At 55.2% G+C, this 57,671-nt stretch carries 46 protein-coding genes, 2 tRNA genes and 1 riboswitch (2 of these 49 only partly in view); of the genes, 37 read left to right on the forward strand and 11 right to left on the reverse strand.

Annotated features, from left to right (window positions below):
* The 3 genes from CJP46_RS10525 to CJP46_RS10535 all read left to right on the forward strand — a co-directional run.
* Positions 1-1,658 carry the 3' portion of a putative bifunctional diguanylate cyclase/phosphodiesterase gene (locus CJP46_RS10525; RefSeq protein WP_094595557.1) on the forward strand. The gene continues 445 nt to the left of window position 1, outside the view, so the window shows 1,658 of its 2,103 coding nt (coding positions 446-2,103); its start codon lies beyond the left edge, outside the window; it ends in the stop codon at positions 1,656-1,658.
* A gap of 74 nt (positions 1,659-1,732) precedes the next feature.
* Positions 1,733-1,806: transfer RNA gene (locus CJP46_RS10530), tRNA-Pro, on the forward strand.
* A gap of 65 nt (positions 1,807-1,871) precedes the next feature.
* A tRNA-Gly gene (locus tag CJP46_RS10535) sits at positions 1,872-1,945 on the forward strand.
* A 167-nt stretch (positions 1,946-2,112) separates the two neighbouring features.
* On the opposite strand, the gene CJP46_RS10540 is transcribed toward CJP46_RS10535, so the two are convergent.
* Positions 2,113-3,276 (reverse strand): ROK family protein, encoded by a 1,164-nt coding sequence (locus tag CJP46_RS10540; protein WP_094595558.1) that lies wholly within the window; start codon positions 3,274-3,276, stop codon positions 2,113-2,115.
* Between the two features lie 188 nt (positions 3,277-3,464).
* Here CJP46_RS10540 and xylA point away from each other — a divergent pair, with 188 nt between their 5' ends.
* The 4 genes from xylA (at position 3,465) to CJP46_RS10560 (ending at position 11,294) form a co-directional block, all read left to right on the forward strand.
* A complete protein-coding gene (gene xylA, locus CJP46_RS10545) occupies positions 3,465-4,781 on the forward strand; it encodes a xylose isomerase (protein ID WP_094595559.1) in 1,317 nt (438 codons plus the stop codon).
* Between the two features lie 140 nt (positions 4,782-4,921).
* On the forward strand, positions 4,922-6,418 hold the full coding sequence (gene xylB / locus CJP46_RS10550; RefSeq protein WP_094595560.1) for a xylulokinase: 1,497 nt from the start codon (positions 4,922-4,924) through the stop codon (positions 6,416-6,418).
* Positions 6,419-6,758: 340 nt separating this feature from the next.
* Positions 6,759-9,146, forward strand: a complete 2,388-nt coding sequence (locus CJP46_RS10555; RefSeq protein WP_256992292.1) for a glycoside hydrolase family 95 protein — start codon at positions 6,759-6,761, stop codon at positions 9,144-9,146.
* 114 nt (positions 9,147-9,260) lie between these two features.
* The gene (locus tag CJP46_RS10560; RefSeq protein WP_094595562.1) at positions 9,261-11,294 is read left to right on the forward strand and encodes a beta-galactosidase; all 2,034 of its coding nucleotides are present in this window, start codon (positions 9,261-9,263) and stop codon (positions 11,292-11,294) included.
* A 106-nt stretch (positions 11,295-11,400) separates the two neighbouring features.
* On the opposite strand, the gene CJP46_RS10565 is transcribed toward CJP46_RS10560, so the two are convergent.
* Genes CJP46_RS10565 through CJP46_RS10575 form a run of 3 tightly spaced genes read right to left on the reverse strand, consistent with a single transcriptional unit; the run spans position 11,401 to position 13,802 of the window.
* Positions 11,401-12,072, reverse strand: coding sequence for a response regulator (locus CJP46_RS10565; protein WP_094595563.1), 672 nt, complete (start codon positions 12,070-12,072; stop codon positions 11,401-11,403).
* 21 nt (positions 12,073-12,093) lie between these two features.
* Complete coding sequence (locus CJP46_RS10570) at positions 12,094-13,302, reverse strand: sensor histidine kinase (RefSeq protein ID WP_094595564.1); 1,209 nt, start codon at positions 13,300-13,302, stop codon at positions 12,094-12,096.
* 47 nt (positions 13,303-13,349) lie between these two features.
* Positions 13,350-13,802: a CcdC protein domain-containing protein gene (locus tag CJP46_RS10575; RefSeq protein WP_179281122.1), complete on the reverse strand. Its 453-nt coding sequence runs from the start codon at positions 13,800-13,802 to the stop codon at positions 13,350-13,352.
* 605 nt (positions 13,803-14,407) lie between these two features.
* Here CJP46_RS10575 and abc-f point away from each other — a divergent pair.
* The 4 genes from abc-f (at position 14,408) to CJP46_RS36510 (ending at position 24,216) form a co-directional block, all read left to right on the forward strand.
* Entirely contained in the window at positions 14,408-16,249 is a 1,842-nt protein-coding gene (gene abc-f, locus CJP46_RS10580) for a ribosomal protection-like ABC-F family protein (RefSeq protein WP_094595566.1), read from the forward strand.
* A gap of 600 nt (positions 16,250-16,849) precedes the next feature.
* Positions 16,850-17,884, forward strand: a complete 1,035-nt coding sequence (gene pheS / locus CJP46_RS10585; protein WP_094595567.1) for a phenylalanine--tRNA ligase subunit alpha — start codon at positions 16,850-16,852, stop codon at positions 17,882-17,884.
* Between the two features lie 42 nt (positions 17,885-17,926).
* Entirely contained in the window at positions 17,927-20,377 is a 2,451-nt protein-coding gene (gene pheT, locus CJP46_RS10590) for a phenylalanine--tRNA ligase subunit beta (RefSeq protein ID WP_094595568.1), read from the forward strand.
* A gap of 113 nt (positions 20,378-20,490) precedes the next feature.
* Complete coding sequence (locus tag CJP46_RS36510; protein WP_094595569.1) at positions 20,491-24,216, forward strand: hypothetical protein; 3,726 nt, start codon at positions 20,491-20,493, stop codon at positions 24,214-24,216.
* A gap of 128 nt (positions 24,217-24,344) precedes the next feature.
* Here the strand turns inward: CJP46_RS36510 and CJP46_RS10600 are convergent, their stop codons facing one another.
* On the reverse strand, positions 24,345-24,734 hold the full coding sequence (locus CJP46_RS10600; RefSeq protein WP_094595570.1) for a cupredoxin domain-containing protein: 390 nt from the start codon (positions 24,732-24,734) through the stop codon (positions 24,345-24,347).
* 253 nt (positions 24,735-24,987) lie between these two features.
* Between CJP46_RS10600 and CJP46_RS10605 the strand changes: the two genes are divergently transcribed.
* Positions 24,988-26,106 carry a GGDEF domain-containing protein gene (locus CJP46_RS10605; RefSeq protein ID WP_094595571.1) on the forward strand — a complete coding sequence of 373 codons (1,119 nt, stop codon included), beginning with the start codon at positions 24,988-24,990 and terminating at the stop codon, positions 26,104-26,106.
* 50 nt (positions 26,107-26,156) lie between these two features.
* On the opposite strand, the gene CJP46_RS10610 is transcribed toward CJP46_RS10605, so the two are convergent.
* Positions 26,157-26,510 carry a phage holin family protein gene (locus CJP46_RS10610; protein ID WP_094595572.1) on the reverse strand — a complete coding sequence of 118 codons (354 nt, stop codon included), beginning with the start codon at positions 26,508-26,510 and terminating at the stop codon, positions 26,157-26,159.
* 159 nt (positions 26,511-26,669) lie between these two features.
* Between CJP46_RS10610 and CJP46_RS10615 the strand changes: the two genes are divergently transcribed.
* The 4 genes from CJP46_RS10615 (at position 26,670) to CJP46_RS10630 (ending at position 31,474) form a co-directional block, all read left to right on the forward strand.
* Positions 26,670-29,036 (forward strand): endonuclease MutS2, encoded by a 2,367-nt coding sequence (locus CJP46_RS10615; protein WP_094595573.1) that lies wholly within the window; start codon positions 26,670-26,672, stop codon positions 29,034-29,036.
* Between the two features lie 38 nt (positions 29,037-29,074).
* Positions 29,075-29,503, forward strand: a complete 429-nt coding sequence (locus CJP46_RS10620) for a DUF350 domain-containing protein (RefSeq protein ID WP_094595574.1) — start codon at positions 29,075-29,077, stop codon at positions 29,501-29,503.
* 103 nt (positions 29,504-29,606) lie between these two features.
* Positions 29,607-30,182 (forward strand): hypothetical protein, encoded by a 576-nt coding sequence (locus CJP46_RS10625; protein ID WP_094595575.1) that lies wholly within the window; start codon positions 29,607-29,609, stop codon positions 30,180-30,182.
* A 77-nt stretch (positions 30,183-30,259) separates the two neighbouring features.
* A complete protein-coding gene (locus CJP46_RS10630; RefSeq protein WP_094596131.1) occupies positions 30,260-31,474 on the forward strand; it encodes an MFS transporter in 1,215 nt (404 codons plus the stop codon).
* A gap of 72 nt (positions 31,475-31,546) precedes the next feature.
* Here the strand turns inward: CJP46_RS10630 and CJP46_RS10635 are convergent, their stop codons facing one another.
* Positions 31,547-32,788, reverse strand: a complete 1,242-nt coding sequence (locus CJP46_RS10635) for an NAD(P)/FAD-dependent oxidoreductase (protein WP_094595576.1) — start codon at positions 32,786-32,788, stop codon at positions 31,547-31,549.
* A 171-nt stretch (positions 32,789-32,959) separates the two neighbouring features.
* On the opposite strand from CJP46_RS10635, the gene CJP46_RS10640 reads away from it, so the two are divergent.
* From CJP46_RS10640 to CJP46_RS10680, 9 genes are all read left to right on the forward strand, one after another.
* A complete protein-coding gene (locus CJP46_RS10640; protein WP_094595577.1) occupies positions 32,960-33,196 on the forward strand; it encodes a hypothetical protein in 237 nt (78 codons plus the stop codon).
* Positions 33,197-33,216: 20 nt separating this feature from the next.
* A complete protein-coding gene (locus CJP46_RS10645; RefSeq protein WP_094595578.1) occupies positions 33,217-33,609 on the forward strand; it encodes a spore coat protein in 393 nt (130 codons plus the stop codon).
* 248 nt (positions 33,610-33,857) lie between these two features.
* Entirely contained in the window at positions 33,858-34,358 is a 501-nt protein-coding gene (locus tag CJP46_RS10650) for an Lrp/AsnC family transcriptional regulator (RefSeq protein WP_094595579.1), read from the forward strand.
* 13 nt (positions 34,359-34,371) lie between these two features.
* A complete protein-coding gene (locus CJP46_RS10655) occupies positions 34,372-35,583 on the forward strand; it encodes an aminotransferase class I/II-fold pyridoxal phosphate-dependent enzyme (protein WP_094595580.1) in 1,212 nt (403 codons plus the stop codon).
* Positions 35,584-35,697: 114 nt separating this feature from the next.
* Positions 35,698-35,961, forward strand: a complete 264-nt coding sequence (locus CJP46_RS10660; RefSeq protein WP_076170672.1) for an aspartyl-phosphate phosphatase Spo0E family protein — start codon at positions 35,698-35,700, stop codon at positions 35,959-35,961.
* A gap of 93 nt (positions 35,962-36,054) precedes the next feature.
* The gene (locus CJP46_RS10665; protein WP_094595581.1) at positions 36,055-36,597 is read left to right on the forward strand and encodes a hypothetical protein; all 543 of its coding nucleotides are present in this window, start codon (positions 36,055-36,057) and stop codon (positions 36,595-36,597) included.
* A 77-nt stretch (positions 36,598-36,674) separates the two neighbouring features.
* Entirely contained in the window at positions 36,675-37,244 is a 570-nt protein-coding gene (locus tag CJP46_RS10670) for a cob(I)yrinic acid a,c-diamide adenosyltransferase (RefSeq protein ID WP_094595582.1), read from the forward strand.
* Positions 37,241-38,266 (forward strand): RluA family pseudouridine synthase, encoded by a 1,026-nt coding sequence (locus tag CJP46_RS10675; RefSeq protein ID WP_094595583.1) that lies wholly within the window; start codon positions 37,241-37,243, stop codon positions 38,264-38,266. Before CJP46_RS10670 ends, CJP46_RS10675 begins: the two co-directional genes overlap by 4 nt.
* Positions 38,267-38,268: 2 nt before the next feature.
* On the forward strand, positions 38,269-38,628 hold the full coding sequence (locus tag CJP46_RS10680; RefSeq protein ID WP_094595584.1) for an arsenate reductase family protein: 360 nt from the start codon (positions 38,269-38,271) through the stop codon (positions 38,626-38,628).
* A 63-nt stretch (positions 38,629-38,691) separates the two neighbouring features.
* Here the strand turns inward: CJP46_RS10680 and CJP46_RS10685 are convergent, their stop codons facing one another.
* Entirely contained in the window at positions 38,692-39,534 is an 843-nt protein-coding gene (locus tag CJP46_RS10685) for a Gfo/Idh/MocA family oxidoreductase (RefSeq protein WP_094595585.1), read from the reverse strand.
* A gap of 22 nt (positions 39,535-39,556) precedes the next feature.
* The gene (locus CJP46_RS10690; protein ID WP_094595586.1) at positions 39,557-40,621 is read right to left on the reverse strand and encodes a Gfo/Idh/MocA family protein; all 1,065 of its coding nucleotides are present in this window, start codon (positions 40,619-40,621) and stop codon (positions 39,557-39,559) included.
* 314 nt (positions 40,622-40,935) lie between these two features.
* Between CJP46_RS10690 and CJP46_RS10695 the strand changes: the two genes are divergently transcribed.
* From CJP46_RS10695 to CJP46_RS10705, 3 genes are all read left to right on the forward strand, one after another.
* Positions 40,936-41,796: a 5'-3' exonuclease gene (locus CJP46_RS10695; protein WP_094596132.1), complete on the forward strand. Its 861-nt coding sequence runs from the start codon at positions 40,936-40,938 to the stop codon at positions 41,794-41,796.
* A gap of 170 nt (positions 41,797-41,966) precedes the next feature.
* Positions 41,967-42,848 carry an ROK family protein gene (locus CJP46_RS10700; RefSeq protein ID WP_094595587.1) on the forward strand — a complete coding sequence of 294 codons (882 nt, stop codon included), beginning with the start codon at positions 41,967-41,969 and terminating at the stop codon, positions 42,846-42,848.
* Between the two features lie 204 nt (positions 42,849-43,052).
* Entirely contained in the window at positions 43,053-43,733 is a 681-nt protein-coding gene (locus CJP46_RS10705) for a copper amine oxidase N-terminal domain-containing protein (protein ID WP_256992294.1), read from the forward strand.
* 106 nt (positions 43,734-43,839) lie between these two features.
* Here the strand turns inward: CJP46_RS10705 and CJP46_RS10710 are convergent, their stop codons facing one another.
* Positions 43,840-44,634, reverse strand: a complete 795-nt coding sequence (locus CJP46_RS10710; RefSeq protein WP_094595588.1) for an SDR family NAD(P)-dependent oxidoreductase — start codon at positions 44,632-44,634, stop codon at positions 43,840-43,842.
* 157 nt (positions 44,635-44,791) lie between these two features.
* On the opposite strand from CJP46_RS10710, the gene CJP46_RS10715 reads away from it, so the two are divergent.
* Both CJP46_RS10715 and CJP46_RS10720 read left to right on the forward strand, forming a co-directional pair.
* Positions 44,792-45,625 (forward strand): helix-turn-helix transcriptional regulator, encoded by an 834-nt coding sequence (locus tag CJP46_RS10715; RefSeq protein WP_094595589.1) that lies wholly within the window; start codon positions 44,792-44,794, stop codon positions 45,623-45,625.
* Positions 45,626-45,796: 171 nt separating this feature from the next.
* Positions 45,797-46,804 carry an HRDC domain-containing protein gene (locus CJP46_RS10720; protein WP_094596134.1) on the forward strand — a complete coding sequence of 336 codons (1,008 nt, stop codon included), beginning with the start codon at positions 45,797-45,799 and terminating at the stop codon, positions 46,802-46,804.
* A gap of 124 nt (positions 46,805-46,928) precedes the next feature.
* Here CJP46_RS10720 and corA read toward each other — a convergent pair whose 3' ends face one another.
* Positions 46,929-47,864, reverse strand: a complete 936-nt coding sequence (corA, locus tag CJP46_RS10725; protein ID WP_076170651.1) for a magnesium/cobalt transporter CorA — start codon at positions 47,862-47,864, stop codon at positions 46,929-46,931.
* A gap of 460 nt (positions 47,865-48,324) precedes the next feature.
* Positions 48,325-48,450, forward strand: a riboswitch (SAM riboswitch).
* A gap of 124 nt (positions 48,451-48,574) precedes the next feature.
* On the opposite strand from corA, the gene metA reads away from it, so the two are divergent.
* From metA to CJP46_RS37380, 7 genes are all read left to right on the forward strand, one after another.
* On the forward strand, positions 48,575-49,510 hold the full coding sequence (gene metA / locus CJP46_RS10730; RefSeq protein ID WP_094595590.1) for a homoserine O-acetyltransferase MetA: 936 nt from the start codon (positions 48,575-48,577) through the stop codon (positions 49,508-49,510).
* 24 nt (positions 49,511-49,534) lie between these two features.
* Positions 49,535-50,719, forward strand: coding sequence for a PLP-dependent transferase (locus CJP46_RS10735; protein WP_094595591.1), 1,185 nt, complete (start codon positions 49,535-49,537; stop codon positions 50,717-50,719).
* Positions 50,716-51,897, forward strand: a complete 1,182-nt coding sequence (locus CJP46_RS10740; RefSeq protein ID WP_094595592.1) for a trans-sulfuration enzyme family protein — start codon at positions 50,716-50,718, stop codon at positions 51,895-51,897. Before CJP46_RS10735 ends, CJP46_RS10740 begins: the two co-directional genes overlap by 4 nt.
* Positions 51,898-52,076: 179 nt before the next feature.
* The gene (mqnC, locus tag CJP46_RS10745) at positions 52,077-53,210 is read left to right on the forward strand and encodes a cyclic dehypoxanthinyl futalosine synthase (RefSeq protein WP_094595593.1); all 1,134 of its coding nucleotides are present in this window, start codon (positions 52,077-52,079) and stop codon (positions 53,208-53,210) included.
* Positions 53,211-53,500: 290 nt separating this feature from the next.
* Positions 53,501-54,400, forward strand: coding sequence for a putative sporulation protein YtxC (locus tag CJP46_RS10750; protein WP_094595594.1), 900 nt, complete (start codon positions 53,501-53,503; stop codon positions 54,398-54,400).
* Between the two features lie 407 nt (positions 54,401-54,807).
* The gene (thrS, locus tag CJP46_RS10755) at positions 54,808-56,748 is read left to right on the forward strand and encodes a threonine--tRNA ligase (RefSeq protein WP_094596135.1); all 1,941 of its coding nucleotides are present in this window, start codon (positions 54,808-54,810) and stop codon (positions 56,746-56,748) included.
* Between the two features lie 395 nt (positions 56,749-57,143).
* Positions 57,144-57,671 carry the 5' portion of a 3D domain-containing protein gene (locus CJP46_RS37380; protein ID WP_094596136.1) on the forward strand. 18 nt of this gene lie beyond the right edge of the window, so only the first 528 of its 546 coding nucleotides appear in the window; its start codon is at positions 57,144-57,146; its stop codon lies beyond the right edge, outside the window.

Genomic DNA, 57,671 nt, shown 5'->3' on the forward strand with positions numbered 1-57,671 from the left:
CATCGGTCGTGATCGTATTGGGTGTGATTGCCTTTTTCCTGTGGCATCAGAAGCTTCCTTTGCTGATGAACCACGGCAGCATTAATTGGCTGAAGAAATATTTGGACCTGGTGATTATTGCCGTCTGTCTGATTGGAATCGGGTCGATCATGTACCGTGGCAGAAAGGACCGGGCACCGTCGCTGCTCATTATTATCCGGGCGCTGATCTACTCCGCTCTTGGACAGGGGCTGATGATGACAGCGGATCATACATATCAGTGGAATTACTTGCTAGGCACCCTATCCGGCGGTGTGGCTTATTATCTGATGCTCAAGGGGGTCTACCGCCTGACGATCGAGGATCCTTTCCGGGAACAGCAGCGGGTGGAGGCGCGGATGAACTATTTGGCGTTCCACGATGATTTGACTGGACTTCCAAACAAACGCCGGTTGACCCAGCGTATCTCCAGCATCATCAAGAATGCCGGGCATGAAATGACCGGGGTCGTCGTTTTTAACGTCAACCGCTTCAAAAATATTAATGACTCCCTGGGGCATCAGGCAGGGGACCGGATTCTGCAGCTTGTCGGCGACCGCCTCAAACGGAATACCGAGTCCAGAGAGGAAGTATTCAGCATGGGCTCCGATGAGTTCGCCATCATTCTTCCTGCGCTTGCCGGCGTCGAAGAGGGGATGGAGCGGATCCGCTACTTGCTGAAGCTTTTTGAAAAGCCTGTCGTCATCGAGGAAAACGATTATCATATCACGCTCTGCGCAGGGATGGCGGTCTTTCCGCAAGACGGAGATACGGCCGAGGAGCTGATTCAGCACGCGGACACCGCCGTTCACCATGCCAAAGACTACGGAGTCGACGTTCGTCACTTTGTCCCATCCATGCAGTTGAAAGCGAAAGAACGGCTCCGCCTGGAGAATGACCTTCGCAAAGGGATCGAGCGGGAAGAGTTTTATTTGGAGTATCAGCCGCTCGTTCATCTGGAAAGCAACGAAATCGTCGGTATGGAGGCGCTGCTGCGCTGGCGGCATCCCAAACGGGGATTCGTCTCGCCGGCCGAATTCATTCCGCTGGCTGAGGAGAGCGGTTTGATTGTTCCTTTAGGCGAGTGGGTTCTTCGTACAGCGTGCTTGCAAAATAAAAAATGGCAGCAGGCCGGATATAAGCCGATCTGCGTCTCGATCAACTTATCCATGCGTCAGTTTCTTCAGCCTCAGTTGGCGGAACGCATCGGATCCATCCTGAATGAAATCGGCCTGGACCCGAAGTACGTCGAGCTGGAAATTACGGAAAGCATGACGTTCGACAAGGAGACGGCGTTTGAACAACTCCGGCGTTTGAAGCAGCTGGGCGTGTTCATCAGTATCGACGACTTTGGCACAGGCTACAGCTCGCTGCATTATTTGAAAAACATGCCGATCGACCGCCTGAAAATCGACCGTTCCTTCGTTCACGAAGTGATGAGCGACCATAACGATGCGGCGATCGTCTCCACGATCGCGTCGATGGCTCATCATCTGCAGCTCAAGGTGACGGCCGAGGGAGTAGAGAATGAGGAGCAGCTTCTTTTCTTGAAGGAACAGCGCTGCCATGAGGGTCAAGGCTACTATTTCAGCAAGCCGATTTCGCCGGAAGACTTTGAGCGGACCTTTCTGCTGAATTAAAAAAGTATTGCAATCCCGCGGCATCCGTGATATATTATTTCTTGTCTTCACAAGATGATATATCTTGAATGCAACGGGATGTAGCTCAGCTTGGTAGAGCACCTGGTTTGGGACCAGGGGGTCGCATGTTCAAATCGTGTCATCCCGATACTAGGCATTCACCCTGAGAAAGTACGAGATTCGCCTTGGCGGCTTTGCTTTTGCAGGTGATATGCGGGTGTAGTTCAATGGTAGAACTTCAGCCTTCCAAGCTGATAGCGTGGGTTCGATTCCCATCACCCGCTCCATATTAGTTAAAACAAACAACGCCGATGGCGTTTTTTTTGTTTTGGAGCGGATGTGGGGAGAGAACCCACGCGCGTGGGTGCGACCGTCCGTGCCGGCTTCCATCACCCGCTCCATAGATGAAAAGGGCCGGAGATCCATGGATCTCCGGCCTTTTTTATAGCTCCGGCTACAATGTGACACGCGCGTGGCCGAGAAAGTGCATGACGGCGGCGAAGCCCGCGCCGATCATCGTTCCGCGGCTGCCCAGCCGGGAGAAGGTAATCTCGAGCTGCTGCTTATGGTAGGGCAGCGTCCGCTCCGCGACGACCGCCTGCATCGGTCCGGACAGCCAATCCCGGGCTTCGGACAGCGCCCCGCCAATCACGATGAGCTCGGGATTGAAGCTGTTGATGAGGTTGGTTACACCGATGCCCAAATATTTGCCCATCTGGGCGAATTGTTCCCGGGCAGCCTCATTTCCCTCGGAAGCCAGGCGCACCAGCTCGGGCGTATTGTGGGCTGGCAGGGCAACGCCGGCCGTGTCGTACGTTTTCTCCGAAGCGTAGAGCTCCCAGCAGCCCCGGCTTCCGCAGGTGCAGGGCCTTCCGTCGGCCTCAATGCACATATGGCCGGTCTCCCCGGCGTAACCCCGCGCTCCCTTATACAACTCCCCGCCGATGATAATGCCCGATCCGATACCCGAACCTGCACTGATGTACAGCAGATGGCGCACATCCTTTGCTGCGCCGAAGTTGAGCTCGCCCTGCGCGCCGGCGTTAGCCTCGTTATCAATCGTGACAGGCACCGAAAAGGCTTCCTCCAGCAGCTGCTGCAGATGGACCATTTCCCAACCGAGGTTGGGCGCAAACAGGACGACCCCGTTTTCATCCACCATGCCGGGCACGCCAACCCCGATCCCGACGATGCCGTATGGAGTTTCCGGGGCTGTCTCCATAAGACTGGAGATGACCCTCTTCATCGCTTCAAGCACATAGGGCAGATCGTGACGCGCAAGCGCATGATCCCGCTCCTCCAGTACGTTGCCTCCCAGGTCGCACAGCACGGCAGTCAGCTGCTTCACCCGCAGCTCGATGCCGATGACAGTGCCGGCCATTGCGTTAAAATGCAGCAGCAGCGGCTTGCGCCCGCCGCTGGACTTGCCCGGCCCGACTTCGGTGACCAGCTGCTGATCGCACAGCTCGGCCACCAAATTGGAGACGGTGGCCTTGTTGAGGCCGGTCATTTCCGATACCCGGGCTCTGGAGAGGGTGGAGGAATGCTTGCGGATCGTGTGAAGCACAAGCGAGCGGTTTATTTTTTTGACCAGAGCCTGGTCGCCGGTGACTTTCATGAATATCGCACATCCTTCGAGTAATCCCATTTGCACATAATCAATTAGTCTAGAGCCAACCGCGACAAAAAGCAACCCGAAATCACCTTTTCAAAAAAACTTTGTTTAACCAATATACAAAGTCAATTCGATGTGTTACTATGTTCCTGTAAACGTTTGCGACAAGCAAATTTTGAGGAGGATTATACATGGCATACTTTGAGAACGTTGGGAAGATCGCTTATGAAGGAAGCCGTTCCACCAATCCGTACGCTTTCAAATTTTATAACCCGCAAGAAGTAGTAGCAGGCAAAACGATGGAGGAGCATCTCCGCTTCGCGATGGCCTACTGGCATACGTTGACAGCTGGCGGTTCCGATCCGTTCGGCGCAGAGACAGCTGTTCGCAGTTGGGACAAATACGACGGTATGGACAAGGCCAAAGCCCGCGTTGAAGCCGCTTTTGAATTTTTGGACAAAATGAACCTGCAGTTCTTCTGCTTCCACGATATCGACATCGCACCGGAAGGAAGCAGCCTGCGCGAGTTCTACAGCAACATCGACACCATCGTCGATTTGATCAGCCAAGGCATGAAATCCTCCGGCAAGAAGCTGCTATGGAACACGGCCAACATGTTCACAAACCCACGCTACATGCACGGTGCCGGGTCGACTTGCAACGCGGACGTATATGCCCATGCAGCAGCCCAAGTCAAAAAAGGCCTCGAAGTCGGCAAACAGCTCGGTGCGGAAAACTACGTATTCTGGGGCGGACGCGAAGGATATGAAACCCTGCTGAATACGGACCTCAAGCTTGAAATGGACAACATGGCCCGCCTGTTCCATATGGCCGTGGATTATGCGAAGGAAATCGGCTTTGACGCCCAGTTCCTGATCGAACCAAAACCGAAGGAGCCGACGAAGCACCAGTATGACTTTGATGCGGCGACGACGATTTCATTCCTGCAAAAGTACGATCTCGACAAGCACTTCAAGCTGAACCTCGAAGCCAACCATGCCACGTTGGCCGGACATACGTTCGAGCACGAGCTGCGCGTGGCGCGCATCAACGGCATGCTTGGATCCCTGGACGCCAACCAAGGCGACATGCTGCTCGGATGGGATACCGACGAGTTCCCGCTGAACATTTACGATTCCACGCTTACGCTGTATGAAGTGCTGAAGAACGACGGTCTTGGCAAAGGCGGCATCAACTTCGACGCGAAAGTACGCCGTCAGTCGTTTGAGCCGGAAGATCTGTTCCTCGCCCATATCGCAGGTATGGATACTTACGCGAAAGGCTTGAAAGTAGCCGCTAAGCTGATCGAAGACCGCGTGTTCGACGATTTCATCGACAATCGCTACGCCAGCTTCAAGGAAGGCATCGGTGCAGATGTCGTATCCGGTAAAGCGACTCTGGCTTCCCTGGCCGAATATGCGCTGAACAATGAAAATCCGCGCCGCAACGAGTCCAGCCGCCAAGAACTGCTGAAAGCGAAGCTGAACCAATACATCCTGGCTGAGTAATAGCAACTTCGGCAGGCACGGCCATTTACAAGGCCGGACATGAAATCTCTTTGAAATGCAACGAAGGTTGCCTGAAGAAAGCTTCTTCGGGCAACCTTTCTTTAGATATAAGTCCATTCGATCCATACAGGAGGAAAAGTATGAAATACGTTATCGGTGTTGATTTGGGAACAAGCGCCGTCAAGACGGTGCTGGTAAATCCTCAGGGAGAAGTCGTGCACGAGCACTCTGAGGCTTACCCGCTGAGCAGACCCGAGCCGGGCTGGAGCGAGCAGAACCCGGAAGATTGGGTGGAGAAAACGCTCGTCAGTCTTCGCAGGCTGATGGAAAAGTCGGGTGCCGACCCGCAGCAGGTGGAAGGTCTCAGCTTCTCCGGCCAAATGCACGGTCTTGTGCTGGTGGATTCGGAGGGTAAGGTGCTCCGTCCGGCCATTCTGTGGAACGACACGCGCACGACGGCGCAGTGCCGCAAGATCGAGAGCACGCTGGAGTCGAAGCTCCTCGGTATTGCCAAAAACCGCGCCCTTGAAGGCTTCACGCTGCCTAAAATTTTGTGGGTGCAGGAGCATGAACCGGACATCCTGTCCCAAGCCAGCCTGTTCCTGCTGCCGAAGGATTACGTGAGATACCGGCTCACCGGTGAATATGCGATGGATTACTCCGACGCCGCGGGCACGCTGCTGCTGGATGTCTCGGGAAAAACGTGGAGCGAGGACATCGCCGCGGCATTTGATCTGCCGCTATCACTATGCCCGCCTCTCGTCGAATCATTTGATCAAACGGGCACGCTGCTGCCTGACATCGCCGAGGCGTCCGGCCTGCTGCCGTCGACCAAGGTTTTTGCGGGCGGAGCGGACAATGCTTGCGGAGCCATCGGTGCGGGCATTCTGCAGGAAGGGCAAACGATGTGCAGCATCGGCACATCGGGCGTCGTCCTTTCTTTTGAAAGCCGCAAGGATCTGGACGTCGACGGAAAGCTTCATTTCTTTAATCACAGCGAAAAAGACGCCTACTATGTCATGGGCGTTACGCTTGCCGCCGGTCACAGCCTGACCTGGTTTAAGGATACTTTTGCCAAGGAAAAGAGCTTTGATGAGCTGCTTGATGGCATCGGTTCCATTCCTGCGGGCAGCAGCGGCCTGCTGTTTACGCCGTACATTTCCGGGGAAAGAACCCCGCATCCGGACGCGGATATCCGCGGAAGCTTTATCGGCATGGACTCCGGCCATACGCTTTCCCATTTTGCCAGAGCGGTGCTTGAGGGTATTACGTTCTCACTGCGGGAATCGATCGATATTGTTCGCGAATCCGGCAAAGAAATCCGTGAGGTCGTGGCCATTGGCGGCGGTGCCCGAAACGAAACGTGGCTGCAGATGCAGGCGGATATTTTCAACGCGACGATTATCAAGCTTGAAAGCGAGCAGGGCCCGGCTATGGGAGCGGCGATGCTGGCTGCATACGGCTGCGGCTGGTTCCCGTCGCTAACGGACTGCGCGAAGGCGTTTATCCGCCCGGCCAAAACTTACGCGCCAAACGCGGAGCGGGCCGAATTGTACAGCGGCTTGTTCAGCCTGTATCAGGAAGTATACAGCCAAACACGTGAGCTGAACCGCAAGCTGGTTTCTTACCGGAACTAGGAAGACGAAACCTCCCTCCCGGATGTGATGCGGGGGTCCTCGCTTCATGTCTAATTTAGACATGATTTTTTATCGAATTTTCGGGGTACTGCAATCGCTTTCAGAACAGTTAGAATAAGGATATATGACCAGTACCTTGCCTACTTGGCGTGCTGCCGTTAACATTTCGATTTGCATCATTCACAATGCTGAAAAGCAAATATGGCGGGAAGTCCGATCCATTACGACGGGCTTCCCGTAATTTCTTGAGGAAGCCTGAATGAAATTACGCCTCGGTCGCCGGTCCGGCAAGGTACAGGACGAAACAACCGTTCATCACGGGCAAAGGGGAGAGATATGCGTGGATCAAAGCAGCAAGCGCGCCGCCAATAAACGGCTGTGGTATCGGAAGCCGGCCTCCGTGTGGGAGGAAGCGCTGCCGATCGGAAACGGGCGGCTGGGAGGTATGGTGTTCGGCGGAGCGGAAGAAGACAAGATTCAACTGAACGAGGACACGCTGTGGTCCGGATTTCCGCGGGACACCGTCAATTATAACGCCCTGCGGTATGTGGAGCCGGCCAAGGCGCTTGTCGCCGAGGGCCGGTATGCCGAAGCGGAGGCGCTGATCGAAGCCGGGATGCTGGGACGACGCACGGAATCCTACCAGCCGCTTGGCGATTTGCATTTTGCTTTTGGCCGTCTGGATCACGTTGCCGATTACGAAAGGGAGCTGGACTTGGACCAAGCGGTAACGTCGGTTTCTTTTCAAACCGGCGGGGTGCGCGTCGTCCGCGAAGCCTTTGCCAGCCGGCCGGATGAGGTCATCGCCGTCCATTTTCGGGCGGAACCGGCAGGCAGCGGGAATCCGGCCGGGAAGCTGGAACTGCCGGATCTGTCGGCGTGGCTGACCTCTCCGCATATCAGCGAAGTGAGCGCGGAGCCGGCGTCCTTGGTCCTGACGGGACAAGCCCCGTCGCATGTCGCGGACAATTATTTGGGGGATCATCCCCAATCGGTTCTCTACGAAGAAGGACTGGGACTCCGGTTTGCGGCCGTGCTGTCGGTGCGGACCGACGGTGAATTGAGGGCGGAAGAAGGGCGGATTCGGATCGGAAAAGCGAGCACGGTCACCTTTGTGCTGGCTGCGGCGACCGATTTCGCAGGCTTTGACACCATTCCCGGCGCGTCCGGAATCGATCCGGTGAGCTTGTGCCGGGAACATGTAAACGCAGCGGACCGCGATTACCCGGATTTAAGACAGCGGCACACGGAAGACTACCGCGAACTGTTTGACCGGGTGGACCTGCAGGTGGGCCAAATTCGAAACCAGCAGGAGGCTGAAGCGGCAATGCCGACGGACGAGCGGCTGCTGCTGTATCGCCAGGGCAAAACGGATTTGGCCCTCGAAACGCTGCTGTTCCATTACGGACGCTATTTGATGATTGCCGGTTCGCGCCCGGGCACGCAGGCGCTGAACCTGCAGGGCATTTGGAACCCGCACAAGCAGCCGCCTTGGAACAGCAACTATACGACGAACATCAATGCCGAAATGAACTATTGGCCGGCCGAAGTCTGCGGTCTCGGAGAATGCCATGAACCGCTCTTCGACCTGATCCGGGAGTTGAGCGTCACCGGCAGCCGGACTGCCGCCATCCATTACGGGGCAAGGGGATGGACGGCTCATCACAATACCGATTTGTGGCGGATGTCGACGCCTTCGGACGGGCGGGCCATGTGGGCGTTCTGGCCAATGGGCGGCGTGTGGCTGACCAGACATCTGTGGGAACGGTACGCATTCCGCCCGGATGCGGCATATCTGCGGGATGTGGCGTATCCGCTGATGAAAGGTGCTGCCCTGTTCTGTCTGGACTGGCTTGTCCAGCTTCCCGACGGCCGCTGGACGACGGGACTCTCGACTTCACCGGAGAACGTCTTCCTGACTGAATCGGGAGAGCCCTGCAGCACGGCTGCCGGATCGGCGATGGATATGGCGCTCATTGATGAGCTGTTCGGACACTGTATCGAAGCCGCCGGACTGCTCGGCATCGATGAGGATTTGCGGCAGGAACTGTCATTGAGACGGGAGCAATTGGCGCTTCCCGGCATTGCGCCGGACGGACGGATGCGGGAATGGGAGCGCGATTTCGGCGAGAACGAGCCGGGGCATCGTCATGTATCCCACCTGTACGGAGTGTATCCTGGAGATACCCTTAACGAGAGTACACCGGAGCTGCTGCGGGCCGCCTCCTTGTCGTTGGAGAAGCGGATCGAGGCGGGAAGCGGGCACACGGGCTGGAGCGCGTCCTGGATCCTCAACCTGTATGCGCGGCTTAAGGAGCCTGCGAACGTATACCGCTCCATCCGACGCATTCTCAGCGACTCCAGCCTGCCGAACTTGTTCGGCAACCACCCGCCGTTCCAGATTGACGGCAATTTCGGTTATGCGGCCGGTGTCGCGGAAGCGCTGCTGCAAAGTCACCTGGGAGAGATCCGGATGCTGCCGGCCCTGCCGGAAGCCTGGAACGAAGGGGAAGCCAAGGGACTGCGGGCGAGAGGCGGCTTTGTGCTGGACATGAAGTGGAGCGCCGGAGCGCTTAAGGAAGCTAAGATCACCTCCACCCACGGCGGGACCTGCCGGATCGCGGACAGCTCGCTGTACCAGGTACAGGGGCCGGACGGACAGGTGCTGTCGGCCACAGGCTTTGCTGCGGCAGCAGATGTAACGTATTTGATTACGCCACGTGGCTAGGGAATGCATCATGAATAGGCACAGAAACGGAAGCCGAAGGAAAGCTTTGCTGTTACCAGAAGCTGTTAAGGTTCCCGGCTGTCGACGAATCAACAAGCGAAAGGAAGTGGGTACGTGATTAACGATAAACTGCCTAAGATTTGGTACGGCGGAGATTATAACCCTGAACAGTGGGGGCCTGAGGAATGGAAAGAGGACCAGCGGATGTTCAAGCTGGCCGGGATCGACGTGGCGACGATCAACGTGTTCTCCTGGGCGTTAAACCAGCCTGATGAGGATACCTACCATTTTGAATGGCTTGACGAAACGATGGACCGTCTGCACAAAGACGGCGTCGGCGTCGTACTGGCGACCAGCACGGGGGCGCATCCGGCCTGGATGGCCAAACGGCATCCGGACGTGACCCGCGTCGATTTTTACGGACGGAAAAGAAAGTTCGGCGGAAGACATAACTCCTGCCCGAACAGCCCGACTTACCGCAAATACTCCCGCTTGATGGCGGGCAAGCTCGCCGAGCGCTACAAGGACCATCCGGCGCTGCTGCTCTGGCATGTATCCAATGAATACGGCGGTTTCTGCTACTGCGACAATTGTGCCGCCGAATTCCGCGTCTGGCTGCAAAAGCGTTACGGCAGCCTCGATGCCGTCAACGAAGCATGGAACACCCGCTTCTGGGGCCATACCTTCTATGACTGGGACGAAATCGTGCTTCCGGACGGACTGAGTGAAGAGGGCGAAGGCAACGTCAGCGCGTTCCAGGGCATTTCCCTGGATTACCGCCGGTTCATGTCGGACAGCCTGCTCGAATGCTACAATATCGAGGCGGAAGCGATCCGCGAGCATTCGAAGGACGTGCCGATCACGACCAACCTGATGGGGACATTCCCGCTGCTCGACTACTTCGACTGGGCGAAGCATATGGATATCGTCTCGTGGGACAACTACCCATCCCTGACGACGCCGGTCAGCGAAACGGCTATGACGCACGACTTGATGCGCGGCCTGAAGCACGGGGCGCCGTTCATGCTGATGGAACAGACGCCGAGCCAGCAGAACTGGCAGGCCTACAATTCGCTCAAGCGTCCCGGTGTGATGCGATTGTGGAGCTATCAGGCGGTTGCCCGCGGCGCGGATACGGTGCTGTTCTTCCAAATGCGGCGCTCCGAGGGTGCTTGCGAGAAGTTCCACGGCGCGGTTATCGAGCATGCCGGGCATGAGAACACGCGGGTATTCCGCGAGGTGGCGCAGCTCGGAGAAGAGCTGGGGCGTCTTGGGGACACGCTGCTGGACGCAGTGACGGATGCCAAAGTCGGCATCGTGTACGACTGGGAGAACCGGTGGGCCATGGAGCTCTCCAGCGGTCCGACCGTTGAACTGAATTATGTGCGCGAAGTTCATAAGTTTTACGACGCACTCTTCAAGCAGGGCATCGAGGCGGACATGATCAGCGCCCTAGCCGATTTCAGCAAGTACGATATCGTGATCGCGCCGGTCATGTACATGATCAAGCCGGGCTTTGCCGAGAAGTCGGAGGCGTTCACCGCAGCCGGCGGCACGTTTATAACGACGTTCTTCAGCGGCATCGTGAACGAGAACGATCTCGTGACCCTCGGCGGATATCCGGGCGAGCTCCGCAAGCTGCTCGGCATCTGGGCGGAGGAGATCGACGCGCTGCCGCTCGGACAGTACAATGAAATCGTTATGAAGCAGCCGTATGGCAAGCTTGCGGGCAGCTACAAATGCGAGATGCTGTTTGATCTCATTCATGCCGAAGGCGCAGAAGTGCTGGCCGAGTATGGCTCGGACTTCTACAAGGGCATGCCTGCGCTCACGGTGAACCGCTTTGGCGAAGGTAAAGCGTACTACGTGGCGACCAGCGCGGACAACGATTTCATGGAAGGCTTCCTCGGGGCCGTTTGCGCCGAGAAAGGCGTTCAGCCGCTGGTGCCGGAGCTGCCGGCCGGCGTAGAGGTTGCCCGCCGCGTGAAGGACGGACGCTCGTTCCTGTTCGTGCTGAACCATAACGCGGAGAACGCGACGGTTCGCATGGGGGACGTCAAGCGCCGGGATCTGCTCAGCGGGGTAACCGTGGACGGGGCGGCCGAGGTGCCAGGACGCGGCGTCATGATTTTGGAGGACGCAGAGTAAAGGCGAGGTATCGCGGCTAAATACGTTTCAATAATTACAAAAAAAGCAGGCTTTGCTGGAACCCCCGGCAGAACCTGCTTTTTTTGTAACGGCAAGTCAAGATCATTTATTGCACCCATTGGTTGCGGATGGCCAGCACGACGGCCTGGGTGCGGTCCTCGGCGCCGATTTTTTGCAGGACGCGGTGAACGTGGGTTTTGACCGTGCTTTCGCTGATGTGGAGCTTGGTGGCGATATCCTCGTTTTTCAGACCGTAGGCCATTTCCTGCAGCACCTCCAGCTCGCGATCGGTCAGCGGGTCCGGCAGGGACAGACGCACGTCCTGCTGTTCCTGAAACGATTCCGACTGGCGCAGCGCCTCCGAGATCATCCGGGCCGCGGCCCCTGTCCGGTAAATCGCTTCTCCCCGGCTTGCCGCGCGGATGGAATGGAGCAGCTCCTCCGGCGCCGCATCCTTCAGCAAATAGCCGACGGCCCCGGCCCGGATGCCTTCGTACACGTACTCCTCCAGGTCGAAGGTGGTGAGGATGATGACTTTGCACTCCGGCAGCTGCCGCCGGAGCTCCCGTGTCGCCTTGATCCCATCCATGCTTGGCATCTGCACGTCCATGAGGGCGATATGCGGCCGAGTCCGGTGCGCAAGGTTCACGGCCTCGCGGCCGTCGCCCGCCTCCCCGCACCATTCCATGTCCTGCTGCGCTTTAATGATAAACCCGATGCCGTGCCGGATCAGGGGCTGGTCATCCGCGATGATAATACGGATACGTTCTGGGTCCATATTTGCATTCATTCCCCTCTGTTATTGGGTTGTCGCTGCGGAAATAGGCAGGCTTGCGGTAATCTCAAGGCCATTGGGGACGAGGGTGGTGACCGTCAGGTGTCCGCCTGCTTTTTCGCATCGTTCCCGCATGGCGTTCAGGCCGAATCCCGGCAGGATTGGACCTTGTGCCACGCCGTTATCCCGGATGGTCATGACGATGCCATCCTCACGGCCTATAAGCTGCGCCTCAGCCCGGGTGGCCTGGGCATGGCGCATCATGTTGGTCAGCGCCTCCTGAAGGACGCGGAAGAGGACGTACAGCTGCTCCGGAGCGATCTTTCCGGGAATATCCGCGGTAAAGACCACCGGAATCCCGCTTCGCTCGCTGAAGGTGTCCGCCAGCTTCCTAAGCTCCAGCAGCCCTTCGCCGGGGCGGGAAAGCCCCATTTCGTGAACGACCGTTCTGACGTCCTGAAGGCATCCGCGAGCCACGTCGGTGACCTGCCGGAGCGTCGAGCGGGCTTCGTCCGGCGCCGCATCGATCATGTACGGCAGAGCCTGCAGCTGCACGATGACGGAGGTCAGGCCGTGCCCGATGCTGTCGTGGATATCGGCTGCGATCCGGCTGCGCTCCTCCAGCACCGCGTAACGCAGAGCCTGCTCGGAGGTCTCAGCCAGCTCCTCATGGGCTTGGCGCAGGCTGCGGTAAGCCGCTTCCAGCTGCTGATGAGCGGTCGTCAGTTCCCGCATATGCTCTTCTTTCATCGATCGGGTCGTTCTCCGAAGCCTGCCGGCCAGGAATAGAAGATAGACTGCCGCGAGAATCAGGCATTGGGTCATCACGGCTTCCAAAGGCCGATGCTGAAAAAGCAGGATCAACGCCGCGGCAGCTATATTTAGAACGGTATAGGCTGCCGAATACGATATCGGCAGCCGGTAACTCACCCATCCCAGCAGAATAAAGACGAGAATATACAAGCTGCCGCCAAGCCCCAGCATGACCTCAAGTGAAGCGATACCAAGGAGGGCACATACGGCAAAAGCAGGAGCCGGTCCCAGGCGGGTAAACCACCCGGGCCGCCATTGCAGGCATAATGCGGCAAGCGTCAGCAGCACGCCGGGAACGAACGCGCGGGGCTCGCCGTACATTCCGTTCTGAATCGCGCCATACACGATCAACAAACTCAGAAGCGCCCTTCTGGCCGGATTGGAAGACAGTATTGTTCGCTCATCTTTGCCTGTTTCCATAGCTGGTCTCCTTTAGCTGGCACATTGACGTCAGATGTTTCAGGTCTTTATGCTCGTTGTCCCATCATTGCCTGATATCTCCGGTAAATGACATACCGGCGTGCGCAGATGGAACCGAGCGGCATGAACATCAGCGCATTGGCGATGTGATAAAAGGCGTGAGTCTGCCCCCAGGACTGTGCAAGCACCCGAAGAATCAGCACGGCGAGAAACAGCACAATGCTGGCAATGGAACCCTGCACCGTAACCTGGCCGTCCGTTCCCATGCGCATTTTTTCCATTTTACCCCGGATGATACCCGTTGCCAAACCGGCAGCGGCAAACACGACGAACAGCACCACTTCGATCGGACCTACCGATGCCCAGGGGATGGAGGAAAGGGTCATTCCCCCCCATAACACGGGAACGATCCACATGCTGGAAGGGCGGAAGGTTCTTTCCCTTGCGGTAAGCCAAATGACAAGCAGGATAATAATAATATAAGTTGAGTATTGTTCCATGGCTAACACCTCATTCATTTTCGTGATGAGTTCAGCATACCAAGGAAGATCGGCTGCGTAATCGAACCGTGTGGTGATTTTTTTCGGCCGGATGTACACCTGCAGATGTACATGATTGCTGATGAGACGGTTAGGGCTTTCCTTTTTCCGATTATTTTGTTAAAATGGCAGCAAGCATTTCATCCTGAAGAAAACGAGGTAACCACGCAGCCGATGGATAAACATGACTGTTCTCTGTAATCTGCAAACCAACTTGATGTTGAAACCGTGCAGTTTCTGCGCCTGCCGCAGGGAAGAGAATCGTTATGTCTATTTTTAGGGACTGGTAGACCTCGCCGATGGATACGGAAAATGCTTTTTTTTGTGCGTTTTTGACGTGTTCATAAGAAAGGAAATGTCGTGCCCAGCGTGTTCGGGGCGGTGTTTCGGACGGGTGTACCCTCTTTTTGACATAGACAACGATATGCGAATTTCCTGCCGTAGGCGATGCTGCCTGCGGCTTTTTCAGTTCCAGAAATGGATAAGGGCCCGGGGCTGATCTGAAACTGCCGGTTTTTCTGAAAACGACGGAAATTCAAATTTATGTTTTAAAGGGTGATGCTTGTATGATGAATATCGTAAAAACGAAACATATAGCCAAAGAATTCAAAGGGAAAACCATTTTTGAAAATATCGACTTGGAAATCTATGAAGGCGAAAGGCTGGCGCTCTTCGGCGTCAACGGCGCGGGGAAGACGACGCTGCTGCAGATTCTGACCGGGCAGCTGGAGCCTGACCGGGGCAGCGTTGAGCGGGGAGTCCCGCTGGAGCAGTGGGGATACATGACGCAGACGTCGGAAGACTTGATGCAACTGACGGCTCTGGATGCGGCGGGGCGCGAAAGCGGCGAGCTGTGGCAGATCAAGCGCCGGCTGAAGGAGCTGGAGCAGGCGATGGCGACGGGCGAAGACAGTTCTTCGCTCCTGGAGGAATACGGCCAGCGGCTTGAGCAGTATGAGCTCAGCGGCGGTTTTGATTGGGAGACAGGGCTGGAGAAGCATTTGACCATGCTGCACATCGGTCCCGAGCTGTGGCAGATTCCTTTTGCCGATCTCAGCGGCGGCCAGAAAACGAGGGTCCGGCTGGCGGCTCTGCTAGTCAGAAAGCCGGATGTGCTGCTCCTGGACGAACCAACCAACCATCTCGACGAGGAGAGCATGGACTGGCTGGAAGATTGGCTGCGCCGATACGAAGGCACCGTTATCGTCGTTTCCCATGACCGGACCTTTTTGGACCGGGTGGTGACGGGAGTCTGCGAACTGACCGAGACCGGGCTGAAAAAATATAAGGGCGGCTATACCGACTATCGGCGGGAAAAGGACCGCGAGCTGCGGGAGCAGGAGTCGCTCTATAAAAAGCAGAAGCAGGCCCGGGAAGCGCTGGAGGAATCGATCCGCAAATACCAGGAATGGTTTCATCAGGCTGAGAAGTCGGCGGACAAAAATACGGAGACCAAGGCTGCACTGCCTTACTACAAAGCCAAAGCCAAGAAAAATATCTCCAGGTACCACGCCAAGCAAAAAGAGCTGGAGCGGCTGGACAACGAAAGTGTGGAAAAACCGAAAAGCGGACCGAAGGTCAGTCTCCAGCTGAGCGAGGGCGGGTTCTCCGCCCGTGTGCTGGTGCGGCTTGAGCAACTGTCTTTCGGCTACGGGCCGAAAAAGCTGTTCGACAAGTTCAGTCTGATCCTCTCCCGCGGCGACCGGCTGGCCGTCCGGGGGCCGAACGGGGCGGGCAAATCGACCCTGCTCAAGCTGATCATGGGCGAGCTTGCGCCAGACGGGGGAACGGTATGGCAGCATCCTGCCCTGAAGATCGGATACTTTTCTCAGGAGCTGGAGGTGCTGAACGAAGAGGAGACGCTGCTGGACAGCCTGCTCCGCCTCCCATCGATGACCGAGACGCATGCGCGGACGATTCTGGGCTGCTTCCTGTTTAAGCGGGAGGATGTGTTTAAGCGGATCGGGGATTTAAGCATGGGGGAGAAATGTCGCGCGGCCTTCGTGCAGCTGTATTTCTCCGGGGCCAATCTGCTCGTGCTGGATGAGCCGACGAACTATTTGGACATCTCCACGCGGGAAGTGATCGAGGAGGCATTATCCGCTTATCCAGGTGCTCTGGTTGCGGTATCCCATGACCGAATGCTGATCCGCAAGCTTGCGGACCGGCTGCTGACCGTTTCCCTTTCGGCAGAACCGCATCTGTTTGAGGGCACGGTTCAAGAAGAGGAAGAGCAGCTGGCCAGACATAAAGGAGCGCTGAAGGAGGATACCGACCGGGAAAACGCGCGGCTGGCGCTGGAATGGGAGCTGACCCGATTGCTGAATGAGGAAGGCGGAAGCGACGAGGAGGCTACGGAACGGATTTTGAGCATCCGCAGGCTCCGGGGCGAACTCGAACAGCTGTAGTTTCAAGGGCATGAAGTCTGGTTCTGGGAAAAATGGGCATGCTGAGAAAGGGATAAGCGGGTAAGCATGCAGGCGATTCAGACTTGTCAATAGAAGTTTTTTTCCCTATAATAAAGTTCTATAATCATGAACAAGAGTTTTACAATCGCAAGTTAAGACAAATGCGTTGATGGAGATAAGTAAGCAGTGCCTCTTTACAGGGAGGGGACGCCGGAGATTGAGAGCGTCTCTACAGAACCAGGCTGCCGAAATTCCCTCCGGAGCAGTTCCCTGAACGAATCCAGGCGATAGCATGCGCCTTCAGGATTTCCGCGTAGGGGATACCGGTTCTCGAACGTTACATCGAGTGAGAGTGAGATCAAGCAGGCTGACGGTTCGCGGTGCGAATCAAAACGGCTTTTCGCTTGTCTAACAAGGGTGGTACCACGGTCTTTTCGTCCCTTTTTCGGGAGAAAAGGCCTTTTTTTATTTCTTGGAAATTTTTTTCTGAGGACCCCCGCCAAGTAACTGAGTAGTCACCCGGGGCAAAAGCCCTGCATTGCGGGGCGTTGGATTGTTCAAAAACAGTATTGGCGATTTCAAGAAGGAGGCAGGAAGTTCATGAAAGAAAAGCTGGAAGCATTGCGGCAGGAAGCGATCGCGCAGCTGAATGACGTGGCTGATGTACAGACGCTGAACGATTTGCGCGTGAAGTATCTGGGGAAAAAGGGAGCGCTGACCGAAATTTTGCGGGGCATGGGGGCGCTGAGTGCGGAGGAACGCCCGCTGATCGGGCAGGTGGCCAATGACGTGCGCGGAGCGATCGAAGGATTGATCGAGTCCAAGCAGCAGGCTTTCCAAAAGGCCGAAACCGAGCAGCGCCTGCAGGCGGAGAAGGTGGACGTTACGCTACCGGGCCGCAAAATGGTTCAGGGCGGTACTCATCCGCTCAACAAGGTCATCCAGGAAATCGAGGAAATTTTCATCGGGATGGGCTACCACATTGCGGAAGGACCGGAAGTGGAGACCGACTATTACAACTTTGAAGCGTTGAACCTGCCGAAGAACCACCCGGCCCGCGACATGCAGGATACGTTCTACATTACCGAGGAACTCTTGATGAGAACGCAGACGTCGCCGGTGCAGATCCGGACGATGGAGAGCATGCAGGGCAAGGTGCCGGTGAAAATCATCTGCCCGGGCAAAGTGTACCGCAGAGACGACGACGATGCGACGCACTCGTTCCAGTTCTATCAAATCGAAGGACTGGTGATCGGCGAAAACATCCGGATGAGCGATTTGAAGGGCACGCTGCTGCAATTCGTCCGGGAAATGTTCGGACCGAACACGCAGATCCGCCTTCGTCCAAGCTTCTTCCCGTTCACAGAGCCGAGCGCAGAGGTCGATGTGACCTGCGCCAGATGCGGAGGCAGCGGATGCCGGGTGTGCAAGCATACGGGATGGCTGGAAATTCTGGGATGCGGCATGGTACATCCGGAAGTGCTGCGCAAGGGCGGCTACGATCCGGAAGTGCATAGCGGTTTCGCGTTCGGCATGGGTCCGGACCGGATTGCGATGCTGAAGTACGGAATTGACGATATCCGTCATTTTTATGGCGGCGATGTGGCATTCTTGAAGCAGTTTGCCCGCATGTAAGCGGAAAGGTTAGCGAATACGGGAAGAAGGAAGGGAACGTAAGTGAAAGTATCGACAGAATGGTTATCCGATTATGTATCACTGGAAAATGTAGCGGCCGAAGAGCTGGCCGAACTGATTACGCGCGCGGGCATCGAGATCGACGAGATCGATCATCGCAACCAAGGGATTACGAAGGTTGTGGTCGGCTATGTCAAAAGCAAGGAGAAGCATCCCGATGCGGATAAGCTGAACGTATGCATCGTGGACGCGGGGCAGGGCGAAGACCTGCAGATCGTTTGCGGTGCGAAAAACGTGGATGCCGGGCAAAAGGTGCCTGTGGCTCTGGTTGGCGCTCTGCTGCCAGGCGGACTGGAAATCAAAAAAGCCAAGCTGCGCGGCGTCGCCTCCCAAGGCATGATCTGCTCCGCCAAAGAGCTGGGCATGAACGACAAGCTGCTGCCGAAGGAGCAGCAGGAGGGCATTCTTGTCCTGGAGGAGAACACGGAGATCGGAACGCCGATCACCTCCGTGCTCGGTCTGGACGACAAGGTGCTCGACTTTGACCTGACGCCGAACCGTTCCGACTGTCTCAGCATGCGGGGCGCGGCTTACGAAGTGGCGGCCATTCTGGGCCGCGACGTCAAGCTGCCCGATCCCGAAAAAGAGCTGGTTGAGGTGGCCGACGCGGCAAGCGGCCATATCTCCGTCAAAATCAGCTCGCCCGAGCATTGCAGCCACTACGCTGCGCGTTATATTACCGGCGTGAAGATCGCGCCGTCGCCGCAGTGGATGCAAAACCGTCTCATGGCTGCTCGCGTCCGTCCGATCAACAACATCGTTGACATCACCAACTATGTCATGCTCGAGTACGGGCAGCCGCTGCACGCATTTGACGCGGATCGCCTGACAGGCGGAGCCGTAGACGTCCGCCTGGCCCGTGAAGGCGAAACGCTCGTGACGCTGGACGGCCAGGAGCGCAAGCTGGAGCCGCACATGCTGCTCATTACCGACGAAGTGAAGCCGGTCGGATTGGCCGGCGTTATGGGCGGATTGGATTCCGAAGTAACGAACGATACCGTTAACATTTTGCTTGAATCCGCCAAGTTCGACGGAGGCACCATCCGCAAGACGTCCCGCCAGCTCGGGCTGCGCTCTGAAGCGAGCCAGCGCTTCGAGAAGGAAGTGGATCCAGGAGCGGTCATTCCTGCGCTGAACCGGGCCGCGTCGCTGATCGCCCGCTACTGCGCAGGAACCGTTCATAAGGGCATTGTCGAAGCAGGTGCCGCGCAGGCGGAAGAAAAGGTGATCGTCTTGTCCTTCGACAAGCTGAACCGGTTCCTCGGAACCGAGCTGTCGATGCTTGAAGTGAAGACGATTTTTGGCCGTCTCCATTTCCATGCTGCGGATACCGCCCAAGGCATTCTGGAAGTGCAGGTGCCGACGCGCCGCGGAGACATTACGAACGACGTCGATCTGATCGAGGAAATCGCCCGCCTTTACGGGTACGACAATATCCCGACGACGGCGATCGAAGGGCCTACGACGCCGGGGGGCTATACGAAGCCGCAGGCGATCCGCCGCGAAATCCGCAGACTGTTCACCCACGGAGGATGGCAGGAAGTGATCAGCTACTCCTTCACCCATCCGGATCTGGCCTCGCTGTTCCCTGCCTTGACGGAAGGAAGCGTGCCGGTGAAGCTGTCGATGCCGATGAGCGAGGAGCGCAGCGTGCTGCGCACGAGCGTTCTGCCGCAGCTGCTTGACATCGCGGTGCATAATGCCAACCGGAAACAGTACGATCTGGCGCTGTTCGAAGTGGGCAACGTGTTCTTCACGCAGGAAGAGACGCTGACGGTTCAGCCGAAGGAGCTGAACGTGCTGTCCTTGCTGCTCTGCGGCAATCGTGGACAAAAGCAGTGGAACTATGCGCCGGAAAAGGTCGATTTCTTCGACCTGAAGGGTGCCCTGGAGACGCTGTTTGGGGATCTGGGCCTGGAGGGAGCGATCCGGTACGTGGCCAACCAGCCGGCCGGATATCATCCCGGACGTTCGGCGTCCGTCTACCTGACCAATGGCGGCGGAGAGCTGGTGCTGATCGGGACACTCGGCCAGGTGCATCCGGAGCTGCAGCAGGAGCGCGGACTCGGCGATGTGTATGTCGCCGAAATTCTGCTTCAGCCGCTGTACGATCATGCCGATTTCGATATCCGCTATCAGGAGCTTCCGCGCTTCCCGGCTTCGGAGCGGGATATTGCGGTCGTGGTGGACAGCACCGTGGAAGCAGGTTCCCTGCTTGAGACGATCCGCGAAGCCGCGGGCGAACTCCTGCAGAACGTGCAGGTATTCGATGTGTTTACTGGAAGCAAACTCGGCGAAGGCAAGAAGAGCGTCGCGATTTCGCTCGTATACCGCCACAACGAGCGCACGCTGACGGATGAGGAAGTAACTGCGGCGCATGCCGGCGTCGTCAGCGCCCTTGAGCAAAAGTTTCAAGCGGAATTAAGAAAATAGCAGGAATTGAATCCAATCACATCGAATCCTTAGACACAGAGATTCGATGTGATTTTTTTTTGGAGAGAACAAGACATCTTAGAGTCAACACACATATGAAGGAGGGCACAACTGTGACTACACCTGATCGAACACGCGTCTCCGTGGAGATCTACGGGACTTCTTATAAACTGGTAGGCAGCAGTGCCGACTATATGAGGAAAATTGCCAGTTATGTCGATGAACGGATGAATGCCATTTCCAAAAGCAATTCCCGGCTGGATACTCCAAGGATTGCCGTTCTGGCCGCGGTTCATATGGCGGAGGAAGCCGTGCAGATGCAGGATCTCCGCAACGAAGTGAAGATGCTGACCGGCGAGCGCAGCGAGCTGAGCTCGCAGCTCACCAGGCTGCAGTCCCAGCGGGACGAGCAGCTGGCCGAAGTCAACAAACAGAAGGAAGAAGCGCAGCGGATCAAGAAGGAGAAGGATGAGCTGCAAGCGCTGCTTGAGCAGGAGAAGGCTGCGCTTGCGAAGGAGCTGGAGCAGTCCAAGTCCGAGCTCTCGGCGCGGCTGGATCAGACGCGAAATACGTTGACGAAGGAACTGGATCAGCTCCGCGCTTCACTGAAGCGGGAGACGGAACAGAAGGAATCTTTGCTTCGCAAGGAGAAACAGGCCGCGGAGCAAATGCAGAAGGACAAGCAGGCTGTGGAAGAACGGCATAAAGCGGCCGTGCAGGAGCTGGAACGGAAGCATGCGGGAGCACTTCAATCCGCCGAGCAGAAGCGGCTCGGAGCCTTGAAGGAAGCCGAGGAGAAGAGCCGCGCGAAGATCACCGAGCTGGAGCAGAAGCATCAGGGAGCGGTCAAGGAGCTCGAAGAAAAGCATGCGGCCTCCATTCAGGAACTGCAGCAGCAGTTGACCGAGCTTAGCGGCGGCAGCAGCCAGCTTCAGGAGAAGCTGCGGAACATGGAGCAGGAGCTGAAGAATGCCAAGGAGGCTTACTCCAGACTGCGTCAGCAGCATCAAGACGTGCTGGTGCGCGAGGAGGAGGCCAAGGCGCAGGTGCAGGCCTTGACCGAGCAGGAAGAAGCGCTGAACGGGCAGATCAGCCAGCTGAAGGACGAGGCGGCCGCTTCGGAAGAAGAACACCGCCGCATGCAGAAGCTGCTTGAGGATTACAGCGAGGCTTCCAAGAAAATGACCGGCGAAATCGCCCAGTTGACGGCCGAAGCCGAAACCCTTCAAAGCACGATCGAGAAGCAGAAGGTAGAGATCGGCGATTTGGAACTGCAGGTGCTGGAAGCCGGCGAACAGAACGAGACGCTGGAGACGGGCATGGCTTCGCTGCATGATGAATTGAGCGTGCTGAAAGAACAGGCGGACGGCGAGGGCAAGCTCCGCCAGGAAGCTGAGCGGCAACGTGAAGCGCTCCGGCAGGAGCTCACCGCGAAGGAAGAGCGGCTGCAACAGCTTGCGCAGGAGCTGGCAAACAAGCAGAAGCAGCTCGAAGCCCAGGTGCAGAAGCTGCAGGCGCAGGAGCGTTCATCCTCGGAGCAGGAAGAGGAGCTTCAGCGTCTGCAGGAACGTCTGGAGGCCCAGCAGAAGGAGCTGGCCGCGAAGGAGCAAGAGCTGGAGTCGTTGAATCAGACGCTGCAAGGGCGGGAGCAGGATCTGCAAGATTACGGCCGGCAGATCGAAGCCAAAGAGGAGCAGATCGCTGTTCTGGAGCGGCAGTCGGGTCAATACGCGCAGCAGCTTAAGGATCTTCGGCTTCAATTGGAAGAACAGCAGGAGGTGTATCTCGAGCTAGAAATTCAGTCGGAGGAGCAGCAAGAGAGCGTGCAGAACCTGCGGCAGGAGCTGGAGAGAAGCCGGCAGAAGCATGCGGAGCTGGAGCTTCAGGCGGAAGAAGACCGGAAGCGTTATGCCGGCCTGAAGGAACAGTGGGAAGAACAGCAGGCGAGCTATGCCGAGCTGCAGAGCCGTTCAGAAGAATATGAGCGGCAGTGCGGCGAGCTGCGGAAGCAGGTAGCTGAACATGAAGAGCAGTATGAGCTCGCCCAGCTTCTGCTCGAAGAGCAGCAGGGGCAGTGCGGAGCGTTGCAGCAGCAGTTGGAGGAACAGCGTGAACAGCACCAAACGGCAGCTAAGGCGCTGAAAGAACGCGAGGTACAGTACTTAGCCTTACAGCAGGAGCTGGAAGTGCATCAGGAGCAGCACCACTCTGCAGCCCAGAAGCTGAAGGAACGCGAGGAGCAGTATCAAGCGCTCCAAGGCCAACTGGAAGAGCAGCGTGAACAGCATCAAACGGCAGCTCAGGCGCTGAAGGAACGTGAGGAGCAGTACTTAGCGCTGCAGTTGGAATTGGAAGAGCAGCAGAAACGGTACCAAACGGCAGCCCAGGCGCTGAAGGAACGCGAAGAGCAGTACTTAGCGCTGCAGCTGGAGTTGGAAGAGCAGCAGAAACGGTACCAAACGACAGCCCAGGCACTGAAGGAACGCGAGGAGCAGTCGATAGCGTTGCAGCTGCAGCTGGAAGACCAGCAGGAACAGCATCAAACGGCAGCCCAAGCGCTGAAGGAACGCGAAGAGCAGTACTTAGCGTTGCAGCTGGAGCTGGAAGAGCATCAGGAGCAGCACCACTCTGCAGCTCAGGCGCTGAAGGAACGCGAGGGACAGTATCAAGCGGTACAGCGGCAGCTGGAGGAGCAGCGGAAGGAGCACCAGACGACCCGTCAGGCGCTCGAAGACCTCGAGAATCAGTATCTGGAGGTTCAAGAGCAGCTCGAAGAACAGCAGGCGGAGCACCGATCGGCCCGCCGGGCTCTGGAGGATCTCGAAGAGGAGCATTTGTCCGTACAGCAGCAGTTTGAAGGTCATCAAGAGCAGTATCGTACGCTGCAGCTCCGTCTGGAAGAACGGCAGGAGCAGTATCATGAGCTGCGGATGGAATATGATGACCATCAGGAGCTGTATCAGGAGCTGCAGCAGGCGCATGACGCCAGAGCGGAACAGCTTGCGGATTTGGAGCAGCAGCTGGAAGACAGCCGGGAGATGATCGGGCGCCTGCGGCAGCAGTCCGAGGAATATGCCCGTGACAACAGCTCTTTGCGTCAGCAGTCGGAGCAAGCCGATGCGCGGTATGAGGAGCTGGAGCTTCAAGCCAAAGGCGTTCAAGCTCAGTTCGAGGAACTGCAGCGGGTGAACCGTGCGGCCCAGGAGCAATACGAACAGCTGCGCAGCCAGACCGACGCGCAGCGCGAGCAGTACAACAGCTTGAATCAGCAGTATCAGGGCTTGCAGCGGCAGTATGAGGAGCTGCAGCGCCAGGTGAAGGAAGCGCAGAGCCGCCAGGAGGATACCGAAATCGAATACCTGCTTATGCTGGAGGAAAAAGATGCTGCGGTGAAGAAGCTGGAGGAAGCATCGGTGCAGCTGGACGAGGCGGCCGACCGGGAGACCGAACTGCGCGGTCTGTTGCGCAGTGCCGAGCAATCCATGCAGTCTTATCAGGACAAGCTGAAGGATATGATGGATCAGCAGGAAGTCTGGGGCAGCCGGGAGCTGGAGCTGCAAGAGGAGCTTGAGGCTTGGCAGCAGCAGATCGCTGCCGGCGAGCAGCAGCTTACCCGAATCCAGGGCGAGAAGGAGACGGTCGCGGAAGAGCTTCGCCAAGTGGGCGAAAGCTTCGAGCTGGTGACGCATCAATACCGCCTGCTTCAGGCAGAGCATGAGATTCAGCTGGAGAAGACGGGCAAGCTGGAAGAAGAATATCGTCTGCTTCAGGACGAGTATTCCAAGCTGCAGACCGAATATAACGAGTGGATTGAACTGATCGAACAGGATCAGAACTGACCCTTTAGACCATCCACATTCCACACCTAAATGAAAATCCCCTCGAAATAATGCGGCAGGACGGATCATGCACCATCCTGAAGCATACTTCGAGGGGATTTTATGTTAGTACAAGGGCTGCTTAGCGTCTATTCGTCCACGATGACTTTGGCAATCATGCCGGAATGTCCCGCTCCGCAAAATACCGAACAGGCCATTTCGAACGTGCCGGCTTTTTCGGGCGTGACTACCGCGGACTTGTTTTTGCCGTCAAGCTGAAGCTCGAGACCGGGGATGAGGACGCCATGGTTGCCCTCGTCGTTTTCGAGCGTAATTTTGACGGGAACGCCCTTTTTGAGATGATATTCTTTTTGATCGAATGCATAGTTTGTCGCCTTAATGACCAATTCCTCGCTCGGTGCTACACCAGTTTCGGTGACTCCGCTGCCTGAAGCAGAATCGTCGCTCTTGGATGCGCCGCAAGCGGACAGTACCAGAATCAGCACGCAGGAAAAGACGACAGCCAGTGTCTTCTTCACTTGTGATCCTCCTTTATGTATACCTTCATGATATCAAAATGATTCCAAGCCTAATCATACCTTAAAATGGATATGCGGGGATACGGTTCATTTGAAAAATTGGTGAACTCAGGCCTCAGTAGTTTGATCATCAGGAAACGGGTTTTGCTTGGAAAAAGGATAGTGCTTATCTTGGATTTAAGATATAATGAGCTTGACGATGTACCTGGCCCGCAAATATTCTTGTTTAGAAGAGTAGGGGAATGAAATTCCAATGAATCGCACTGAGTTGATTTTGGAAGATTTATGGCATCGCAAAATATTAAACGCTTATTGGATTGTGACGCTGATGTTTTTCGCGGCGGAAGCGGTTCTGCTGCTGTTAGGCTGCATTCCTTCGGTGACCGCCGGAGACAGGCCGGAAGATTGGCTGCGTCTGGGCGTGCCGGACGGCTGCATCCTATTGCTGATGCTGGCGGCACAAGCCTGGCTGCGATTCGAACCTAAATACAGGAAGCAGGCCGTGGTCGGCTGCGGATTTTTGCTCTCCTATCTGATCTATTTCATCATTCAGCCGATCGTGGACGGGGCGCAGATGGCCCTCCTTCTGCCCGTACTGATTTCTGTCGTTTATTTTGACCGCAAACTTCTATACGGCTTTGGCTCGTTAACAATCCTCATTTATGGTGTCATCTATCTCTTCACCGAACGCTCCCTATACCACAAACCCATTCAGGAATTCATTCAAATCCAAAGCGTGTTTATTGTCAGCATTTTGATCGGTCACACCATTTTGGTCCGGGTCAAGGAATTTATGCGCCATCTGGAATCGGTCTTGAAATCGGAGCAGCAGCTCTTAGTGGAAAGAACGATATCGGACAAGCTGCTCAAAATCGATGCGCTTACCGGGTTATACAATCACAAAGCGTTTCACGAATACCTGGAGGCTTTGCTGGAGCACTGCGAGAAGTATCAGCTCCCGCTGCAGCTGGCCATTATCGATATTGATAATTTCAAGAAGGTCAATGATAATTACGGGCATTGGGTGGGCGATGTCGTTCTGAAAGAGGTCGCCTCGAAGGTGATGTCGACGATGACGCCGAATGATTTTGCCGCGCGGTATGGCGGAGAGGAGTTTGCCGTCATTATGGCGGATAAGACGCTGGAAGCAGCGGAGCATATGGCCGAACAGCTGCGTGAAGGGATTGCCCGAACCGAGCTCCCGCATATGGTGAAGCCGGTCACGGTCAGCATCGGTCTGTGCAATTTCCAGCAAGGGGACGATAAGGAATCGTTATTCCGGAAAGCGGACCTTGCGCTGTATCAGGCCAAACGGACAGGTAAAAATAAAGTGGTGACCGCGGGTGAAGACGCGGCGGATTATGCCGGATAACAAGGAAAAAACCCCTGTCCTTAGGCAGGGGTTTTCATTCAAGTGACGGCTTAACGCTTGTCCCTTCCGGCATTAAATGCGGATACCGGGATAAACAGGTCGATAATACCGATGACGAGTGCGGCGAGAATCGCGCCGAGTAGGGTGACTTCAACGCCGCTGACGATAAATTGGGCGATGTATATGACGAGGGCACTGACGATGAAGCCGACGATCCCGCGTCCGAAGGGGGTAACCCTTTTGCCGAAGATTCCTTCAATGATCCACCCCAGCAGAGCGATTACCAAAGCGAGCAGCAGGGCGCTCCAGAAACCTCCGACGGAAAATTGGGGAACGATCCAGCCTACGATCATTAGGACGATCGCGGACACGATGAAGCGAACGACATGACCCAGAAAATGCATGCAACTGGCCTCCTTTACACATGGATACTGTGTTATGCAAACCTTATTGTATTCAATTATCGCCATGTTATGTATGGAATGATTTAACGCTGCAAATGGCGAAGCGGCAAACATTTCGTATATAATAAAGGCATTGCACGAGAGGAGTAGTGAATACTGTTGGACGACAAGATTTTGCATACGCTCGAATACCGCAAGATTTTAGATAAATGCGCTGCATACACCCAAACCTCGATGGGCAGGGGGGCGGCCGAGTCTTTGAAGCCCGATACCGATCTCGAATCGGTAAAGCGTTTGCTTCAGGCAACCGACGAGGCATACACCGTGGACCGATTGAAGGGAAATCCGTCCTTCGGCGGCATCACGGATATTGCCGCTCCGCTGAAGCGCGCCAGAATCGGCGGCACCCTGAGCCCGCATGAGCTGCTGGGCATCGGCAACACTGTGAACGGTTCGAGACGGATCAAGCGGTTCATCGCGAACGTTCATGAGGATGAGCCGATTCATCTTCTGGCAGGCATCAGCGAAAATTTATCCGAGCAGAAGCCGCTGGAAGATGCTATTAAAGCATGCATCGACGAAAGCGCGGAAGTGCTCGATTCCGCCAGCCCAGGGCTCGCCCAGGTTCGGCGTGAGCTGAGATCCGGCGAGGTGCGGATCCGGGAGAAGCTGGATTCGATGATCCGTTCCTCCAGCGTGGCCAAAATGCTGCAGGATCAGCTCATCACGATCCGCGGGGACCGGTTTGTCATTCCGGTCAAAGCGGAATACCGCTCCTATTTTGGCGGGATCGTGCATGACCAGTCCGGTTCGGGGGCGACGCTCTTTATCGAGCCTGAATCGATCGTGGCGATGAACAACAAGCTGCGCGAAACCCGGATGAAGGAAGAGCGTGAAATTGAAATTATTTTGCAAAAGCTGACGGCGCTCGTCGGGGAACAAGCGGAACTTCTGCTGCTCGATATCGATCTGCTGGGTCAGCTCGACTTTATTTTTGCTAAAGGCCGTCTGGCGCATGTCATGAAGGCCAGCCAGCCGAGAATGAATGACCGCGGGTACTTGAAGCTGAAAAAGGGGCGCCATCCGCTGATCGATATCGAAAAGGTCGTGCCGATCGACGTGGAGCTGGGCAATTCGTATACTTCCATTATCGTGACCGGGCCGAATACCGGCGGTAAGACCGTCACGCTGAAGACGATCGGACTGCTGAGCCTGATGGCGATGTCCGGCCTGTTCGTTCCCGTAGAGGAAGGAAGCCAGCTCTGCGTGTTCGACGCCATTTATGCCGATATCGGAGACGAGCAGAGCATCGAACAGAGCCTCAGTACATTTTCCAGCCATATGACCAATATTATTCGCATTTTGAATCATATGACGCCGAAGAGCCTGGTGCTGCTTGACGAAGTAGGGGCCGGGACCGATCCGGCGGAGGGTTCGGCGCTTGCCATTTCCATTCTGGAGCATATCCACAGCCTGGGATGCCGGATGGTGGCTACGACCCACTACAGCGAACTTAAGGCATATGCGTATGAACGTAAAGGCGTCATTAACGCCAGCATGGAATTTGACGTGAACACGCTGAGTCCGACTTACCGGCTTCTCGTCGGCGTTCCGGGACGAAGCAACGCATTCGCGATTGGGGAGAGACTTGGCCTTCCGCAGGTTATACTGGACTATGCCCGCGGGGAAGTGAAAGAGGAAGATCAGCGCGTCGAGCACATGATCGCCTCCCTGGAGGAAAACCGGCTCGGTGCCGAGAGCGAGCGCGAGAAGGCTGAGAAGCTCCGCCAGGAGATGGAGCAGCTGCGCAGCCGGCATCAGCAGGAGCTTGAGAAGCTCGAAGAGCAGCGCGACCGGCTGGTCGAGAAGGCCCGGGCCGAAGCCAAAGAGGTCATCGCCAAAGCCCGCCGCGAAGCGGAGCAGATCATTGCCGATTTGCGGCAGATGGCGAAGGAGGAAGGGGCTTCGGTTAAGGAGCATAAGCTGATCGCCGCCCGCCGCCAGCTTGATGAGGCCGAACCCCAGCAGCGCAAGAAGGGGGCGGCCAAGCCGAAGGCCAATGCGCCGCGCCAGATCGAGCCTGGCGATGAGGTAATGGTCTACAGCCTGAATCAGAAGGGCCACATCGTGGAGCTGTCCGGCGCCAAGGAGGCCGTGGTTCAGCTCGGTATTATGAAAATGAAGGTCAGCCTGGACGACCTCGAGCTGGTGAACGCGAACAAACCGGCCGAGAAGCAGGTTCAGCGGCATGCGACCACGGTCAAGCGTACCCGGGACGACAACGTCCGCAGCGAGCTGGATCTGCGCGGCACGAATCTGGAAGAGGCGCTGATCGAAGTGGACCGTTTTATCGACGAAGCATTTTTGTCGAACCTCGGCCAAGTATACCTGATCCACGGAAAAGGCACGGGTATTTTGAGACAGGGAATCTCGGAATATCTTCGGAGACACAAGCATATTAAAAGTTACCGTCTGGGGAATTACGGCGAAGGCGGAACCGGCGTGACGGTGGCTGAGCTTAAATAATATGGGTGTTTAGCCTGAATTTCAGCTGGAACAGGGGGATGTTGGGAGTGAAGAACGGGGCTGATCTGCTGTTGGCCTATCCGATCGGTACGCTGATTGGTTATTTTTCGGTAGCAATTCTGGGCTTGATCGTTTTTCTGTCCTGCTTTGAAATCGTGGCGAGGTACCAGTGCTGGGACGAGATCGGACGAGGCAATATTGCCGCGGCACTGGCTACCGGAGGCAAAATATTCGGCATTTGCAATGTGCTAAGGTACAGCATCGAATCCAAGACGTCGATCTATGACATGATGAAGTGGGCAGTTTACGGCTTTCTGCTGCTGTTTGTTGCCTACCTGCTGTATGAATTTTTGACTCCGGTGTTTTCCGTTGACGAAGAGATTAAACGGGATAACCGGGCCGTCGGCCTGATCTCCATGCTGATCCCGGTGTCCCTTTCATACGTGATTGGAGCCTGTTTAATGTAGGAGGAACACATGAAAAATTTGGCGAGGATTTTGTTCGTCGCTGCGGTCGCCTTCTTTGTCGTCGGCGTCGTGTATTTGATGAAACATTAAGGAGATGGATCATATGGAAACCACGGTTTGCCCTTGGTGCCAGACGGAGATCGTATGGGACGAGGAACTGGGCCCCGAGGATGAATGCCCCTACTGCCATAATGAGCTGAAGGGTTACCGGACGCTGAACATCCAGCTGGGCGAGGAAGAAGAGGAAGCGGACGTAACGGAGGAGCATGAGGGGATCGTAGGTACAGATTGGGAGCTCCCTGAGGAGGAAGGTAAAGAAATTCCTTTCTGGGGCCAGGAAGATATGCAGTCGCTGCCTCCGTCGATCCGGACGCTCGATAAATATGAGGATAGTCATGACCTCATGAACTACGAGGAGACGTTGGAGCAAATTCTGGATGAGCAGGAGGAAGTGCCGGAATGCCCGAAATGCCGTGATTACATGGTACTTGCCGGCACGCAGCAGGTAGGCGCCCCCTTTCAGCCTGCGGTTTTCGGTGTGCTCCAGGGCCCTGTATTGGAGCCGCCTTTTCAGGTTCAAATGTATATTTGCACGGGTTGCTTCCATGTCGAATACAATCTGGCCGAGGAAGACCGGCTGCGGATGGTCGACCACCTGAGTCAAGAGAAGAATTCGTAAAATTGCAAACCGATCGATGATTTGCCCCCTTTTAGGGAACTACTAAGAAGGTAGACCCGGATATGAAGGGGGTAATTATGAAATCATCTGCGCGGCTGAACCGACAAACGATACTGCTGCTTGCCGTTAACGGGCTGATTGTTTTATCCGGCGCATTGTCGGGTACGTTTCTGAACGTATATTTATGGAAAAGCAAACAGGATTACGCGATGATCGGATGGTTTACCGTCGCCCAGCAGCTGGCCGTCGGGCTTACCTTTTGGCTGGCCGGCAAATGGGTGAAGGAGTATAACAAAATGAACGCCCTCAGGCTGGGGATCGGGCTGACGGGCCTTTTTTATTTGCTGGTTCTGTGGGTTGGGGAAAAGGCGATTTATTATATTTGGCCGCTGGGCATTCTGCTCGGTATTGCCATCGGGCTCTTCTGGATCGCTTTCAACGTGGTCTATTTTGAAGTCACCGATCCCGAGAACCGGGACCTGTTTAACGGGTGGGTCGGCCTGCTCGGCTCTATTACGGGCATTGTTGGACCCTGGTTTTCCGGCCTGCTGATCTCCATGCTGAAGGGCGACCGGGGATATCGGATCATATTTACGACGTCCCTGATCATTTATGCGCTTGGCGTGGTGCTGAGCTTCTTTCTGAAAAAGAGAAAGAAGGGCGGAGCCTACGACTGGCTCGAGCCTGTGAAGCAGCTGAAGGACAAGGGCAGCCCTTGGCGGCTGATGGCCTCGGGTCTGGCAGCGCAGGGGATTCGGGAAGGGGTGTTCGCCTTTCTGATCAACCTCCTTGTGTTCGTAGCCACGAAGCAGGAGTCGAAGCTGGGGCAGTTCTCGCTCATTACGTCCGCGGTATCCTTGGCCACGTACTGGCTGGCGGGCAAATGGTTCAAACCGGCCTACCGAAGCGCCGGCATGCTGGTGGGTGCTCTACTGCTGTGGGTGGTCATGGTGCCGCTGATCTGGAAGGTCAGTTATTTCACCCTGCTCCTGCTCGGCGTAGGAACGGCCATCTTTATGCCGCTGTACATCCTGCCGATGGTCTCATCCGGCTTCGACTTGATGGGCACCAGCAACGAAAACGTGGAAAAACGGGTCGAGCTGGTCGTTCTGCGCGAGCTGAGCCTGATGGTCGGCAGACTGCTCGGGACGCTGATCTTTATTATCGTGTTGTCTTTCAGCAAAGATCAGAGCACCATTACCGTGCTGATGCTCGTACTCGGCGCATCGCCGATTATTAGCTGGGTCTGCGTGAGACGGCTTCTCAAGCCAGGGAAATCGGCAGGTACCTGAATCGAATAATTACGCAGAAAAAAATCCCCTGATTCCTTCGTATGGAGTCAGGGGTTTTTTGATTGACCGGGTTCAGTTGCCGGGAACCTGCGCTTCCGGAGACGGTTTGGAAGTTCGCTCCAGAGCGAAGAGCTCCAGCTCGGAGCGCGTTTTCCCGTTAAGAACGTCACCCAGCAGTTCCGCCGCAATCATGCAGTAGACTGTCCCGTTCCCGCCATAGGCTTCAATAAAATAGCTGTGAGGATAGCGGGAATGCGGACCGATCATGGGCAGTCCGTCATGAGTAATCCCAAAAAGGGAAGCCCACGCATAGTCGGCCTTGATCCCGGCATAACGGGGGAACAGGGATTTAATCTCATTCAGCAGCAATTCGCTTTTATGCCGGATACGGCCTTCCCTTTCCTCCGGAGCGACCGGATGCTCATCCAGCCCACCTGCCACAATGCGGTTGTCCGGGGTGGTCCGCATGTAGAGATACGGCCGGGCGGATTCCCAGATCAGGCAGCGCTCGTGCCAACCGGTAAAATCGGATACGGGACTCGTGACGATCGCATAGGTCGTCTGAAGAAGCGCGTTGCGGTCCGGCTTCTCTTCCTGCGTCTCATAACCGCTCGCATGAACGACTTTACGGGCGAAGATCCGGCCGGTGCGCGTATAACAAACCACGCCGTCTTCTTCATATTCCAAATGAACGACAGGGCTGTTTTCGTACACCTGTACCCCCTGATCGGCCGCGTATTGAACGAGGGCATGAACGAAACGGAACGGGTTGACTTCGGCATCACCGGCCGTATACAACGCCGCGGATTTGGAGAAGGGAAACCGTGCTGCGATATCGGCCTGATCCCAATATAACGTTTCAAAACCGTGCTTGCGGAGGGTTTCATATTCCGCTTTCAGGTTAGGCACGTCTTCCTCGCTGCTGGCGTAATAAAGGCTGTTGCGGGGGATAAGCTCGGGTTCAAGCTTGAGGCCGGCGGCTGCTTCTTTGAGTTTGCGCATCGCCTCCTTGCACATTTGGTAAAAAGCGATGCCGGTCTGCTCGCCAAAGGTATGGATGATGGAGGTCAGGGATTTATCATTGAAGCTTTGGAGCAGACCGGTGTTGGCCGATGTGCTTCCCCCGGCGATACGTCCTTTTTCCAGCAAAACCGTCTGAAGGTTTAACCCGGACAGCTTGTGGACGAGAAGAGCTCCGCCCATGCCGCCGCCAATGACCAGTACGTCGCAGGACAGATCTTCGGCCAGCTCCGGATAAGCGGGTGCCGGATTCAGCGTAGACGGCCATGCTAAGTTCCCTTTATTCAGAATCATATGTCGTTTCGCCCCTTATCGGTAGTATTCAAAGTATTTGCTCCATGCGGACAATTTATAGCCTGATGCAGGCAGATTCGGTGAAGGAGAGGTCATGCCAGACAATACATAGAAAACCTCTCCCGGGACATAATACGGATTGAGTTAGAGATATCCAGAGGAGGAATACCGATGCAGTCCAATCAAATGCAGGCGATTACCGGCAAGGAGCTGGAATATATCGTCGATTCGATTTCCAATGAGGATTTGCTGATCAAGCAGTGTGCGGCAACGGCCGCTGCTACGCAGAACCCGACGATTCAGCAGGCGTGCCAGCAATACATCCGTTCGATGGACCACCATATCGATTTGCTCGTTCAGGCCGTTTCGCAGCACCAGCCGCTGGCGCCGACGAGTCCACAACAATGATAGCTTAGGAGGCATGCGTAATGAATTATCAAACTTCCAATAACTCGCAGTTCATGCAGGACGAGGACTTGCTGTACACGATTCTGGCCGATCTGAAAAGAACGGTCCGCGAATACACCACGGCAACGACGGAATCCTCCTGCCCTACCGTACGGCAAATGTTTACCCAGCTGACGAACGATACGCTCCGCATGCAGGGAGAATTGTACAATCTGATGAAGCAGATGAATATGTACTCCACGTCATCCCAGGCACTTCGCCAAGATGTGGACAAGTCGATTCAGGATGCGCGCAATTTGCAGCAAAAGAACCGCCAGTTCGTGCAGCAAAAAACGAGCAGCATGGGCCAATATGCCCAGGCAGCCAATCCATACCAGCAGCAGCAAAGCTCCCAAAATCCGCAGTACATGTAAAGTGCCGGAGGTGCACGGCGTCGGTATGTTCTCTTAGGCGTCGTCACCTAGCATATAAAATAACTACCCGAAAACCTGCTTCGATGAAGCATGGACCCATTTTGCCGTCTCTATTTCGGCCCACGCCGGGGAGACGGTTTTTCTTTGCATGCATGAAAATTTCATGTAATATTAGTATTAATCTCGAACCCGGGTCCTTTGTCGTAATAGTGAAGAAGGCCCGTGGAACAAGCGCTGGAGGATGCTGTATGAAACAACTGACGGATTTGAAACTGAAGGTCCTCGACCTGTTGAACGAAGACGCGAGACGGTCCCCGGCCCTGCTGGCAACGCTCATCGGCGTTGAAGAGGAAGCGGTCAAAGAAGCGATCGCGGAGCTGGAAAAAGACCATGTCATCGTAAAATATGCGGCGGTCGTGAACTGGAGCAAGATTGAAGACGAGACGGTAACCGCCTTGATCGAAGTGCAAATTACGCCCGAACGAGGGCGGGGCTTTGAAGGGATCGCGGAGCGGATCTATTTGTATCCGCAGGTAAAATCCGTGTATCTTATGTCAGGAGCCTATGACCTTCTTGTGGAAGTGGAAGGACGCAACCTGCGAGAGGTGGCCAACTTCGTTTCCGAGAAGCTGTCGCCGATCGATTCGGTATTGTCGACGAAGACGAATTTTATTTTGAAGAAATATAAGCAGGACGGGATTATTTTTGAGGACCGCGAAGAAGATAACCGTCTCATGATCTCACCGTAAAGGAAGATGTGTCATGATCGTGAATGAAGAAACGAAGAAGCAGCAGGATTCGAAATCGATGAAATCATATCTGTCTCCTTTGGTCCGAGACATTCCGCCATCCGGAATCCGCCGATTTTTTGACTTGGCCGAAGGAAGCAAGGACATTATCACGCTGGGCGTAGGGGAACCGGACTTCACGACTCCATGGCATGTGAGAGAAGCCTGCGTATATTCCCTTGAGCGGGGGCGCACGGCTTATACCTCCAATGCCGGGATGATCGAGCTCCGGGAAGCTATCGCCCAGTATTTATATGACAGCTTTCAGGTATCCTACCAGCCGTCCAATGAGATTCTGGTGACGGTCGGCGGCAGCGAGGCGATCGATCTGGCGCTGCGGGCGCTGATCGTACCTGGGGACGAAATTCTTATCCCCGAGCCCTGCTACGTGTCCTACTCTCCGATCACTTCGATCGGCGGCGGGGTTCCGGTCGGCATCGAGACGTTCGCTGAGAACGACTTCAAGCTGACGGCTGAAGCGCTCGAGGCCAAAATCACGCCGAAATCCAAAGTGCTGATTTTATGCTACCCGAGCAATCCGACCGGCGCCATTATGACTTACGAAGACTGGCTGCCGATCGCCAAATTGGTGGAGAAGCACGACTTGATCGTCATTTCCGACGAGATTTATGCCGAACTGACGTATACGCAGAAGCATGTTAGCTTCGCCTCGATTCCGGGCATGATGGACCGGACGGTACTGGTCAGCGGCTTTTCCAAGGCGTTCGCCATGACCGGCTGGCGCATGGGTTATGCCTGCGCCCATCCGGACCTGATCGCCGCCATGCTGAAGATCCACCAATACACGGTGATGTGTGCGCCGGTTATGGGGCAGGTGGCCGCGCTGGAGGCACTGACCAACGGGCTGGGAGAAAAGGATCGGATGATCGATTCCTACAACCAGCGGCGCCGCTTGATCGTGCAGGGCTTTGTGGATATTGGGCTGCCGTGTCATGAGCCTCAGGGAGCCTTTTATGCCTTCCCTAGCATTGCCCAGACCGGGCTGTCCTCGGATGAGTTTGCCCAGCGCCTGCTGATGGAAGCGAAGGTTGCCGCCGTGCCTGGAACGGCCTTTGGACTGGGTGGAGAAGGCTTTCTCCGCTGCTCGTATGCCACTTCTGTCGCACAGCTGACAGAGGCGCTGGATCGCATTGGAGAATTTGTCCACAAACTGAAAACTAGCTGAACAAAGATTCCCTGTTTCTAGTAGAATTTAACATAAATTTCACTTTTATTTATTTATTTGTATGTTATAATTCTATTTTGGGAGCAAAAATTGACTTGCCAAGGAGGGATGACCTTGTTTTGCGCTGAATATGATTTGCCTGCATTTCGCGGACACTACGCAGCTGAAGGCAGCAACAATGTAAAATGGTCAACCAAAACGACAGATCAGACGAAGACTTTATCCTTGGAAGACGAAATCATGATGCTCCGCAAAAAAATGGAACAGATCTTTATGCAGGAACAATCTTTTACTTCGGAAATTGTGATCGAAATCAGCAGTTTGCTGGATTTGAAAATAAACGAATATATGAAAAGCTGCCCAAAGAAGAAGTCATAATCGGCAGTAGGAAGACCCCGGAATGGGGTCTTCTTTTTTTCTCTCATCAGGTTGTGATATATTGAACCTATCGGAGAAAAGGGGGAGCAGGAGTTGAAGGTATACGGGAAGCTGGCGCTGCTGGTTGTCTTTGCCGTTGTATTGCTGACGGGTTGCGGCAAGGGAGATAAAAACGCATTATCGGTCTTTATGATTGACAATCAGTCTGATCCGTCTCAAGTGTATGAGAAGTTGCAGGACAAGCTTCAGGAAGTGATGGGGCCTGATCTGAAGGTCAAGGTATCGGCCAGTCCGATTTATAATCCGGAGAAGCTGATGGTAGAATATGCTGCCGGCGGCCATGACATCATTTTTCTGCCGGAAGACGATATGAAAAATTACGCCAAAATGGGCGGTCATACCGTGCTAGATTCGTATTTTGACCCGAAAAAATATCCGGCCGGCGTGTTCGCGAGCAACGAGGAAAAAGAAGACGGCACGACGGATACGACCGAGCATCTGTACGGCATTCCTGTCCGTGACATGAAATTTTTCAAAGACCAGAAATACGTTCCGGAGAAACTGTACGCCACCATCCCGATCTCGGCCAAGTCGGTCGACAATGCGGTAAAGGCGCTCAAGGCATTGACGGAGTAAGGAAAGCAGCACAGGAGACGCGGCTCCCGCGATTCCTATGATGTCTGAAAAAACGCGATAAAGGGGAGAAGAAGCCCGTGAGAATCTACACACGCACAGGCGACGAAGGCGAAACGTCCGTCATTGGCGGGCGCGTGCTGAAGGATGACCTGCAGGTTGAGGCCTACGGTACGATTGACGAGCTGAACTGCTTTGTGGGCCAGGCGATCAGCCTGATGGAAGCGGAGTCATTGCAGGACCTGAAAGAGAATATGATCGAGATTCAGCATGAGCTGTTTGACTGCGGCTCGGATCTGGCTTTTGTGAAGCTGAGCGAGAGCAAATACAAGGTCGGTCCCGACAAAGTGACGCGGCTTGAGCAGTGGATGGATGTTTACATGGAGGAGACACCGGAGCTGGAGCGCTTTATTCTGCCTGGAGGCACCCTGCTGGCGTCCACGCTGCATGTATGCCGGACCGTATGCCGCCGCGCGGAGCGCAGAGTCGTCACGCTGGGACGGGAGAAAGAGATTAATCCCGATGTGCGCAGATATCTGAACCGTCTGTCGGATTACTTCTTCGTTGTGGCCCGGACGGCCAACGCCCGCAGCGGTGTGGCGGATATCGAATACGTGCGAAGCAAAAAGGTATTCGGACGGAAAAAATGAGCGAATATTATTCCCCGATTTCATATACCGTCCCGCCTTCGGAAGACGGGTGGCTGCTGAAGACGATTCTGCAGAAGAGACTCCACGTATCCCGCAAGCTGCAGTCCCGCCTAAAGCTGACGGAACAGGGGATTACCGTGAATGGCCAAAGAGTGTACATCAGCGTTCCGGTCAGGGATGGGGATTTGGTGGAAATCCGGATGGAGAAGGAAATCTCGGATGATATTCTGCCGGAGCCCATTCCTTTTCGCATTTTGTACGAGGATGAGCACCTGCTGATCGTGAACAAGGAAGCCGGCATCATCGTGCATCCGACGCATGGACACTATACGGGAACCTTGGCGAACGGCGTGGTTCACTATTGGCGCGACAAGGGCGAGGAATTCCGCTTCCGAGCCGTCCACCGGCTGGACCAGGAGACTTCGGGCGTCATCGCCATCGCCAAAAATCCGTATGTCCACCAGCATATATCGGAGCAAATGATCGCAAACGAGGTGGATAAAAGGTACCTGGCCCTCGTTCACGGCGTTCCGCTTCCGGAAGAAGGAGAGGTGGACGGGCCGATCGACCGTGACCCGGAGGAGCCGCACCGGCGCATCGTCACGTCTGACGGGTATCCGTCGCTGACGCGGTATAAGGTCGTCGAAGCGTACGGATCCTCTTCGCTCGTCCAGCTGAAGCTGGAGACGGGGAGAACCCACCAGATCCGCGTCCATATGACCAGCATCGGCTGCCCGCTGATCGGCGACAAGCTGTACCGTCATCCGGTCTACCGGATGCTGCCGCAAGGTGAAGAATGGACCCCGAAGTCCGATCTGCCGCAGGAATTAACCCCATCCGAGCGGGCGGTGGTGCTGCTGGACCACAGCATTTCGCGTCAGGCGCTGCACGCCTGGGAGCTGTCCTTTCAGCATCCCGTCACCCTGGAGCGGATGACCTTCCAGGCGCCGCTGCCGCCGGACATGACCCGTCTCATTGCCGAAGCAAAGCAACATGATCCTGATCAACGAAAGAGTGAGTAACGATGAGCAAATTGAAAGTATATCATTATCCCAAATGCGGTACGTGCCGCAGTGCGGTCAAATGGCTGGAAGCGCACGGCCATGAACTGGAGCTCCAGCATTTATGGGAGGACCCGCCGGCTCCGGACGAGCTGTCCCGCCTGGTCGAGAATAGCGGGCTGGACTTGAAGAAGTTTTTTAACACGAGCGGAGAGGCATACAAGGAGCTGGGCCTGAAGGACAAACTGACGGCCATGAGCCGGGAAGAGCAAATCAAGCTGCTATCCGGAAACGGCCGGTTGATCAAACGTCCGATCGTTACCGACGGCAGCAAGGTGACGGTCGGCTTTAAAGAGGATCTGTTCGAGGAGAACTGGGCGTAGTCTGGGATTCCGTGAAAAAAACGGTGGCTAATAGCCACCGTTTTTGTTTTGCGTTCGAGGATTTTATTCCAAAGGGAGCTCTACCCATTGGTAGGGCGCTTCCTTCGCCTTGAAGCCTTGCTCAATGATCGTGATGATGGATATCGTCTCGGCCGGATCGACAGGCGGAGTTCCGGTTTCGAAGAAGCGGACGAGCGCCCCAGCGAACAGCCCGAAATAATCGGAGTCCGCTTTCAGCATGTTCGTCTTGCCGGATGTGTAGCTGACCGCCAGCGAAAAGGGACATCCCCCGCCGAGATGATGGATCTCGGCCTGGCGGCCCCCGCTGAATCCGATCAGCCAGGACGGGGCATGGGGCGTTCCGGTATACATGATCCGGCGGGCGCCGGGGCCCAGCAGGGAGACGATCGGCTCGATCTGGTGGATCGAATAGTTGTCGTACTGCCCCGGACCGAAGCTGATGATGTTCTCGATGCCGGCGCGCTCGGCTCCGGCGTACTCCGCGGCGAAGCGAAGCGCCGAGCTGGAGAACAGCGGCGTTCCGTGCTGCTGCGCGAGGTCGAATAAGCGCAGAGCGGCCTGGCGGTCTGGAGCAAAGGTTTTGTCAATATAGGTAGGCTTGCCGGATTGCAGCGGAAGCTGGGCGAGCGATTCGTGGTACTGCGGATGGTCGGGAGAGAGGACGATGAGAACATCGCTCCTCTCGACGACCTCGGCAATCGAAGGGAGCAGCTCGATGCCCTTGTCTTCGCTCCACTGCGCGTTGGTGCGTCCGGTTGGCGAATCGGCCATTCCATAGGTATAGGCCACCTTCATCGTACCGCCCGATGCCTGTTCGATCCACTCCGGATAATGCTCGGCATGCCATTCATCGAGAAAATAATCGATAAAACCGATAGATTTCAAGCAGTAATCCCCCTTAAGTCTCTTATTGCAGCGCGATCTCCCTGCGCTGCTCGGAAGAGTCGTAGATGGCCTGAATCATTTTGGAGGTGACGATGACGGTATCGATATGGGACGGAAGCTTCACGCCGGTCTGGATGCATTCGAGGAAGCCGTTGATTTCGTTTTCGAAATGATCGCTCGATGTGTATTTGGGTTTGGTTTCCAGCAATGCTCCGTCTTTGGCCCCGTAGATCGTGAAGTCCCCTCCGTATTGGAGCCGGATCCCTGCTTTATCGCCCAGAAAATCGATGTAGGTTTCCGGTGTGCCGATGTTCTGCGCCCAGGCGCCGTTGATCGTGATGCCTGGCCCTTCGGTGCGGATCATGGCCGTAACGAAATCGTCGACATCATAGGTACCGGCGTAATTGGGCGGCCCCGCCCACATGTTCAGATAGGCGTAATTCGGCAGGTCCCGTCCCAGCTTGGAGTAGGCCTGGCCGGATACCGTTAACGGGCGCGGGTCTCCGGCGCAGTACATGACGATGTCCAAATAATGGACGCCCCAATCGATGAGGACCCCGCCGCCGGCAATCGATTTGGTGGTAAACGCACCGCCGAGTCCGGGAATGGAGCGGTGGGCGCGGAAGCTGGCATAGATATGGTACAGCTCGCCGAGCTCGCCGCTCTCGATCAGGTTTTTGATCATGTTCACGCTTTTGTTGAACCGGTTCACGACGCCGATATTCAGCACCTTGCCCGTTTCGTGCTGCACCTTCTGCATCTCCAGCGCTTCCGCGTAGGTGCGCGCCGCAGGCTTTTCGCACAAGACATGCTTGCCCGCCCGCAGAAAATCGATGGAGATGGCGGCATGAGCATCGTTGGGTGTGCAGACCGAGACGGCATCGATCTCGGGATCGTCCAGGATGTCCCGGTAATTTTCCACGGCGGTGCCGCATTCATAATCCTTGACCGCTTGCTCAGCCTTCTTCTTGTCCAAGTCGCAAAAATACTTGATTTCGGCGTCCGGATTTTTCAAATAGTTGGGGATATGTGCCGCTCTGGCAATCGTCCCGCAGCCGATGACAGCAACCTTGATCGTTTTTCCCATATTCATACCTCCTGCTTGTTTAGGTGGGTTTATCCTTTTCAACATTCGATCTTTGGAGAATAACTCCTGCTAGTGAATTCGAGATAAAGGGATTTCTTCTTCATAAATTTTATGTTACAGGCTGTCTGATTTATGACTTGAACGGGGGGACTAGAGGGCAGGAGTGAGCCCGGAATGGTGATATCAGGAAGGGCCTAATGCCCCGGCGGATATGCTATACTAGAGGAAGCAGTGCCGAACCTTGGAATCCAGGGGAAACAGGCAGACAAGGGGAGAACCGAGAAGTGATAGCAAATGAACAGCGCCAATCCGTGATGCTGGTGGATGGCATGGCCTTATTATTCAGAGCTTATTTCGCAACCGCGTCCAGCGGCTACATTCGCCGCACGAAGGCGGGAGTTCCGACGAACGCGATATACGGCTTTATCCGTTATTTCTGGGATGCAGTGCAAACGTTTAATCCGACCCATGTGGTCTGCTGCTGGGATCTGGGCGGCGGTACGTTCCGCGGACAGCAGTTTGCCGCCTATAAAGGCAATCGTCCCGACGCTCCGAATGATCTGGTTCCGCAGTTTTCGATGATCCGCGAGGTGATGGACAGCCTTGGCGTACCGAATATCAGCGCGGAAGGCTATGAAGCGGACGACTGCATCGGTACGCTGGCCGATCAGTTCGGACGGGAGATGGACGTGATGGTCCTGTCCGGCGATAACGATTTGCTGCAGCTGGTCAGCGATCGGACGACGGTCATTATTATGAAAAAAGGGCACGGCAATTACAAAGTGTATACGCCGGAATCCCTGTATGAAGAGAAGCAGCTGCGCCCGCGGCAGATCATCGACGTGAAGGCGCTTATGGGCGATACGAGCGATAACTACCCCGGCGTGAAGGGCATCGGCGAGAAAACGGCGATCAAGCTCGTGCAGGAATACGACACCGTCGAAGGCATTCTGGAAAATCTGGACCAGCTGTCCAAGAGTATCCGCTCCAAGATCGAGGCCGACCTCGACATGCTGCATCTGTCGCGCAAGCTGGCTGAGATTCACTGCTGCGTGCCCGTCGCCTGCTCGCTCGATGTATGCCAGCTGTCGCTTGACCATCATCAGGTGATCAGCAAGTTTGAAGAGCTGGAAATGAAGAGCCTGTGTTCTCTCATGGGACTGGCCATCGGCTAATGAGCGCAGAGTGCTGGCGTTTATGGAGCGCCGGCTCTTTTGTGCTGAATTGGATTGACTTTCACGGATTAACTGGGCTATAATGCCCGTGATTGTTTGATAGACAAAATAGAAGATATATGGCATTTATACAGGGCTGGGGAGGCCCGCTGCAGGAGGGAACTACTACGATGAGTCTATTAGGAGCTATTGAAGCAGGGGGAACCAAATTCGTATGCGGAATCGGCCAAGAGGACGGTACCGTTCTGGAACGGATCAGCTTCCCGACAACGACGCCGGAGGAAACGATGGCCCAGGTGGTCGATTTCTTTAAAGGCAAAGACATTGCGGCGATCGGGACAGGTTCATTCGGGCCGATCGATCCGGTTAAGGGAAGTCCTACATACGGACGGATTACGACGACGCCGAAACCTTATTGGAGCAATTTTGATATTGTCGGACATTTGCGTTCGCACTTCGATCTGCCGATCGAATTCGATACGGACGTAAACGGCGCCGCTTTGGGCGAAGCGACTTGGGGTGCGGCTCAGGGGCTGGAGAGCTGCCTGTACATTACCGTTGGCACGGGCATCGGCGCCGGTGCGGTCGTGGGCGGAGAGTTGATTCATGGCCTGTCCCATCCGGAAATGGGGCATATCCTGGTCCGCCGTCATCCGGAGGATAAATTCGAAGGCTTCTGCCCATATCATGGCGATTGCCTGGAGGGGCTGGCAGCCGGACCTTCCTTGTCCAAACGCTGGGGCGTTCCGGGCGCGGAATTGACGCCGGACCATCCGGCATGGGCGATGGAAGCTTACTATCTCGCTCAGGCGCTGATGAACTATATTCTGATCCTGTCTCCGCAAAAAATCGTCATGGGCGGCGGTGTCATGAAGCAGCTGCAGCTGTTCCCGCTCATTCACGCCGAACTGCGTAAGCAGTTGAACGGATACGTTCAGGTTCCAGCCATCATGGACGATATTGAGAATTACATCGTTTCGCCTCAGCTCGGCGACAACGCCGGCCTGTGCGGCGCGCTTGCGCTCGCCAAGAAAGCGCTGGCGGCGGGTTAAGCCGAAGCTTCGATCGACAGACGGACTTCCAGGAGACGATGAATAGAAAACAAAAAGAGGGCTGAAAAGCCCTCTTTTTCGTATTTATGCCGTACTTTGGATCTATCCTTAAAAATAGTTTAGTTAGTTAGTCACTTGTTTTATGAAAGGTTAGTCACTATATTTCATAGTATATAAGGAAATAAAATCCATGAGTTGTGGGGAGTGGAACAGTTGAATAAGAAGTGGATGGTTACGACGCTGGCGGCGGCACTGCTGCTAACAGCCGGTTCCGGCGTTTATGCGGGAGCCAAACTCCAGGAAGTTAAGGCTTACTTGAACAGCAGCGTACAGATCAAATACAACGGGACGCCTGTTCAGCCAAGAGACGAAAAAGGAAATGCAGTACTGCCGATTACATATAACGGAACGACGTACCTTCCGGTTCGCGCGATTGCGGACGTGATGGGCGTGGCGGCATCTTATAATCCGCAAACCTACACGGTCGAACTCGGAGAAAAGGCGGAAGGCGTCGCCATCGCCAAAGGCTTCAGTGACATGTATTACACGAAGGATCCGGCTCTGACGACGTATCAGGGCAAAGATTACAAAGAAGCCTTCTTCGATAACGGCAGCGGCAAGCGCAGCAGCAGCTTGATGCTGTACCCGAAAGGAAAATATCAAAAACTCTACTTGCAGGTGGCTGCCGTTGGGGAAGACATCGATAACTTCTACATTAGCGACAGCGAAAAAGACGTCAAACTGAAAGTCGACAAGGTCGCCGTGAGCGAAGGATTGAAGACGATCGTCGTCGACATTTCCGGCGTTAATGAGTTGTTCGTCTATGCAGATGTGCTAAATAACGGGGCCATGTTTGTTCCATTAACTACATCCTACTACAAGTAAGTTTCATAAATAGGCGGATTCATCCCCAAAGTGGAAAAGGCGCCTCACCCGTGCATAGGTGAGACGCCTTTTTGCAGCCAAGCCGGTCAAGCCGATCTTAAGCGCTTTAGGCGCTTAAGCCCCCGTCAACCGGCAGAACCACCCCGGTGACGTAAGCCGCGCGGTCGCTTAAGAGCCATGCGGCGGCCTCCGCGATTTCGTCCGGCTCCGCCGCGCGGCGCAGCGGCGTCTGAGCATTCAGATGATCGATGACGCCAGGCTGCTGCGATTCCCAGTCCTGTATCATTTCGGTCATGGTCGTTCCCGGAGCGATCGCATTGATCCGGATGCCCTCCGGACCGCATTCGATCGCGGCCGTTTGCGTAAGGCTGTTGATCGCCCGTTTCGCTGCAGCGTAGAGGGAGAGGGTTGGGGTCCCCCGCAAGCTGCCGACGCTGCTGGTGTTAACGATCGCACCACGGCCTGATGTGCTGCGGATCGCCCGGATTTCGGCAATCATGGCCCGCCATATGGCTTTGTAGTTTACGTCCTGAATGAAGTCAAAACCTGGCTCTTCCGTCTCGGCGAGCGGTGTCGGGGGGATGGAAGCCCCGGCATTATTAAAGGCGATGTCGAGGCGGCCGTAACGGTCAAGCGTCGTCTGCACCGCGTGCTCGATGCTCCCGGCTTCCGCCAGGTTAGCGATGACGTAATCCGCTTGACCGCCGGCAGCACGGATTTCCTCGGTCAGTGCCGAAAGGCTGGACTCCGTTCTGGCGACCAGGGTTACCTGTGCTCCTTCCCGGGCGAACAGCCTTGCGGCTGCGGCGCCGATTCCGCGGCTGGCCCCTGTAATGATCGCCACTTTATCGTGGAGCAATCCCTGTCCGGTTTGAAGATGCTGAGAAGTATTCTGATTCATGTATGGTTGCCTCCTTTGAATGATCCAGAGCGGCTGCTTGGTGAAACAGCTCTGAAATTGACTCATGCTCTAAGGCTGAGTATACTTTGGGTGAAATGACGGGTGAAGAGGCGGCTTGAACATAGGTTTCGGAACACCACGATGAGGAGTGATCGATATGAACGACCGGGATCGCCGCGCAGCGCTCGGCCAGTTTTTACGGAGCAAAAGGGAGAGCCTGTCTCCGGAGGACTATGGGCTGTCCACCGGTTCGCAGCGGCGTACCCCTGGACTAAGGCGGGAGGAAGTGGCGCTCCTGGCTAATATGGGGACCTCGTGGTATATCTGGCTCGAGCAGGGCCGGGATGTGCACCCTTCCGGGCAAATTCTGGACAGCTTGTCCCAGGCTCTAAGGTTAAGCGCCAATGAACGCCGCCATCTGTTTCTTCTCGCCGGCGAGTCCCTGCCGCCGCTTGCCCTGCCGGAAGAAAAGGTGAGCCCGACTCTGCAGAGCGTGTTGGACGACCTGAATCCGGTCCCCGCCTATGTAATGGGCAGACGATGGGACTTCCTGGCCTGGAACGTGATGGCGGGCGACATCTTTGCGATGGATATCCCGGCTCCGCCGCATCATTACAACTTGGTGTGGCGGCTGTTTACGCTCCCTGTGGCCAGGCAGCGGTACCTCGATTGGGACCGGGTGGCCAGAAGCGTCATCTCGGAATTCCATACTGCGAGAGCCCGTTATATGGAGGACGAGGGTATGGATGCATTGATCCGGGACCTGAAGGAGGCAAGTCTCGATTTTTCCCGCCTCTGGCTTCAGCACGATCCTGCGGAAAAAATGGAAGGGCATAAAGAAATCGAGCATCCGGTCATGGGACACCTGGAATTTGAGCATATTACGCTGCAGGCGCCCGAAGACCCGGACATGAAGGTCATGATCTACAGCCCTTCGCCGGAAACCCGAGTAAAGCTGCAGAAGTATCATTCCGCGCTGATTCAGAGCTGAAACGGTTTATTCAAAGATTTGGCGAAAATACCATTGACCATTTTACATAATATGGTATGATCATCTATAACAGCACATCTGCACGAATGGGGAAGCACCTCTCTTATTTATAAGAGGGGTGCTTTTTTGCGTTGTGCTGATTACCCAATGGGGATGGAGGAATTGGTGAACATGCAGATCGTTTTTATGAACCGGCTTGTGAAGGATGGCGGAAGTGAGGCAGAGCAGCTCGCCCAGGTATGGATCGGCGAAGAGGAGGGGACCTGGCATCTCGGATGGAGGGATCTGGAGATGGACGGGGAAGCCATAGATTCCCCTTGGTATGAAGGAGGATCGTGGAACGAGATGCTGTACATCTACAGGCACGGCCTGGCCGTCAAGCTCGGCGAAGGCTTTCGTCCGCTAATCGACGGCACGTTCCATGAGGAAGAGGAGCTGAAGGGACGCAGCCATGCCGTGCAGAAGCTGTACTGCTACAGCGAACTGCACAACAACGAGGAGCTGTACGCCGAGCTGACCGTCTGGCGGAGAAGGAAGGCGGCCAGCGAACGCAAAGCCCCTTATTTTATCGCCAGCAATCGGGTGCTCCGGCTGATCAGCGCGTTTGTGCCGCAGAGCATCGAAGAGCTGCTGCAGCTTCCGGGTGTCGGGGAGAGCAAGGCGTCGGAGTACGGGGCCGATCTGATCGAAATTGCGGGAACGGTGGAGCGCAGCCACGATTTTCCGCTGGATTGGGTGAACGACGCCCTGGACGAGCAGTCGTATTTATCGTGGACCTACAAGCAGAAGGAGCATAAGTACAAGCAGGACCTCGATAAATACCGGACCCGGCGCGCCATGCTGAAAGGAATTTATGAGGGGATGAACCTGCAGCAGCTGGAACAGGAATGCAGCCTGCCGCGCAGAGATTTGGTGGAGGCGCTGGAGCAGCTGGAGAAGGAAGGGTATGACACGGACCGGCTGATCGAGAGCGAGCTGAAGGAGATGCCTCCGGAGGAGCAGGAGCGGGTGTGGGCTGCTTTGGAGGAAATGGGCGACGCCCTCCTGAAACCTGTGCTGCAGCAGGTATACGGCGAAGAAGCAGCTGGAGGAAGCGGGATGGAGCAGCGCTACGAGCGGATCCGGCTGATCCGCATCCGGTACCGCCGACAGCCCGGCAGCCGCAGAAGCGTGGGGTGAACGGGAGCTTTCCGGCCGGAGTTACGGACGGTAACTACGCAAAAAGGACGAAGGTTTTCACGGCATGCGGCCGTCTCCTTCGTCCTGTTTTCCAATTCATAATAATGGGGTTATGCGCTGACTTTCAAATCCAGTCCTTTTTCTTGAAAATGACGACCATGCCGAGACCAAGGACAAGCATGATGCCGAGGATCATGAAATAGCCGTATTTCCAGTGGATCTCCGGAATGTTATCGAAGTTCATGCCATAGATTCCAGTAATGATCGTCAAAGGCATGAAGATAACGGTCATTGCCGTAAACACCCTCATAATCTCGTTCGCGCGGTTGGCAATACTCGACTGGTACGCCTCGCGCAAGTTGCTCATCAGATCGCGGTACGTATCGAATGTTTCGGAAATTTTGACCGCATTTTCGTAAATGTCGCTGAAATATTTTTGCAGCTGATCGTCGATCAGCCGGAGGTCTTTTTTATTTAACGTATTGATGACGTCCTTTTGCGGACCTAGCACTTTCTTCAGCCACAGGATCTCGCTTCGCAGACCGATGATTTCGTTCAAATGGGACTTTTTCGTATGCATCAGAATGTCTTCTTCGAGCTTCTCGATTTTGGCTTCGATCCGGTCGCCGACCACGAAGTAGTTATCGACCACGAGGTCGATCAGCAGGTACAGAAAACGGTCAGGCCCGCTGACTTCCTGTTCCCACAGGATCGGTTTCAGCGTCCGCAGCTCGTTGATCTTCTGCTTCGTCACCGTAATGATGAAGTGTCTTCCGAGGAAAACGTTCAGCGCGCGCAGGAAAATTTCCTCGTCGTCAAACCGGATGCTGTTGACCACGATGAAATAGTGATTTTCGTAAATTTCGATCTTCGGGCGCTGCTCCTCTTCGCTGAGACAGTCTTCGACCGCCAGATCATGCAGCGAAAACAGCGGCTGCAGCTCCGCAAGGTCATCGACGTCGGCGTCGATCCAGTAAAATCCAGCCAAAGGCGGTGTCAGTACAGTTTGAAGGTCATCGATCGGAGTAAATACTCCTTCGTTCACCAACCGGATTTTCATATGATTTCACTCCTTTAATCCCTCCTTGCCTGAGCGGCAAAAAAAGGATTTGCTCAAGATGTTTGAGCATAGAAAAGAAATCAGCGCTGCCGGTCAGCGGAAATCGGGGGACTGCTGGAGAAACGTACGGGCATGAAAACGAAAACTTCCCTCTGCCGGCAAGCTGATCTCAGGTCTATGCGGTTGTGTTTTCCATGCATCCAGCTTCGGGCTCGGGTCGCCTTCCATCTTTCATGTCACCTCTGTCATATCGGGGTATGAAACACTTGTCTAGTATAACGCCGGGTTTTATTCCTTTCAAGAACAAAATGGCGGCCGGCAGGTCCTGATAACAGGGTATGGAAGCGAAAGGTGATCGGTGCACGAAATGCTGCCGAAAATGACAAATCCGCGTCTTGACGAAGGATGGGCTTATGATTTAAAGTAAGGAACAAGACAATGTAAAATTGAATACAGCGAAATCTTATCAAGAGCAGGTGGAGGGACTAGCCCGATGAAACCCGGCAACCGGCGGTATGTACGCACGGTGCTAATTCTTGCAGGAATATGACAGCGGCTTTTGGCGTTGTCTCCTGACAGATGAGAGAGGCGCGGTAATGAGCGTATAATGACCTTTCTCTTTTGTGTGGGAAAGGTCATTTTTGTATACTCGGCTTCTACTCAAGTTACTGATTTTCGCGGTCTTCAGATCAAAAGGAGAGATGATAACGATGCCGATCAAGATCCCCGACACCTTACCGGCGAAAGAAGTTCTTACCCGGGAAAATATTTTCGTCATGGACGATACCAAAGCGTATCAACAGGACATCCGTCCGCTGCGCATCGCAATTCTCAATCTGATGCCGACCAAGGAAACGACGGAAACCCAGCTTCTCCGCCTGCTTGGGAACTCGCCGCTGCAGGTTGACATTGTGCTGCTTCATCCGGGCTCCTATATTTCCAAGAACACGCCTGCGGAGCACCTCAAGTCGTTCTACAAAACGTTTGATGAAGTGAAGCACCGCCGATTTGACGGCATGATCATTACCGGTGCGCCTGTTGAAAAGATGGATTTTGAAGACGTGAACTACTGGGATGAGCTCCGCGAGATTATGGACTGGACCAAAACGAACGTCACCTCGACGATGCATATTTGTTGGGCCTCTCAGGCGGGATTGTTCCACCACTACGGCATTCCCAAATGGGACCTGAAGGAGAAATGCTTCGGCGTGTTCCCGCACCAGGTCATGAAGAGCAACGTGCAGCTTCTTCGCGGCTTCGACGATGTGTTCTATGTACCGCACTCCCGCCACACCGAGGTGCGACGCGAGGATATCGAGCATGTCCAGGAGCTGGAAATCCTCTCGGAATCGGAGGAAGCCGGCATCCACATGGTGGCAAGCAAAGACGGCAAGCAGATCTTTGTGGCGGGCCACTCCGAATACGATCCGGATTCGCTCAAGTGGGAGTATGAGCGCGATATCGCGAAAGGCATGGACATGGAAATTCCGGTCAACTACTACCCGAACGATGATCCGAACCGGGCCCCGCTCGCCATCTGGCGCTCGCATGCCAACTTATTATTCTCAAATTGGCTGAATTACTATGTATATCAGGAGACTCCTTATGATATCGGGGAGAGTCTTGAAGTCTGGCCGCAAATTTAGTCGACCCTACAGGAGGATATGCACATGGAAAAGGAACCTTGGAAAATTGAAAGCAGATTGGCCCAAATCGGCTCCGTCGAAGAACCCGTAACCGGAGCGGTAAACTTCCCGATTTATCAGGCAACGGCCTTCCGTCATCCGAAGCTTGGCCAAAGTACCGGTTTTGACTACGCCCGGACCGCCAGCCCAACCCGCAAGGTGCTCGAAGCCGCGGCAGCGAAGCTGGAATCCGGGGACGCCGGCTTTGCCTGCAGTTCGGGCATGGCTGCGCTTCAAACTATTTTCACCCTGTTCAGCCAGGGCGATCACTTGATCGTTTCGCTGGATCTGTACGGTGGTACATACCGCCTGCTGGAAAGAATCCTTTCCAAATACGGGGTTACGGCAACGTACGTCGATACCAACAATCTGGACGAGCTGGAACAGTCCAGACGCCCGAATACGAAGGCGGTATTTATCGAGACACCGACAAATCCGCTCATGATGATCACGGACATCGAGGCCGTCTCCAATTGGGCCCACCGCCACGGCTTACTGTCCATCGTGGACAATACGCTCCTGACGCCGTTCTTTCAGCGTCCGATCGAACTCGGCGCGGATATCGTCGTGCACAGTGCGACCAAATATTTGGGCGGACATAACGATGTCCTTGCAGGCCTCATCGTGACCAAAGGTAAAGAGCTGTCTGAGGAAATAGCGTTTCTGCACAATTCCATCGGTGCGGTGCTTGGGCCGACGGATTCCTATCAGCTCATGAAAGGAATGAAAACGCTGGCCCTGCGGATGGAGCGCCACGAAAGCAACGCCACGGCGATGGCCAAGTATCTTCAGACGCACCCGGCGGTCGCCGAAGTATTCTACCCAGCGCTTCCGGACCATCCGGGACATGACATCCAGAACCGGCAGTCCCGGGGCAATACGGGCATCTTCTCCTTTAAAGTGAAGGACGCCCGTTATGTGGAGCCTGTGCTTCGCCACATCCAGCTGATCGCTTTTGCGGAAAGCCTTGGGGGCGTTGAGTCGCTGATGACGTATCCGGCCGTACAGACGCATGCCGATATCCCGGAAGAAATCCGCAAAGCCGTCGGCGTCGACGACCGTCTGCTCCGTTTCTCGGTAGGCATCGAGCATATCGATGACCTGATTGCGGATTTGGGCGGCGCATTGGATGCCGCGATCAAGGAAGTGGAAGGGAGCAGCCAAGGATGAGTGATTTGGGCAAAGGACATCAGGACAAAGGCAAGCCGGATTTGAAATTCGCGACCAAGCTGCTCCATTTCGGCTCGGAAATCGACAGCGCGACAGGAGCTTCCAGCGTGCCGATCTATCAGGCGTCTACGTTTCATCATGCGGACATTTTCAATCCGCCGGTACATGATTACAGCCGTTCAGGCAATCCGACGCGCCAGGCGCTGGAGGACTATATTGCCTTGCTTGAAGGCGGGGTACGCGGATTCGCCTATTCTTCCGGCATGGCGGCCATTTCGAGCACGTTTATGCTTCTGTCGGCCGGAGATCATATGATCGTTACCGAGGACGTATACGGCGGAACCTACCGCCTGCTTACGAGCATTTTGAATCGGCACGGGATAGAGAGCACCTTCGTGGACATGACCGACCTGGATCAGGTGAAGGCTGCGCTGAAGCCGAACACTAAGGCCGTGTACATGGAAACCCCGTCGAACCCGACGCTGAAAATTACCGATATCGAAGCCGTCACGAAGTGGGCCAAGGAGCATGATTTGCTCACCATGGTGGATAACACGTTTATGACGCCGTATTACCAGCGCCCCATCGAAGTAGGCGTGGATATCGTGCTGCACAGCGCGACGAAGTTCCTTGGCGGACACAGCGACGTATTGGCCGGTCTGGCCGTCGCCCGTACCGAGGAAATCGGCCGCCAGCTAAAACAGCTGCAGAACGGCCTTGGGACGGTGCTTGGCGTGCAGGAGAGCTGGCTGCTGATGCGGGGCATGAAAACATTGCAGGCCCGCATGAAGCACAGCGAAGAGAGCGCGGCCGTGCTGGCCGCGTGGCTGAAAGGACGTCAAGACATTACGCAGGTCTTTTATCCGGGACTTATCGATCATCCCGGCAGAGAAATTCATGAGAAGCAGTCCACCGGCTACGGTGCCGTCGTTTCGTTTGACGTGGGCTCCGGCGAGCGGGCCAAGCAGGTGCTGAACCGCGCGCAAATCCCGCTCGTGGCCGTCAGCCTGGGCGCGGTGGAGAGTATCCTCTCCTATCCGGCGATGATGTCCCATGCGGCGATGCCGGCAGAGGTCCGGCTGGAGCGCGGCATTACCGACGGGCTGCTCCGGTTCTCCGTCGGGCTCGAGGACGTCGACGATCTGATCGCCGATCTGGATCAGGCGCTTCAAGGTTAAATATTAAAGTTCAGGCACCGCTGTGGCGGTGCCTTTCATTCGTTCAGCCCACGTCAGCTAAACTTCGGCTAACAGATTCTATGAATTTCGTTTTGCTTGGGCCCCAATTGTGTTAAGATGGAGTTGGTCATGTTTTAATTTATGTTACAAAATTCACATATGATAGGAGGCTGCCAAATATGAGTGCGGTTGACCGTATTCTGGATAAAGCACTACGGGGCGAACGCCTGAATTTGGAAGACAGCGTGACATTGTTCGAGAGCAACGAAGTGGAGAAAATGGGTCATGCTGCCGATATCATGATGAAGAGGGTACATCCCGATCCAATTACGACTTTCGTCATCGGACGGAACGTCAATTATACAAACGTGTGCGATACATACTGCACATTTTGCGCATTTTACCGTGTCCCTGGGCACAAAGAAGGGTATACCCTGCCGGATGAGGTGATTTTCCAGAAAATCAAGGAAACCGAGGACGTCGGCGGAACGGAAATTTTGATGCAGGGCGGAACGAACCCGTACCTGCCGTTCGATTACTATACGAACCTGCTGAAAGGCATTAAGCAGCGGTTCCCGAACATCACGATGCACTCCTTCTCCCCTGCGGAAATCCGCAAAATGGTGGAGGTATCGGGACTGTCGCTGGAGCAAGTCATGCGCGAGCTGAAAGCGGCGGGACTGGATTCCCTGCCTGGCGGCGGCGCCGAAATCCTCGACGACCGGATCCGCTCCAAAATCAGCCGGCATAAAGGAACTTGGCGCGACTGGATGGACGTCATGCAAATGGCGCACAAAATCGGCATGAACACGACGGCCACGATGGTTATCGGTTTCGGCGAATCGATGGAAGAGCGTGCGCTGCACATGCTGCGCATCCGCGACGCACAGGACGAATGCATTGCGAATGGCTACGACTCCAAAGGCTTCCTCGCTTTTATTCCGTTTACGTTCCAGCCCGACAACACGAGCCTGAAGCGGGAACGCGAAACGCCGGAAGCGTACTTGAAGTCCGTGGCGATCGGCCGCCTCGTGTTGGACAACGTACCGAATTTGCAGTCCTCCTGGGTAACGATGGGACCGGAAGTAGGCAAACTGTCGCTCAGCTACGGCTGCAACGACTTCGGCAGCACTATGATGGAAGAGAACGTTGTGTCCTCCGCCGGTGCGGTGCACAAGGTTAACATCAATTCCATCCTGCAGCTGATCCGCGAAGCAGGTAAAATCCCGGCTCAGCGGAACACGAGATACGAAACGCTTCGCGTCTTTGAAGAAGGCTCCCAAGTGGAACGCGACTTCGTGATGCAGAACTAATATTAAATATTTCTTGATCGAGCGAGCCGCTTCGTTTAGACGAAGCGGTTTTTTGTTTCGATCGATTTTGGATATGAATAGGGCTTCCTCCTTTGTTGTTCAAAGGGGGGGGCCTTTGGTTATTTCCCGGCAGTCGGCACCGTTTCTACACAACGGAAATGCCCGTTTACCAAGCATTTCATGTCGATTTTAACTGAGAAATGTTAGCCTGTTTTCCATCGATCCCTCCCGTATATCCCCCCGGCTAAAACATATACTTTGTAAGAAGGAAATTGAAAGGAGTGTTCTCCATGGAACTGTTCAGCATAGCAGCCCGAACCTTTAGTCCGCAGGAAGCGGAGGAATATAAGCGCATGGTTACGGAAGCGAACCAGGTTTTACATAACAAGTACAAATCACTCGCGATCAGCTGTACGGTCCATGAGGATATGATGCTGTGGAGCTGCCGGGAGGACGATCCGCGGTTCTTTAAAGAGCATCACTTGCAGCAGGTGTACGCCGCTGCCACCAAGACGGTGGCCCATTACATTTTGCAGGAAAAGGAGCAGCGGCTGATCCAGAAAATTCTGGCTGAGGATTTCGATTTTCCCGATCCCGAGGAAAGAGAGCAGATTTTGAAGCACTGCCGGATGAGCCTGGAAAAGAACTCCGAAGGGGGCGCATGGTCCCGCCGTTACGATATGCTCGTTCGCAGTATCAAGCAGTGCTTAAGCGAACGGCCGCTGTTTCATGTGGACGGATTTCTAACCTTTCGTGCCGCAGCTTATGTTAAAGAGCTTAAGGAAGTCGTGGAGTATGCGGTGGATGAGTTTTTGATGGATCGGCAGTATGAGGAGTTTGTCAGCATTCTGAAGTACTTTGTCTATTTCCAGCAGCCGCAGATGCCGATCGCTCATGTCATTCATAAGGGTGGCCAGGATTTGCTCGTGCTGGACGGCGATTTAAGGCCGTTGGAGTACCGGCATGATGAAGGTGTTGTGGTAGAGCGCCTGGACCAGCAAGACCTGCAAATGGAAGATACGGTCGTCACGACGCTGATTTCCGTGTCCCCTGCCAAAATCGTTATTCATACGCGCGAGCCCCATATGACGGTCGTCCGCACCCTGATGCAAATTTTCGACGAGCGGGTGGAAATTTGCAGATACTGCCCGGACTGCCACGCCTATTTCCGCGAAACGGGGAAGATATAGCTTGACTCGCCGCTGGACAGGGATTTATAATTACTCATAATTCGATAAAAGCGTCGACAGAGACATGGACCTGAAGAGACGGACGGTCAGAGAGAGGGAACTTGGCTGAAATTTCCTCACGAATACCGGCTTCGGTCTACCCCTCTACAGCTGCGGTTTGGAACATGTTTTCCCGGTTCATAATTAGGGCAGGGAAGCTCAGTATAAGCCGCCGGGTCATTCCGTTATCTGATGCTGAAGGACAGCATCTCATATTCACTGCATTAGGAAATATGGAGATCTGTCGAAGTTGGGTGGAACCACGGGTACAAACACTCGTCCCTTTTATAGGGATGGGTGTTTTTTTGCGTTCCATGTACTATTTTGAAAAGGCGGCTCTCCGCCGAATTGCCAAGGAGGAATACAACGTGTCAGTAAGCATCAAACTGCCAGACGGTTCGGTCCGTGAATATGCGGACGGAAGCACTATTGAAGACGTTGCCGCATCGATCAGCAGCGGCCTGAAGAAGAATGCGGCCGCAGGGAAATTGAACGGCATCGTGGTCGATTTGTCCACTCCGCTCGTGGAAGGAGCCGCGGTGGAAATCGTCACCCTCGATTCGCCGGAAGGCCTTGAAGTCATGCGCCACAGTACAGCGCACTTGACGGCTCAAGCGGTGAAGCGCCTGTTCGGGGCCAAAGAGGTCAAGCTCGGCGTAGGACCGGTCATCGAGGACGGATACTACTACGACATGGATTTGGAGCATCCGCTCAATCCGGAAGATCTGCAGAAGATCGAGAAAGAAATGGAGCGCATCGTAGGCGAGAACCTGCCGATCGTCCGCAAGGAAGTCAGCCGGCAGGAGGCGCTGGACATTTTCGGCGAGCTCGGGGATCCTTACAAGCTGGAACTGATCAACGCGCTGCCTGAGGACAGCGTCATCACCATCTACGAGCAGGGCGAATTCTTCGACCTGTGCCGCGGACCGCATCTGCCTTCCACCGGCAAGATTAAGGTATTCAAGCTGATGAGCGTGGCCGGTGCATACTGGCGCGGCGACAGCAAAAACAAGATGCTGCAGCGGGTCTACGGAACCGCCTTTGTGAAGAAAGCGCAGCTGGATGAGCATCTTCACTTCCTTGAGGAAGCCAAGAAGCGCGATCACCGCAAGCTCGGTAAAGAGCTCGAAATCTTCACCTTCTCCCAACTGGTGGGACAAGGCCTGCCGATGTGGCTGCCGAAAGGCGCCAAGCTGCGCCGCACCCTCGAGCGCTACATCGTTGACCTTGAAGAAAGCCTTGGGTACCAACACGTCTACACGCCGGTTCTCGGCAACGTAGAGCTGTACAAAACATCCGGCCACTGGGAGCATTACCAGGAGGACATGTTCCCTAAGATGGAGCTCGACAACGAAGAGCTTGTGCTCCGTCCGATGAACTGTCCGCATCATATGATGGTGTACAAGAGCGAAATGCACAGCTACCGTGATCTGCCGATCCGGATCGCCGAGCTCGGTATGCAGCATCGCTACGAAATGTCCGGCGCCCTCACCGGTCTGCACCGCGTGCGCGCGATGACGCTCAACGATTCCCATATTTTCTGCCGACCGGATCAGATCAAGGAAGAATTCCTGCGCGTCATTCAGCTGATCACCAAGGTGTATGAGGACTTCGGCATCCACGACTTCCGTTTCCGCCTGTCCTACCGGGATCCGGAGGATACCGAGAAGTACTTCCCGAACGACGACATGTGGGAAATGTCCCAGCGCATGCTGCGCGAGGTCGTGGAAGAGACGGGCATCCCGTTCTTCGAGGCCGAAGGCGAAGCCGCTTTCTACGGTCCGAAGCTCGACGTGCAGATCCGTACCGCCCTCGGCAAGGAAGAAACGCTGTCCACCGTACAGCTGGATTTCCTGCTGCCTGAGCGCTTCGAACTGGAATACGTCGGCGATGACGGGCAGAAGCACCGTCCTGTCGTCATCCACCGCGGTATTTTGGGCACGATGGAACGCTTTACGGCCTTCCTGCTGGAGAATTTCGCGGGCAACCTTCCGCTCTGGCTGTCGCCGGTGCAGGTCAAGGTCATCCCGGTCTCCATCGCATTCGAAGGCTATGCCAAGGAAGTGGCCGAGAAGCTGAAGCTTCAGGGCGTATCCGTGGAAGCAGACGTGCGCAACGAGAAACTCGGCTACAAAATCCGCGAAGGCCAGCTTGAGAAAGTTCCGTACATGTTCATCGTCGGCGACAATGAAATGAACGCGGGAACCGTGTCGATCCGCAAACGCGGCGAAGGCGACATCGGGGCCAAAACCGTGGACGAGGCGAGCTCGCTGCTCCGTGAACAAATCGCGAAGCGCGAAATTTTCTAAGACCGATTCATCGTGAAACGATAAAATAATAAGCTTGCACAATCCTCTGCAAAGTGAGACGACTTCACTTTTACATGTATAAACGCCGAAACATATGGACATCCTCGCAAGTAAAGGGGGAGGATTTCAATATGAACAAGGTGAAAACATGGCAGAGGATTTTGTGTTGTATGTTTCTGTTTGGCATGCTTGCAGGAGCGCCCAAGATGTATGCGGCATCCTTCTCGCTGCTTGCGAATGATGGGGATATGGGGAATGAAAATGCGAAGAATCCGATGCTGGCAGCCAATGATTATTATCAAAAGCCATTAAAATATGCAATGCAGCCGGAAATGTTCCAGGTGGTTGATTTGAAAAAGCGGGCGGCGGAGAACGTATTTAAGCAAAATGAGTTTATGCCTAAATATACGGCCAAAGCGGCTGTTCCTGCCATTGGCAAAGCCGAAGTCAAGCCGCTGCAGGAGGCGGGTGCCGTGAAGGAGCCGTCGATGCCGGTGCTGATGCCGCGCCAGGAGCAGGTCATTCGTACCGTCAAAGTTACGGCGACCGGATATACCGCGGGTTATGAATCCACGGGCAAACATCCAAGCCATCCGTCGTACGGTATTACGTATTCCGGCGTGAAGGTGCGCAGGGACAAAAACACGATTTCGACGATCGCGGCCGATCCGAAATTGTTCCCGCTCGGCACTATTCTGTATGTGCCTGGCTACGGTTATGGCGTCGTTGCCGATACCGGGTCTGCTATCAAAGGCCGCAAGATCGACCTGTATTTCTCCACGACCAAGCAGGTGTATAAGGAGTGGGGGAAAAAAGAAGTCGACGTGTTTGTGATTAAGCGGGGTAACGGCAAGTGCAGCGAAGAAATGCTGAAGACGCTGGGAAAAGCGATCCAGACTTATAAAACCGTTCCTGCTTCGCTG

The organism is Paenibacillus sp. XY044 (assembly GCF_002257645.1).
Classification (GTDB): domain Bacteria; phylum Bacillota; class Bacilli; order Paenibacillales; family Paenibacillaceae; genus Paenibacillus_AQ.

Coding starts and splice junctions, on each gene's coding strand:
- CJP46_RS10540 (WP_094595558.1), bottom strand. CDS start 3,276: ATGAAAGTCACCGGCGACCAGGCTCTGGTCAAAAAAATAAACCGCTCG.
- xylA (WP_094595559.1), top strand. CDS start 3,465: ATGGCATACTTTGAGAACGTTGGGAAGATCGCTTATGAAGGAAGCCGT.
- xylB (WP_094595560.1), top strand. CDS start 4,922: ATGAAATACGTTATCGGTGTTGATTTGGGAACAAGCGCCGTCAAGACG.
- CJP46_RS10565 (WP_094595563.1), bottom strand. CDS start 12,072: ATGGACCCAGAACGTATCCGTATTATCATCGCGGATGACCAGCCCCTG.
- CJP46_RS10570 (WP_094595564.1), bottom strand. CDS start 13,302: ATGGAAACAGGCAAAGATGAGCGAACAATACTGTCTTCCAATCCGGCC.
- CJP46_RS10575 (WP_179281122.1), bottom strand. CDS start 13,802: ATGGAACAATACTCAACTTATATTATTATTATCCTGCTTGTCATTTGG.
- abc-f (WP_094595566.1), top strand. CDS start 14,408: ATGATGAATATCGTAAAAACGAAACATATAGCCAAAGAATTCAAAGGG.
- pheS (WP_094595567.1), top strand. CDS start 16,850: ATGAAAGAAAAGCTGGAAGCATTGCGGCAGGAAGCGATCGCGCAGCTG.
- CJP46_RS10605 (WP_094595571.1), top strand. CDS start 24,988: ATGAATCGCACTGAGTTGATTTTGGAAGATTTATGGCATCGCAAAATA.
- CJP46_RS10610 (WP_094595572.1), bottom strand. CDS start 26,510: ATGCATTTTCTGGGTCATGTCGTTCGCTTCATCGTGTCCGCGATCGTC.
- CJP46_RS10620 (WP_094595574.1), top strand. CDS start 29,075: ATGTTGGGAGTGAAGAACGGGGCTGATCTGCTGTTGGCCTATCCGATC.
- CJP46_RS10625 (WP_094595575.1), top strand. CDS start 29,607: ATGGAAACCACGGTTTGCCCTTGGTGCCAGACGGAGATCGTATGGGAC.
- CJP46_RS10630 (WP_094596131.1), top strand. CDS start 30,260: ATGAAATCATCTGCGCGGCTGAACCGACAAACGATACTGCTGCTTGCC.
- CJP46_RS10635 (WP_094595576.1), bottom strand. CDS start 32,788: ATGATTCTGAATAAAGGGAACTTAGCATGGCCGTCTACGCTGAATCCG.
- CJP46_RS10640 (WP_094595577.1), top strand. CDS start 32,960: ATGCAGTCCAATCAAATGCAGGCGATTACCGGCAAGGAGCTGGAATAT.
- CJP46_RS10645 (WP_094595578.1), top strand. CDS start 33,217: ATGAATTATCAAACTTCCAATAACTCGCAGTTCATGCAGGACGAGGAC.
- CJP46_RS10650 (WP_094595579.1), top strand. CDS start 33,858: ATGAAACAACTGACGGATTTGAAACTGAAGGTCCTCGACCTGTTGAAC.
- CJP46_RS10655 (WP_094595580.1), top strand. CDS start 34,372: ATGATCGTGAATGAAGAAACGAAGAAGCAGCAGGATTCGAAATCGATG.
- CJP46_RS10675 (WP_094595583.1), top strand. CDS start 37,241: ATGAGCGAATATTATTCCCCGATTTCATATACCGTCCCGCCTTCGGAA.
- CJP46_RS10680 (WP_094595584.1), top strand. CDS start 38,269: ATGAGCAAATTGAAAGTATATCATTATCCCAAATGCGGTACGTGCCGC.
- CJP46_RS10690 (WP_094595586.1), bottom strand. CDS start 40,621: ATGGGAAAAACGATCAAGGTTGCTGTCATCGGCTGCGGGACGATTGCC.
- CJP46_RS10695 (WP_094596132.1), top strand. CDS start 40,936: ATGCTGGTGGATGGCATGGCCTTATTATTCAGAGCTTATTTCGCAACC.
- CJP46_RS10700 (WP_094595587.1), top strand. CDS start 41,967: ATGAGTCTATTAGGAGCTATTGAAGCAGGGGGAACCAAATTCGTATGC.
- CJP46_RS10710 (WP_094595588.1), bottom strand. CDS start 44,634: ATGAATCAGAATACTTCTCAGCATCTTCAAACCGGACAGGGATTGCTC.
- CJP46_RS10715 (WP_094595589.1), top strand. CDS start 44,792: ATGAACGACCGGGATCGCCGCGCAGCGCTCGGCCAGTTTTTACGGAGC.
- CJP46_RS10720 (WP_094596134.1), top strand. CDS start 45,797: ATGCAGATCGTTTTTATGAACCGGCTTGTGAAGGATGGCGGAAGTGAG.
- corA (WP_076170651.1), bottom strand. CDS start 47,864: ATGAAAATCCGGTTGGTGAACGAAGGAGTATTTACTCCGATCGATGAC.
- metA (WP_094595590.1), top strand. CDS start 48,575: ATGCCGATCAAGATCCCCGACACCTTACCGGCGAAAGAAGTTCTTACC.
- CJP46_RS10735 (WP_094595591.1), top strand. CDS start 49,535: ATGGAAAAGGAACCTTGGAAAATTGAAAGCAGATTGGCCCAAATCGGC.
- CJP46_RS10740 (WP_094595592.1), top strand. CDS start 50,716: ATGAGTGATTTGGGCAAAGGACATCAGGACAAAGGCAAGCCGGATTTG.
- mqnC (WP_094595593.1), top strand. CDS start 52,077: ATGAGTGCGGTTGACCGTATTCTGGATAAAGCACTACGGGGCGAACGC.
- CJP46_RS10750 (WP_094595594.1), top strand. CDS start 53,501: ATGGAACTGTTCAGCATAGCAGCCCGAACCTTTAGTCCGCAGGAAGCG.